The 57,671-nt window shown below is 46.6% G+C and carries 51 protein-coding genes, 1 tRNA gene, 1 rRNA gene, 1 other RNA gene, 1 pseudogene and 1 riboswitch (1 of these 56 running past the window's edge); of the genes and pseudogenes, 16 read left to right on the top strand and 39 right to left on the bottom strand.

Annotated features, from left to right (window positions below; all coding sequences use genetic code 11):
- From dnaX to rpoE, 10 genes are all read right to left on the bottom strand, one after another.
- Nucleotides 1-1,116, bottom strand: partial view of a DNA polymerase III subunit gamma/tau gene (gene dnaX / locus C400_RS0113075; protein WP_017427243.1) — the 5' portion only. Its footprint begins 636 nt before the window's first position; the window shows 1,116 of its 1,752 coding nt (coding positions 1-1,116); its start codon is at nt 1,114-1,116; its stop codon lies beyond the left edge, outside the window.
- Nucleotides 1,117-1,272: 156 nt separating this feature from the next.
- An RNA gene (gene ffs, locus C400_RS26450) (signal recognition particle sRNA large type) lies at nt 1,273-1,539 on the bottom strand.
- 111 nt (nt 1,540-1,650) lie between these two features.
- A complete protein-coding gene (rpmE, locus tag C400_RS0113070; protein ID WP_016818578.1) occupies nt 1,651-1,848 on the bottom strand; it encodes a 50S ribosomal protein L31 in 198 nt (65 codons plus the stop codon).
- 152 nt (nt 1,849-2,000) lie between these two features.
- Nucleotides 2,001-3,272, bottom strand: a complete 1,272-nt coding sequence (locus C400_RS0113065) for a radical SAM protein (protein ID WP_016818577.1) — start codon at nt 3,270-3,272, stop codon at nt 2,001-2,003.
- Between the two features lie 94 nt (nt 3,273-3,366).
- Nucleotides 3,367-4,704, bottom strand: a complete 1,338-nt coding sequence (rho, locus tag C400_RS0113060; RefSeq protein ID WP_016818576.1) for a transcription termination factor Rho — start codon at nt 4,702-4,704, stop codon at nt 3,367-3,369.
- A gap of 259 nt (nt 4,705-4,963) precedes the next feature.
- Complete coding sequence (locus C400_RS0113055; protein WP_016818575.1) at nt 4,964-6,217, bottom strand: UDP-N-acetylglucosamine 1-carboxyvinyltransferase; 1,254 nt, start codon at nt 6,215-6,217, stop codon at nt 4,964-4,966.
- Nucleotides 6,218-6,442: 225 nt separating this feature from the next.
- Nucleotides 6,443-7,297, bottom strand: coding sequence for a class II fructose-1,6-bisphosphate aldolase (fba, locus tag C400_RS0113050; protein ID WP_016818574.1), 855 nt, complete (start codon nt 7,295-7,297; stop codon nt 6,443-6,445).
- 248 nt (nt 7,298-7,545) lie between these two features.
- Nucleotides 7,546-7,914 (bottom strand): response regulator, encoded by a 369-nt coding sequence (locus C400_RS0113040; protein WP_014599366.1) that lies wholly within the window; start codon nt 7,912-7,914, stop codon nt 7,546-7,548.
- A gap of 213 nt (nt 7,915-8,127) precedes the next feature.
- Nucleotides 8,128-9,729, bottom strand: a complete 1,602-nt coding sequence (locus tag C400_RS0113035) for a CTP synthase (RefSeq protein ID WP_016818572.1) — start codon at nt 9,727-9,729, stop codon at nt 8,128-8,130.
- 401 nt (nt 9,730-10,130) lie between these two features.
- Nucleotides 10,131-10,682, bottom strand: a complete 552-nt coding sequence (rpoE, locus tag C400_RS0113030; protein WP_013368770.1) for a DNA-directed RNA polymerase subunit delta — start codon at nt 10,680-10,682, stop codon at nt 10,131-10,133.
- Between the two features lie 405 nt (nt 10,683-11,087).
- On the opposite strand from rpoE, the gene C400_RS0113025 reads away from it, so the two are divergent.
- Entirely contained in the window at nt 11,088-12,248 is a 1,161-nt protein-coding gene (locus C400_RS0113025; protein WP_017427242.1) for a S8 family peptidase, read from the top strand.
- Nucleotides 12,249-12,266: 18 nt separating this feature from the next.
- Here the strand turns inward: C400_RS0113025 and C400_RS0113020 are convergent, their stop codons facing one another.
- Genes C400_RS0113020 through C400_RS0113005 form a run of 4 tightly spaced genes read right to left on the bottom strand, consistent with a single transcriptional unit; the run spans nt 12,267 to nt 17,415 of the window.
- A complete protein-coding gene (locus tag C400_RS0113020; protein WP_017427241.1) occupies nt 12,267-13,652 on the bottom strand; it encodes an MBL fold metallo-hydrolase in 1,386 nt (461 codons plus the stop codon).
- Complete coding sequence (locus C400_RS0113015; RefSeq protein WP_026065441.1) at nt 13,649-15,319, bottom strand: ABC transporter permease; 1,671 nt, start codon at nt 15,317-15,319, stop codon at nt 13,649-13,651. The genes C400_RS0113020 and C400_RS0113015 overlap by 4 nt, the downstream gene beginning before the upstream one ends.
- Nucleotides 15,320-15,323: 4 nt before the next feature.
- Entirely contained in the window at nt 15,324-16,397 is a 1,074-nt protein-coding gene (locus C400_RS0113010) for an ABC transporter substrate-binding protein (RefSeq protein WP_017427239.1), read from the bottom strand.
- 19 nt (nt 16,398-16,416) lie between these two features.
- A complete protein-coding gene (locus C400_RS0113005) occupies nt 16,417-17,415 on the bottom strand; it encodes an ABC transporter ATP-binding protein (protein WP_017427238.1) in 999 nt (332 codons plus the stop codon).
- A gap of 201 nt (nt 17,416-17,616) precedes the next feature.
- Between C400_RS0113005 and C400_RS0113000 the strand changes: the two genes are divergently transcribed.
- Together C400_RS0113000 and C400_RS28580 are read left to right on the top strand one after the other, a co-directional pair.
- The gene (locus C400_RS0113000; RefSeq protein ID WP_017427237.1) at nt 17,617-18,495 is read left to right on the top strand and encodes a LysR family transcriptional regulator; all 879 of its coding nucleotides are present in this window, start codon (nt 17,617-17,619) and stop codon (nt 18,493-18,495) included.
- 141 nt (nt 18,496-18,636) lie between these two features.
- Nucleotides 18,637-19,498: pseudogene (locus C400_RS28580) on the top strand (hypothetical protein).
- 126 nt (nt 19,499-19,624) lie between these two features.
- On the opposite strand, the gene argS reads toward C400_RS28580, so the two are convergent.
- From argS to C400_RS0112980, 3 genes are all read right to left on the bottom strand, one after another.
- Entirely contained in the window at nt 19,625-21,304 is a 1,680-nt protein-coding gene (gene argS / locus C400_RS0112990; RefSeq protein ID WP_017427236.1) for an arginine--tRNA ligase, read from the bottom strand.
- Nucleotides 21,301-21,741: a DUF1934 domain-containing protein gene (locus tag C400_RS0112985; RefSeq protein ID WP_016818562.1), complete on the bottom strand. Its 441-nt coding sequence runs from the start codon at nt 21,739-21,741 to the stop codon at nt 21,301-21,303. Before C400_RS0112985 ends, argS begins: the two co-directional genes overlap by 4 nt.
- A 94-nt stretch (nt 21,742-21,835) precedes the next feature.
- Complete coding sequence (locus C400_RS0112980) at nt 21,836-22,726, bottom strand: LysR family transcriptional regulator (RefSeq protein ID WP_017427235.1); 891 nt, start codon at nt 22,724-22,726, stop codon at nt 21,836-21,838.
- Between the two features lie 150 nt (nt 22,727-22,876).
- On the opposite strand from C400_RS0112980, the gene C400_RS0112975 reads away from it, so the two are divergent.
- Together C400_RS0112975 and C400_RS0112970 are read left to right on the top strand one after the other, a co-directional pair.
- Entirely contained in the window at nt 22,877-24,628 is a 1,752-nt protein-coding gene (locus C400_RS0112975) for an ABC transporter ATP-binding protein (RefSeq protein ID WP_017427234.1), read from the top strand.
- On the top strand, nt 24,625-26,364 hold the full coding sequence (locus tag C400_RS0112970; protein WP_017427233.1) for an ABC transporter ATP-binding protein: 1,740 nt from the start codon (nt 24,625-24,627) through the stop codon (nt 26,362-26,364). The genes C400_RS0112975 and C400_RS0112970 overlap by 4 nt, the downstream gene beginning before the upstream one ends.
- 119 nt (nt 26,365-26,483) lie before the next feature.
- Here the strand turns inward: C400_RS0112970 and C400_RS0112965 are convergent, their stop codons facing one another.
- Both C400_RS0112965 and speE read right to left on the bottom strand, forming a co-directional pair.
- Nucleotides 26,484-27,776 (bottom strand): MFS transporter, encoded by a 1,293-nt coding sequence (locus C400_RS0112965; protein ID WP_016818558.1) that lies wholly within the window; start codon nt 27,774-27,776, stop codon nt 26,484-26,486.
- A 264-nt stretch (nt 27,777-28,040) separates the two neighbouring features.
- A complete protein-coding gene (gene speE / locus C400_RS0112960; RefSeq protein WP_017427232.1) occupies nt 28,041-28,868 on the bottom strand; it encodes a polyamine aminopropyltransferase in 828 nt (275 codons plus the stop codon).
- A gap of 283 nt (nt 28,869-29,151) precedes the next feature.
- On the opposite strand from speE, the gene C400_RS0112955 reads away from it, so the two are divergent.
- Entirely contained in the window at nt 29,152-31,209 is a 2,058-nt protein-coding gene (locus tag C400_RS0112955; RefSeq protein ID WP_017427231.1) for a transglycosylase domain-containing protein, read from the top strand.
- Nucleotides 31,210-31,356: 147 nt separating this feature from the next.
- Here C400_RS0112955 and C400_RS27815 read toward each other — a convergent pair whose 3' ends face one another.
- Nucleotides 31,357-31,821, bottom strand: a complete 465-nt coding sequence (locus C400_RS27815) for a transporter (RefSeq protein WP_162835286.1) — start codon at nt 31,819-31,821, stop codon at nt 31,357-31,359.
- Nucleotides 31,822-31,956: 135 nt separating this feature from the next.
- A complete protein-coding gene (locus tag C400_RS0112945) occupies nt 31,957-33,006 on the bottom strand; it encodes a hypothetical protein (RefSeq protein ID WP_017427229.1) in 1,050 nt (349 codons plus the stop codon).
- A 122-nt stretch (nt 33,007-33,128) separates the two neighbouring features.
- Here C400_RS0112945 and C400_RS0112940 point away from each other — a divergent pair, with 122 nt between their 5' ends.
- Both C400_RS0112940 and C400_RS0112935 read left to right on the top strand, forming a co-directional pair.
- Nucleotides 33,129-33,521: a VOC family protein gene (locus C400_RS0112940; RefSeq protein WP_016818553.1), complete on the top strand. Its 393-nt coding sequence runs from the start codon at nt 33,129-33,131 to the stop codon at nt 33,519-33,521.
- Between the two features lie 89 nt (nt 33,522-33,610).
- On the top strand, nt 33,611-34,423 hold the full coding sequence (locus tag C400_RS0112935; protein WP_016818552.1) for a pentapeptide repeat-containing protein: 813 nt from the start codon (nt 33,611-33,613) through the stop codon (nt 34,421-34,423).
- A 350-nt stretch (nt 34,424-34,773) separates the two neighbouring features.
- Here C400_RS0112935 and C400_RS0112930 read toward each other — a convergent pair whose 3' ends face one another.
- The 3 genes from C400_RS0112930 to C400_RS0112920 all read right to left on the bottom strand — a co-directional run bounded on the left by C400_RS0112930 (nt 34,774) and on the right by C400_RS0112920 (nt 36,651).
- The gene (locus C400_RS0112930) at nt 34,774-35,124 is read right to left on the bottom strand and encodes a YunG family protein (RefSeq protein WP_016818551.1); all 351 of its coding nucleotides are present in this window, start codon (nt 35,122-35,124) and stop codon (nt 34,774-34,776) included.
- A gap of 165 nt (nt 35,125-35,289) precedes the next feature.
- A complete protein-coding gene (locus tag C400_RS0112925) occupies nt 35,290-35,796 on the bottom strand; it encodes a PTS sugar transporter subunit IIA (protein WP_016818550.1) in 507 nt (168 codons plus the stop codon).
- Between the two features lie 348 nt (nt 35,797-36,144).
- Complete coding sequence (locus C400_RS0112920; protein ID WP_016818549.1) at nt 36,145-36,651, bottom strand: YwhD family protein; 507 nt, start codon at nt 36,649-36,651, stop codon at nt 36,145-36,147.
- Between the two features lie 124 nt (nt 36,652-36,775).
- Here C400_RS0112920 and C400_RS0112915 point away from each other — a divergent pair, with 124 nt between their 5' ends.
- The 4 genes from C400_RS0112915 to C400_RS0112895 all read left to right on the top strand — a co-directional run bounded on the left by C400_RS0112915 (nt 36,776) and on the right by C400_RS0112895 (nt 41,357).
- The gene (locus C400_RS0112915) at nt 36,776-38,788 is read left to right on the top strand and encodes a M1 family metallopeptidase (RefSeq protein WP_017427228.1); all 2,013 of its coding nucleotides are present in this window, start codon (nt 36,776-36,778) and stop codon (nt 38,786-38,788) included.
- An 11-nt stretch (nt 38,789-38,799) separates the two neighbouring features.
- Nucleotides 38,800-39,627, top strand: a complete 828-nt coding sequence (locus C400_RS0112910) for a hypothetical protein (protein WP_017427227.1) — start codon at nt 38,800-38,802, stop codon at nt 39,625-39,627.
- Between the two features lie 276 nt (nt 39,628-39,903).
- A riboswitch (cyclic di-AMP (ydaO/yuaA leader) is annotated at nt 39,904-40,041 on the top strand.
- A 5-nt stretch (nt 40,042-40,046) separates the two neighbouring features.
- Nucleotides 40,047-40,547, top strand: a complete 501-nt coding sequence (locus C400_RS0112900; RefSeq protein WP_016818546.1) for a C40 family peptidase — start codon at nt 40,047-40,049, stop codon at nt 40,545-40,547.
- Between the two features lie 303 nt (nt 40,548-40,850).
- Entirely contained in the window at nt 40,851-41,357 is a 507-nt protein-coding gene (locus tag C400_RS0112895) for a GNAT family N-acetyltransferase (protein WP_016818545.1), read from the top strand.
- A 78-nt stretch (nt 41,358-41,435) separates the two neighbouring features.
- On the opposite strand, the gene C400_RS0112890 is transcribed toward C400_RS0112895, so the two are convergent.
- Both C400_RS0112890 and C400_RS0112885 read right to left on the bottom strand, forming a co-directional pair.
- Nucleotides 41,436-41,735, bottom strand: a complete 300-nt coding sequence (locus tag C400_RS0112890; RefSeq protein ID WP_007428083.1) for a 4a-hydroxytetrahydrobiopterin dehydratase — start codon at nt 41,733-41,735, stop codon at nt 41,436-41,438.
- Nucleotides 41,736-41,852: 117 nt separating this feature from the next.
- Nucleotides 41,853-42,146 (bottom strand): hypothetical protein, encoded by a 294-nt coding sequence (locus C400_RS0112885; RefSeq protein ID WP_016818544.1) that lies wholly within the window; start codon nt 42,144-42,146, stop codon nt 41,853-41,855.
- Nucleotides 42,147-42,333: 187 nt separating this feature from the next.
- On the opposite strand from C400_RS0112885, the gene motA reads away from it, so the two are divergent.
- Both motA and motB read left to right on the top strand, forming a co-directional pair.
- Complete coding sequence (gene motA, locus C400_RS0112880) at nt 42,334-43,128, top strand: flagellar motor stator protein MotA (protein ID WP_013368736.1); 795 nt, start codon at nt 42,334-42,336, stop codon at nt 43,126-43,128.
- Entirely contained in the window at nt 43,121-43,948 is an 828-nt protein-coding gene (gene motB / locus C400_RS0112875) for a flagellar motor protein MotB (protein ID WP_016818543.1), read from the top strand. Before motA ends, motB begins: the two co-directional genes overlap by 8 nt.
- A gap of 136 nt (nt 43,949-44,084) precedes the next feature.
- Here the strand turns inward: motB and rluF are convergent, their stop codons facing one another.
- On the bottom strand, nt 44,085-44,786 hold the full coding sequence (rluF, locus tag C400_RS0112870; protein ID WP_014599354.1) for a 23S rRNA pseudouridine(2604) synthase RluF: 702 nt from the start codon (nt 44,784-44,786) through the stop codon (nt 44,085-44,087).
- A 50-nt stretch (nt 44,787-44,836) separates the two neighbouring features.
- Complete coding sequence (locus C400_RS0112865) at nt 44,837-47,113, bottom strand: PAS domain S-box protein (protein WP_017427225.1); 2,277 nt, start codon at nt 47,111-47,113, stop codon at nt 44,837-44,839.
- Between the two features lie 328 nt (nt 47,114-47,441).
- Between C400_RS0112865 and tadA the strand changes: the two genes are divergently transcribed.
- Together tadA and C400_RS0112855 are read left to right on the top strand one after the other, a co-directional pair.
- Nucleotides 47,442-47,942 carry a tRNA adenosine(34) deaminase TadA gene (gene tadA, locus C400_RS0112860; protein WP_017427224.1) on the top strand — a complete coding sequence of 167 codons (501 nt, stop codon included), beginning with the start codon at nt 47,442-47,444 and terminating at the stop codon, nt 47,940-47,942.
- A 60-nt stretch (nt 47,943-48,002) separates the two neighbouring features.
- Nucleotides 48,003-48,560, top strand: coding sequence for a GNAT family N-acetyltransferase (locus C400_RS0112855; RefSeq protein WP_017427223.1), 558 nt, complete (start codon nt 48,003-48,005; stop codon nt 48,558-48,560).
- A 123-nt stretch (nt 48,561-48,683) separates the two neighbouring features.
- Here C400_RS0112855 and C400_RS0112850 read toward each other — a convergent pair whose 3' ends face one another.
- The 11 genes from C400_RS0112850 to rrf all read right to left on the bottom strand — a co-directional run bounded on the left by C400_RS0112850 (nt 48,684) and on the right by rrf (nt 57,563).
- Complete coding sequence (locus tag C400_RS0112850; RefSeq protein ID WP_017427222.1) at nt 48,684-49,760, bottom strand: hypothetical protein; 1,077 nt, start codon at nt 49,758-49,760, stop codon at nt 48,684-48,686.
- A 198-nt stretch (nt 49,761-49,958) separates the two neighbouring features.
- Complete coding sequence (locus C400_RS0112845; RefSeq protein ID WP_017427221.1) at nt 49,959-50,114, bottom strand: small acid-soluble spore protein P; 156 nt, start codon at nt 50,112-50,114, stop codon at nt 49,959-49,961.
- Nucleotides 50,115-50,186: 72 nt separating this feature from the next.
- A complete protein-coding gene (locus tag C400_RS27810; RefSeq protein ID WP_017427220.1) occupies nt 50,187-50,357 on the bottom strand; it encodes a hypothetical protein in 171 nt (56 codons plus the stop codon).
- 27 nt (nt 50,358-50,384) lie between these two features.
- Nucleotides 50,385-50,726, bottom strand: coding sequence for a hypothetical protein (locus C400_RS0112835; RefSeq protein ID WP_017427219.1), 342 nt, complete (start codon nt 50,724-50,726; stop codon nt 50,385-50,387).
- Between the two features lie 145 nt (nt 50,727-50,871).
- Nucleotides 50,872-50,960 (bottom strand) — tRNA-Ser (locus C400_RS0112830).
- A 90-nt stretch (nt 50,961-51,050) separates the two neighbouring features.
- Complete coding sequence (gene serS / locus C400_RS0112825; protein ID WP_017427218.1) at nt 51,051-52,334, bottom strand: serine--tRNA ligase; 1,284 nt, start codon at nt 52,332-52,334, stop codon at nt 51,051-51,053.
- A 36-nt stretch (nt 52,335-52,370) separates the two neighbouring features.
- Nucleotides 52,371-52,937, bottom strand: a complete 567-nt coding sequence (gene pdxT, locus C400_RS0112820) for a pyridoxal 5'-phosphate synthase glutaminase subunit PdxT (RefSeq protein WP_017427217.1) — start codon at nt 52,935-52,937, stop codon at nt 52,371-52,373.
- A 16-nt stretch (nt 52,938-52,953) separates the two neighbouring features.
- The gene (gene pdxS / locus C400_RS0112815; protein ID WP_013368723.1) at nt 52,954-53,835 is read right to left on the bottom strand and encodes a pyridoxal 5'-phosphate synthase lyase subunit PdxS; all 882 of its coding nucleotides are present in this window, start codon (nt 53,833-53,835) and stop codon (nt 52,954-52,956) included.
- 131 nt (nt 53,836-53,966) lie between these two features.
- Complete coding sequence (locus C400_RS0112810) at nt 53,967-55,355, bottom strand: D-alanyl-D-alanine carboxypeptidase family protein (RefSeq protein ID WP_017427216.1); 1,389 nt, start codon at nt 55,353-55,355, stop codon at nt 53,967-53,969.
- 331 nt (nt 55,356-55,686) lie between these two features.
- Nucleotides 55,687-57,144 carry an IMP dehydrogenase gene (gene guaB / locus C400_RS0112805; RefSeq protein ID WP_017427215.1) on the bottom strand — a complete coding sequence of 486 codons (1,458 nt, stop codon included), beginning with the start codon at nt 57,142-57,144 and terminating at the stop codon, nt 55,687-55,689.
- A 302-nt stretch (nt 57,145-57,446) separates the two neighbouring features.
- Nucleotides 57,447-57,563, bottom strand: a 5S ribosomal RNA gene (rrf, locus tag C400_RS0112800).
- Nucleotides 57,564-57,671 lie beyond the last annotated feature (108 nt).

The raw sequence follows: 57,671 nt of genomic DNA, 5'->3' as shown, positions 1-57,671 counted from the left end.
TACAGTCGGCTGAGCAGCAGTTCCCGCTTCCCCCGGAATGCTGCATAACTTCAGTAGAGCTACCTCAAATAAAGTTTGGGGCTGAACGGCATATTTCATCTCACCTTGATAACGATTAAGGGTGTCGATCATTGCAAAGAGCTGCTCCTTGGTAAAAGCATCTGCCACTTCCTTAAACTGCTCCGGATTCAGCACTCGCTCCGTCATTTTGGTCGCCTGCGGCACCATCTTGATCATTAGCAGATCTCGGAAATAGTACAGAAGATTCTCCATACACTTATCCGCACTTTTACCTTCCTGCATAAAGTTCTCGATCAATTGGAGCACTGTGCCCACATCTTCTTTCAGTAATGCCAAGGCCAATTTACCGAATTGCTCGGATGCGATCCCGCCCGTCATATCCAGCACCTGCTGATACGTAACCCGGCCATCAGTAAACGAGGATATCTGATCCAAAACGCTAACCGCATCTCGCATCCCGCCATCTGAAAGACGTGCAATATATTGCAGTGCATCCAAATCAGCCTGGATGTTCTCCTGTTGACATATCAGGTCAAGCCGCTCTGTCTGCTCCTCCAGCGATACTCGCCGAAAGTCAAAACGCTGGCAACGTGAAATAATTGTCGCGGGAATCCGATGCGGCTCTGTCGTAGCCAATATAAACATTACGTGTGGCGGCGGCTCTTCCAGCGTCTTGAGCAGCGCATTGAACGCTTCCGTCGTCAGCATGTGCACTTCATCAATGATATAAACCTTGTGCCGCACTTCTGTGGGCGCATATTTGACTTTATCGCGCAAATCACGAATCTCTTCAACACCCCGGTTAGAGGCTGCGTCAATCTCCTGCACATCCATGACCGCTCCGGCCGTGATCCGTTTACAGGCTTCGCATTCGTTGCAAGGTTCCGGCGCAGGTCCATGCTCACAGTTGATTGCCTTGGCCAAAATTTTGGCCGCACTGGTCTTACCCGTTCCTCGCGGACCACTGAACAGGTAGGCATGGGACGTGCGATTTTCGCGGATGGCATTCTGCAATGTCTGGATAATATGCTGTTGTCCTACCATGTCCTTGAAAGCCTGCGGCCGCCAAGCACGGTACAACGCTATATGTTCCAATGCGCGTTCCCTCTTTCCCATTCACTTTCATGACCATTTATGGTCACTTCATTATACTATACTCCCGTCCGAATCTAAACCAGACACATTTCAAATTATAAGCACAAAAAAACACCTTCGCATAATTGCCAAGATGTTTCAATCCCTAAGTATATACCGTGCACCTGTTATTGATCGTTGTGATCCGAGCGGCAACCCTGAGCAACAACTCGGGCTAGGCAACCCTCCGGCACAAGAGTGGACTTGCTTATGGCTGCTTCCTTCCGGACCTGACCAGGTTCACAAGTACTCATTGCGGAGGACCCAACCGTCAACATTGTGCGCAGGGACCAGCCTCACATCAACAACACCTCTAACAGGAATTCAACCTCGCTATAGCGGATTGCGAGTTACAGGGCACCGCTACCTCCCCATCTAGCACGGTGAAAATAAGTATATCTCATGGTTGCACAAAATGCAAATAGCAAATAACGACAAAAAGAGCCTCCTGCAATTGCAGAAGGCTCTAATAACTTTATCTCTTGCGGCAACTTATTACATACCGTATTTCTTTTTGAAACGATCCACACGTCCACCAGCATCAATAAACTTCTGCTTACCTGTGAAGAACGGATGGCAAGCGGAGCAAATCTCCACACGCAGAGATTCCTTTACAGAACCAGTTTCAAACGTATTCCCGCAAGCGCAAGTAACATTAGTTACGTTATACTTCGGTTGAATAGCCTGTTGCATTAACTTTCACCTCTTTCCGCCCTGAACGTCCTATCAGCCCAGAGTTGTATGAACACATGTTCAAATTATAGCACTTGAATATAAGTGTTTCAACATCTTTTTAGCACACAAAACAGTGTAAGATCGGTGTGTTTCAAATAACTCCCGACCGTTTAGGTTCTGGCAAATTTGGGACGTGCCAGCCCTTGCGGCGGCACATGAGTGTAAGAACCGATAACCACATCCGGCAGTTCCTCACGATAAATCTCAAGCATTTGCTTCATACCAAGTATCTCCCCTTGAGCCGGTGGAATCAACTCCAGATAGCTTTCAGGATCAATATTCAGATTACGCATTTGAATCAGCTTGAGCTTAGTGCGTTTGGCAAATTCAATCATTGCCTCAATTTCTTCCTCCCGGTCTGTTACACCCGGGAAAATCAAATAGTTGATGGACGTATACACTCCCTGATCGGACGCATAACGGAGTGACTTTTCCACATTAGCCAGCGTGTATCCGCGCGGCTTGTAATACGCATTGTAATGGTCGTCCAATGCACTAATTGTGCTTACTCGCATGAGATCAAGACCCGCATCCACAATTCCCCGGATATGATCATTCAATCCCGCATTGGTGTTGATATTAATATATCCCATATCTGTAACGGAACGTACTTCTTTGATCGCATCAATAATCAGTTTGGCTTGAGTGGAGGGCTCACCTTCACAACCTTGCCCAAAACTGATGATAGACTCAGGTGTCTTCAAATGTTCCAACATAACTTCTACAATCTCTTCCACGCGGGGACGGAAGTTCATTCTTGTCTGAGGAGATACAAAACCACTGTCATCCGGCTGTTCAGATATACAACCAAAGCAGCCCGCATTACAAGAATAAGATACCGGAACTCCCCCCTCCCAGCGATTCAGGAACGTATTCGAGGAAGTAAGGCATTCGTACCCCAGCGCACAGTTAGACAAATGCTGGTACAGCCTATTTTCGGGATACTGCTCTGTCATCCGCTGAACTCCCAATTTAACTTGATTGCGGTCACAGTTTTCGGGATTCCATTTGGAAGGACTGTCACTTTGCTCTGCCGTCACATAAAATGCCCCATCTTTCCAGACAACGGCCGAATAACCGAACAAGGGGAGTTTATACTCCTTATCCGTCTTCACATATCCCGGCAGACATAGGCGAGTAAAACCTTGGGGTAACAAAGCCCCTACTGCCTGCATATCTCCCGGAAGAGAGACCATTTCCCCTGTTTCAGGGTTCATACCGACCGGGCGGGTGCTGGGCAGGCTTACCAGTGTAGCTCCTTCCGGCAACGGAATAAGCTCATCCTCCATGATTTCAACAATCATGTCTGCACTACGGGCAAGCCCATACAAAGAAGCATGATCATATACATTGCCTTTTTCGTCGGCATACACCAAATACATTATGGAGCTCCTTTCGTTCCATTAGACGCGCCATTAACCAAATGAATAGTAATGGCTGTCTACTTACGGAACAGATAAAATACATGGTTTGGGTTTAATTGGTTGTGGCGGGAACCGACGCTGTGGTAGAACGCGTAGTTCTTCGTTGTTGGCCACTAGAGCTACCTTGCGAGCCGCTGGAAGAAGGTGCTGTCAAATCAAACGAGGCTAAAAACTCAGCGTTGGTTTTGCTGTTACGCAGTTTTTTGAGGAAGCCTTCCACAAAGTCATGGCTTTCCGTCATATTTTTACGAATAGCCCAGATCGTATCTAATTCTTCCTTGTTCAACAGCACTTCCTCACGACGTGTACCGGAACGACGAATATCAATCGCAGGAAAGATACGACGTTCTGCCAGTTTGCGGTCCAAATGCAGCTCCATGTTGCCTGTGCCTTTGAACTCTTCGTAAATAATATCGTCCATACGAGATCCTGTATCAATCAGCGCTGTGGCAAGAATCGTCAAGCTACCGCCTTCCTCCACATTCCGAGCTGCGCCAAAAAAGCGTTTTGGACGGTGAAATGCTGCCGGATCAATACCCCCACTCAAAGTACGACCAGAAGGAGGGATGACGAGATTGTACGCACGAGCCAACCGTGTAATGCTATCCAACAGGATGACAACATCCTTTTTATGTTCTACGAGACGCAGTGCACGCTCCAACACCAGTTCTGCCACTTTGATGTGATTTTCAGGAAGTTCATCAAATGTAGAGGCCACAACTTCACCTTTGACAGAACGCTGCATGTCAGTCACTTCTTCAGGGCGTTCATCAATCAACAAGACAAATAGCTCAATCTCGGGATTGTTGGTAGAAATGCTATTGGCAATTTCTTTGAGGAGAAGCGTCTTCCCAGCTTTGGGAGGTGCCACAATAAGTCCGCGCTGTCCAAGTCCGACAGGGGCCAGTACATCCATAATTCTCGTAGACAAATGGTTGGGGGAAGTTTCAAGGACTAATTTGGTTTGCGGATACAGTGGAGTCAGTGCAGGAAAATGTAGCCGCTCAGCAGCTTGCTCAGGACTTCTTCCATTGACGGCGTTAACTTGAAGCAATCCAAAATACCGTTCGTTTTCTTTCGGCGTTCGGCATTTACCGGAAACGAGATCGCCCGTTCTCAGGTCAAACTTGCGGATTTGTGAAGCAGAGATGTAAATATCTTCGGTACTCGGGAGATAGTTGATCGGCCTCAGAAAGCCGTAACCTTCAGGAAGTATTTCCAGAACACCCTGCATAAACATTAATCCACTCTTCTCAGCTTGTGCGCGCAGGATGGCGAAAATTAATTCTTTCTTCTTGAGCGTTCCGTAGTACGGGATCTGGTATTGCTTGGCCAGCTTGTACAGGTCGGTCAGCTTCATTTCTTCCAGATCGGAAATTTGCAGATCCATATAATAACCACCTATTCAATTATTAAGTCCATTCATACAATTAAATGATAGACAATGATATCATAAACACCATCAACATAATTTTAACCAAAACAAATAAAGTTATGCAGCCAGCTGCCTGAATTATACCGAATTATTCCGGTTTTTTGATAAAAGATTGTTAGGTATGGACCAAATCTTATACCAAGCAGCGGCTGCATAGGTGTTACCCGTTATTCCGCTTTGGTTACAGTAAATTCAAACAAAGTACATGGTTTAATTACTCAGTCTGCCGCCACACATCTGCGCCTAAAAGACGCAGGTTCGAAACGAGATGATCATAACCACGGTCAATATACTCGACACCCGCCACCTCGGTTACCCCTTCGCTTACTGTAAGTCCAGCAATGACAAGGGCCGCTCCGGCGCGCAGATCTGCAGCCTTCACTTTAGCCGCATTCAGTTGACCACCTTCAATAATGGCAGACCGACCCTCTACGCGAATTTTAGCCCCCATTCGCACCAGTTCAGGGACGTGCTTAAAACGATTGCTGTACACAAAATCGCTCAACACACTGACACCCTGAGCTTGGGTTAGCAAGCTGGTCATGGGAGATTGTAAGTCTGTGGGGAAGCCGGGGTATACCAAGGCTTTAACGTCGACATGCCCATAGGAAGGTGCACCCAGTACGCGAATACTTTCATCATATTCCTCAATGCCGATGCCCATTTCCTGCATTTTGGCAGTGAGAGCCTCCATATGTTTGGGGATTACATTGTCAATCAATACATTTCCACGGGTTGCCGCAGCAGCAATCATATAAGTGCCTGCTTGTATACGGTCAGGTATGATGGAATGACGGCAACCATGCAGCTCCGACACACCTTCAATACGAATTGTCTCCGTACCAGCGCCTTTAATAATCGCCCCCATGGAGTTTAACAGAGTTGCTACATCTATAATCTCAGGCTCTTTAGCCGCATTTTCAATAGTTGTGGCGCCTTTGGCACGTGCGGCCGCCAGCATAATATTAATGGTTGCTCCTACGCTGCTGACATCCAAATAAATCTTGGTGCCGCGCAGTTCTTTGGCGTGCAAATGAATAGCGCCGTGCTCGTTCGTAACCGTGGCACCCAGCGCTTCAAAACCTTTGATATGCTGATCAATGGGCCGGGGTTCAAAATTACATCCTCCTGGCAAACCGATGATCGCTTCCTTGAATCTGCCCAGCATGGCCCCCATCATATAATAAGAGGCTCGTAATTTCTTAACAGGTCCATTCGGCATAGGAATGGATTTAATGGAGGAAGGGTCTATCTTCATCTGGCTACCTTCCCAGGTAACCTTTGCGCCAAGCTCCTCCAATATTTCGGAATACACCGCCACATCACTGAGCAGCGGCAAATTATCCAAAATGACTTCCGACTCTGCCAGAATGGCTGCGGGAATCAAGGCGATGGCACTGTTTTTGGCACCGCTGATGGAAACTGTACCCTGAAGCGGCCGTCCACCGGTGATCATCAATTTTTCCATAAGCTTGAGGGTCCCCCTACGTGTTTTGCAGTCGGTCAAACAATGAACTGAAACCATAAACTTTCAACTTTTTAAGTGGTTAAAATGGAAAGACACCGGCTAAGCGGTGTGCTTTCCATACCACACTATTCAACTGTACAGATTTAAATATTTTGTGCAGCATAATTACAGCTACAACGAAGAAATGCATCCAGTCTATGCAGAGGCATGACTAGTTGGAACTTATTACGCTTTGTTGTTGGAACCGAACTCACGGATTTTACCGATAACTGTTTGTTTGATTGCTTCACGACCTGGTTGGATGAATGTACGTGGATCGTAAGCATCTGGTTTTGCAGCAAGCACTTCACGAACCACTTTCGCAAATGCGATTTGGTTTTCAGTGTTTACGTTGATTTTGGAAGTACCCAGGGAAATGGATTTTTGGATGTCATGTGTAGGGATACCTGTTCCGCCATGAAGAACGAGTGGCATTTTCACAGCATCGCGAATTTCTTCCATTTCTTTAAAGCCCAGGTTTGGTTCACCTTTGTATGGTCCATGAACAGAACCCAGTGCAGGAGCCAGTGTATCGATGCCTGTTTCTTTAACGATACGTACACAATCGTCCAGCTTAGCGTACATTACGTCACCTACAACATCATCTTCTTGACCGCCAACCATTCCAACTTCAGCTTCAACGGAAACGCCTTTGGAATGTGCATATTCAACAACTTTCTTCGTTGTTTCGATATTTTTCTCGATTGGGCTGTGGGAATCGTCAATCATAACAGATGTGAAACCAGCGTCGATTGCTTCTTTACATTTGTCAAAGCTAGAACCGTGGTCCAAGTGAATTGCAACTGGAACCGTAATTTTCATGTCATGAATAAGACCTTCTACCATTTTAACAACAGTGTAGAATCCGCCCATGTGACGTGCTGCGCCTTCAGAAACACCCAAGATTACTGGGGATTTTTCTTCTTCAGCAGCGCCCAAGATAGCTTGAGTCCACTCCAGGTTATTAATATTGAATTGACCTACTGCATATTTTCCTTCGAGTGCTTTGTTCAACATGTCTTTCATAGATACCAATGGCATGGTTACAGTCCTCCTAAAGGTGTTTGGGTTTGTCTATATTTTTAGCCGACATCACATACGGGCTTATTATACCACAACCCATGTTAAATACTAAACAAGCTTTTGCATATCAACACATACAAAAATCACGCTCAGGACGCCGTTTTTCCATAGAATTGTATAAGGAGAGGATTTACTTTCAGTATTTCCCATAATCACAAACAAAAAACCCTGTTTTGTTAACAGAGTTCTCAACCAAAATGACTTCCCTAGTCACCTCTGAGTTGTTTGTTCACGGCGATCCGCATTTCATCAATATCAAAGGGCTTGGTAAAATGCATAAGTGCACCTAGCTCCGTCGCCTCTTTAATCATGTCCAGTTCTCCATACGCTGTCATCATAATAACCTTGATGTCGGGATTCATGCTTTTTAGGTGCTTCAGAATTTCAAGTCCGTCCATACCTGGAATTTTCATATCGAGCAGAACCAGATCAGGTGGTTCCTTCTCAACAATCTCAAGAGCAATTTTCCCGTTCGCTGCCTGAAAGGTCTCATAACCCTCACTTCCGAACACTTCCATCAGTAAAATCCGTATTCCATTCTGGTCATCGACGATTAATACTTTTTTCTTTTCCAATGTTTTAACCTCCTAAGATCTTAAAACGAGGATCATGCAGCTATTGCCATAACAGCGTCCGATGACGTACAATATCCGTCCCATACCTAAAACTATATTCGCTCCTGCAAAAAGAAAATCCTGCTCTTATACATAATTGTGGAATATTCTTTCATAATCAGGAAGCATGGGATAAAAAAAGACCTCCCAAAGGAGGTCTTTCAAGCTGTAGCATTAACCTTGAAGCTGCAATGCCGCTTTTACAAATTCACGGAACAAAGGCTGTGGACGATTCGGACGGGAAGTAAATTCTGGATGGAATTGTACCGCCAGGAACCATGGATGCTCAGGAAGCTCGACAATTTCCACCAAACGTCCATCCGGTGAAGTACCAGAAATACGAAGACCTGCTTTTTCAATAACTTCACGATATTCGTTATTGAATTCGTACCGATGACGATGTCTCTCGTACACCAGCTCGTCGTTGTAGCAAGCCTCTGCCAGGGAACCTTCCACCAGTTTACATGGATACAGGCCAAGACGCATGGTACCGCCCAAATCTTCGATGTCTTTTTGGTCAGGAAGCAAGTCAATGACAGGATAATCGGTAGCCGGGTTAATCTCCGAGCTGTTGGCTCCCTCGAGACCAGCCAGGGAACGAGCAACCTCAATAACAGATACCTGCATACCCAGGCAAATACCGAAGAACGGAATTTTTTGCTCCCGTGCATAACGAATGGTGCTGATTTTGCCTTCAATTCCGCGATCGCCGAAGCCACCTGGTACGAGAATACCGCCAATGCCGCCCAGCATGTCAGCTACGTTCTCGTCCGTTACTTCTTCAGCGTTCACCCAGCGGATTTTTACGTCCGCATTTGCATCAAACCCAGCGTGAGAAAGTGACTCAACAACACTTAAGTATGCATCATGTAGCGCAACATATTTACCAACAATAGCAATTTCAACCGTTTTGTCCAACTTGCTGATTCGATCAACTAACCCTTCCCATTCGGTCATATCCGGTGCAGGTGTTGTCAGCTTCAGGTGGTTAACTACGATTTCGTCCAAACCTTCTTCACGTAGGTTCAACGGAACCTCGTAGAGAGTCGAAGCATCGCGGCATTCTACCACTGCATTCGCATCAATATCGCAGAACAATGCAATTTTAGCCTTCATATCGGAGGACAATTCATGCTCTGTACGGCAAACAATGACATTCGGTTGAATGCCGATGCTGCGCAGTTCTTTCACACTGTGCTGAGTTGGTTTAGTTTTAACCTCACCAGCAGCTTTAATATAAGGAATGAGCGTTACGTGAATGTACATCACATTTTCGCGCCCAACTTCACTTTTAAGCTGACGAATGGCTTCCAAAAATGGCAAGCTTTCAATATCGCCTACAGTACCGCCGATTTCCGTAATAATGACATCCGAACCCGCTTCACGGCCTGCACGGTACACGCGCTCCTTGATTTCGTTCGTAATATGAGGGATAACCTGTACGGTACCGCCCAAATATTCTCCGCGACGCTCTTTGCTGATCACGCTGGAATATACCTTGCCTGTTGTGACATTGCTGTTCTTGGACAGATTAATATCAATAAAGCGCTCATAGTGTCCCAAGTCGAGATCCGTTTCCGCACCATCATCCGTTACAAACACTTCACCGTGCTGGTAAGGGCTCATGGTACCTGGATCGACATTCAGGTACGGATCAAATTTTTGAATCGTTACCTTCAGTCCCCTGTTCTTCAAAAGCCTCCCCAGTGAAGCTGCCGTAATCCCTTTGCCCAAGGAAGACACAACCCCGCCTGTCACAAAAATATACTTCGTCACTGTTCAAAACCCTCCTAGATAAGATGCAAAAATTCAGGCGACATTATGATGTTATCGTAACCCGTTTGCACGGATTATCATCCATGAAGAAGGCAGCGGTTATATTTTCCAATCCGCCGCCCTTAGCCCTCTTTCATGAGTGAAAACACCCCTATAAAAAACAAAAAAGCACTCCCGTAGTACGGGGCACTTTTATACAAAAAGCAAACATATAAGTGAATCAATCATAAGCCCAAGCAATAGTTTACCCCGTGTCCAATCCGCTGTCAAGGAAGTTATCTGTGTTAATTTGTCCTTTGAACCTGATTGGAATAAATCTATCTGAAAGCTATAAATCAGCAGGGGTTTCAAGAAAACGGTCATGAAAAAGGGGAGAGCGTATCTCCCCTTGCAACCTGTTCCTAACGAAGTGAATCGTCGTCGTCTTCGATCGACTCATCGTCATTTTCATCATCTGTATCTTCCTCATCACTGAGGTCTTCATCGTCAATAACTACGTCATCGTCACTATCATCGTCATCTTCTCCGTCGAACAGCTCGTCTTCGCCATCCTCGTCTTCGCTATCTGCATCGAAGTCGTCATCGGAGTTGTATGTTTCTTCTTCCTCATGATAGTCATCTTCGTCGTCATCGTCTTCATCGTTAATGATACGAGGACGCTTGGCGCCTGTCAGGGCATCTTCGGATTTATCTACCGGATACCAACGTTTCAAGCCCCACAGATTCGTACCGACACAGGCAAAACGCCCGTCAATGTTGATTTCAGTATATAGCTGAGCAATAACGTCATTAATTTCTTCGTCGGACAAGCCGCGCAATTTGGCGACTTCATTCATCAGGTCACGGTAATAATATGGAGTATTGGCTGCTTTCAATACCATAAATGCCAAATCCACCATTGGAGTCTCGTGGACTTTCTCCGGGTCAATCTTCAAGTTGAGTGGTGTACTCACCTAGGGACACTTCCTCTCACACGTAATTCACAAGAACATGTTTCAGAGCATACACGATACATGCAATACTAACATATCCATTATCAAAACTAAGTAAAACCTATTTGGAAGCAAATTGCAAGTTAAACATGGGTATCGTCATAATTTCCAAGAATATCCCCCTGCACAAGACGGCACACGTAAAAAGACGGGGTTCCCCCCGCCTCCGACTGTACCCGCTCCGGGAGAGGCCTCCCAAAGTTGTTGCACAAGAGCTTATGCCCTCCATGTATCGTATGTGTCCATAGCTACTTTGACACGACAAGCAGGCCTATTTCCATAAAAAAGGGGCAAGTTTCCCATGCCGTAGCTGACGCTTGCTCATACAATACCTCAGCATGGCTCATCGGAGGGGGACCGTCTCAAATGGACTATCCGGATTTTTTGCAGCGTTTGCATGAGGGTATTTCGGAGCCGTCCGGCAGTGGACGGAACAAACAGATTATCACGTTCGATAAGCCTCACCAATACCGGGAATGCCTGTCCTATCTCAGGAAGTTGAAACCTGAGCTTGCGGGATTACGGCAAGTACAACCGGCTAGGCTAATCCGTGCTCTCATCGCTCCGCTTTCAGGGGGAGACAGGCTGGGCAAATATCACCACGGTGTTACCGTTGAAGAAGATACCCGCATAAAGGTTCATGCAGAAACGGCTTATATACCGAAAGCAGAGAAAAGCATTTCTATGCCATGGGGAGTCAAACAGGTACGTGCATACAAGGCTTGGCCTTCCTCGACAGGGAATCGGGTCAGAATCGGTGTGATCGACACAGGAGCGGATTTTCATCATCCTGATCTTCGCCATTCCCTTGCCAGAGGTATCAATTTGTTGAACCGGACCATGCTACCCTATGACGACAACGGCCACGGCACTCATATTGCTGGAACCATCGCGGCATCCAACTATGACGAGGGTATGGTTGGCGTAGCACCACGGGCTTTAATTCATCCTATAAAAGCATTCGATCATAATGGAGCCGCCTATGTCTCTGACATCATTCTTGGTATCGACTGGTGTGTATTAAATCGTGTCGATATTATTAATATGAGCTTTGGTATGAAGTCGCGCAGCAAGGCACTGCTTGATATGGTGAATAAAGCATATCATAACGGCATTGTAATCGTAGCTTCCTCGGGAAATGAGGGTAAGCGTCGAAGTATTGACTATCCGGCCCGCTATTCCCAGACGATTTCAGTCGGAGCTACCGACAAATACAGACGTATCGCTCCTTTTAGCAATCGGGGGCAATTCGTAGACGTGTATGCACCCGGTGAGAAGATCAGATCCTCCTGGATTCATGGAAAGCATCATGAAATGAGCGGCACCTCTATGGCTACTTCCCATGTGACCGGGAGCATCGCACTTCTCCTTTCACTGAGACCGGAACTGGAGCCCGGAGAAATTAAAGCGCTGCTTAAGCGCACTGCCACACCGCTACGCCTTCGTAAAAGTGCTGGACGCACTTCCATCTCCACCAAGCTTGGAGAAGTGGATGCCTTCCGATTGATGCAAGAGGGCACAAAGTGAACCACGATCTGATGAATACTAAACCTCTATCGTTGCACCTGGCTCCAAAGAGTGAACTTCTCTGGCAGGACCTCCATGTTCATTATTTCCTTCTCTTATTAACTCATCTCGTACAAGGTCGGTCTGCAATTTGGGTGCATGAACGAGTACAATCTGTTTGCTAGGCATCTCCTTCAGCATTTGCCGTACATCCGATAATCCCTGGTGCACCTTGTAAATCAAATGCCGAGCTATACAGATGTCATTGGCGTCTGCACGTTCCAACAGATGTTTACCAAAAGAACCATTGGAAGCATGCCCGGTCAATATCACACTGTTCCTAATATCCTCCCCGCTATCCACATCGATCAGCATACTGCGGTGATCCGACAGATATTGATAATACCAACGCGCCTGCGGGGAATCCATCATGCCGTCTCTTGTTACGATAATAGTGGCCGTGTTCCGTTCCAGCAGACTTATCCGTCCCGCAGTATCACGAGGCACAAACACCCTGTCACTGTTCAACACATGTTTTATTCGCGTGGAAGCTCCCGGACGTAGCCACTCTTTCCATCGATTTAACTGTTTCAATCCGTGCCACAGGTCAGGCTCTATAATTATTGCTTGTTCAGGAAATTGCTCGCTGGCCCATACGATCAATTCCTGTCCTCTGCCAAAGGCAGGCACTGGCAACAACACATGGCCGCCAGACAATAATACCTGCTCCATCTCGACCCTCAGCCGCTCCAGCTTAACAGGCTGCGGGTCTATATCCATACCATAAGCATTGTCCATGATAGATATGTCCACTAGATTGGACTTTGGCTTGCATCCAGGAAGGTCATCTCCCCCCTCCCTCATACACAAGTCCGGTGCATCGGCAGCAAGAAGCTCAGATTCACGGCTATAGTCTCCAGAAAAGAACAGCCGCTTCCCTTCCATTTCTACGATATACCACACTGCACCAGCCAAATGTCCACTGCGTCCCCACATCATTCTCACACCCGGACAAGCTTCATGCCACACTCCTGACGGCGTTTCGTCTTCTAGATAGCGATAGGTAATAGATTGGATATCTTGTTCACTGTAGGGCAATTCGCCGCCTCTCGATTCAACATAAGTTTGCCAGGAGCGAAAATAGGATCCCAGCTGCTCAGCGGTAGCCTTGGTCGTCCAGACCTCTCCCCGATATCCATACTTGTACAGTAAGGGGAGCGCCATGGAATGATCCTCATGTGCATGAGACAGCAAAACAGTAGTTAGCTCCTTCACCTTCTGTGGCGGAAAAACCGGATATTGCCCGGTTCCTTCCTTTTTTACGCCACAATCCAGCATGATACGATGCTGCTTTCCTTCAAAAACATAACAGGAGCGGCCATGTTCGCCCGCTCCACCCCAAATCCTAAGCTTGGTCATCATCATTTCCACTTTCTCCGCGAGTTTAAGCTTTCCATTAAGATCAGTAGCAGTGTGGTCAAACCAACCGATATAACAGCCATCGCCATGCCAAGCGACACCTGTCCCTGCTCAAACTGGGCAAATATATAGGTTGCAGACGTCTGGACGGATGGCGGTAAAATCAGCAACGATCCTACCAGCTCCCGTGAAGCAATGGTAAAGGTCATCATCCAACCAGCGAGCATCCCCGGTCCAATCAGCGGCAGTACAATCCGGCGGAATATGTAAGACGGACGCCCGCCGAATACCTGTCCCGCCTGAAAAAGACCAGTGTCCACCTGTGTAAAGGCGCTTTTGACATACTGCACCGTATAAGGAACAAACAAAATAACATACGTCAGAATGACCATGCCATATGTGTTATACAATGGAATGGGCATCCACGGCGAATTCCACCACAAAATCAGACCCACCACCATAACAATTCCCGGCACTGTATTCGGAAGTAAACTGAATGCATCAACTGTCCGTTGGATTTTCGTGCGTGATCCACCGATAACAAGCGCAAACCAGGTGCCCAGCACCACAGCAAGCGTCGATGCACCCAAAGAGAGAAATACACTGTTCAGTAGCGCTTCCATGCTTTCTGAACCCCACGACAGCAGTTCCTTGTAATAGTCGAGTGTAAGGTTGTTCCATGCCAATCCGATTCCCCGCAGCTTCATGGAGGAGGCCGCAATAATTGAAAAGTAAGGGATGCCAATAGCTGCGATGAGCAGCAATAGGATGAACATGACACTCAGTGCTGTAGTCCAGCTGGATACACGAAGACGGGAAGGACGGGAACCTTTACCCCCTACCAGTCTGTATGTGAACTTTCGATTGATCACCGATTGCACATACCACACAAGCAGGCAGGCCGTTAACAGCACCGAGGCCATGGACGTCGCTTTGCCAAAATCGATGGGCCAACTGGAAATATATTTGTGAATTTCAGAAGTCATAACCTCATACCCGATACGTCGCCCAAAGGTAGCGGGTGTGCCAAACTCGGCAATCGTTTTAACGAAAATGAGCAGCGCACCCATTCCGTATGCCGATAGCAGCAGCGGTAAAATGATTCGACGGAACCTGTACAGAAAGCCTCCGCCCATGACAGCACCCGCCTCTTCCAGACTGCCGCCAATCCTCACCAGCGCCCCGCGTAGCAGCAGGTACAGGAATGGAAACAGATGCAGGCTCATGATCATCACCATGCCGCCAAGGCTGAAGAAGGAAGCCGTTAAGAAATGCAGATCCGGGAGCAACTGCTCCATATACCCGTTTTTTTGCATAAACAGGATCCATCCCATGGAACCAATATAGGGCGGAGTCATAAACGGAATCAGCAGCACGACATCCAACCAGCGCCAGTGTGCGAGTCGGGTGTTGGACATGATCCAGGCTAGCGGAAGTGCAAGGACGGTCGTTCCTGCGATCACACAGATGCCTAGCCAGATCGAGTTGAATAGCACTCCTGCAAATTGAGAAGCAGCTAACGTTCGAAAAGGCGCAGCCCATTGAAATGTCCCATCAACATACACACTTTGGATGAAGACCTGCAGCAACGGCAGTACAATTAGGATAAAAAGCGCGATCAGAGCAAGTGTCAGGGACCATCCCCTGATGTGTTTAACAGACAAACCTCCCATCGGCTTATTTGAACATTTGCGTGAACTTTTCCGTCACGTCTGATCCGTGTTCACCCATCCATTCCCAGTTGGTTTTCAGCAATGGGATTTCGTCGAGGTTTGCACGCTTGTCAGCTTTGATATCCGTGCGTCCAGGGAGTAGGGAAGCATCTGCTACTAGTTTCTGTGCTTCGTCTGACAACAGATAGTCAATGAACGCTTTGGCATTTTGCTCATGCTGTGTGGACTTGAGGATTGCGGCAGGACGCGGGCTAATGACCGTTCCCTCTGTCGGATAGACGATGTCAATCGGCTCGCCTTTGGCTTTAGCCTTGTAGGTCATGTAATCAACCGCAGCGATGACTACACCTTTAGCCCCCGTAATCACTGGATCCAGCGCTTCCTGATTCGCACCGGCCATGGCCACACCGTTAGCCTTGTACCGCTCAAACAACGTCCAGCCTCCATCGCCCTTGGCGCTCAGATAGCCTGTCATAAAATCCAACGCTGAGCCAGACAGCGATGGATCGGGAATGTTAACCTGATCCTTGTACTCAGGCTTCGCCAAATCGGCCCATGAAGCAGGTGTCGTTTTCACTAACTTCGTGTTATATGCAATACCTAGAGCAGAAGCACTAGTACTGAAATAGTTACCCTCCTTATCGGACCAATCCGGGTTTAGCTTGTCCGCATTTTTGGCATCTGGATAGGGAAGTGTAAGTCCTTCCTTTTTCAAGCCTTGTACAGACGGAAGCGATGCCAGCACAACCACGTCTGCTACCGGATTCGTTTTCTCCGCTTCCATGCGGGCTAAAATCTTACCTGTCGTTCCCTGAAATAACTCAACCTTAACCCCGCTCTGCGCCTCATACCCCGCTACCAGCTTTTTCGCCAGTCCATCCGGGCCTGCGCTGTAAACAACCAGCTTCTGATCGGTGGACGCCGCTGCGCCCGCTGGTTTTGCTGATCCATCGGCTTGTGCCCCATCCTTCGATGTCGTAGCCGTTCCGCAGCCTGCCACAGCCAGTCCAAAAGTCAATGTTAAAGCAAGCATAGCCCCTTTTTTCCATCCTGTACGAAAAACACGCCTATTCATCATCTTATATAACCCCTTTTCCCTATGTTTCAAGTTGGTGGATGTATTGCGGTGATACCCAAATATGCATTTGTTCGCCTATGGGCAAGCGGGTGGAGTGATACGCAGTCCATTGCTCGCCGTTTTCGGCTACTAGACGGATTTCATAGCGATCGCCAACATAGCTGACATGCAGGATCTCTACTGTAAAAGTGTGCTGATCCGCTTGTTCCTGTTCCCAACGGACATGTTCAGGTCGAAATAGTGTCCGTTCCAACTCGATCCAGTTGGATTTGCCGATAAAGCTTGCCACCTCTGGATGAGACGGACAACCATAGATCACCTCTGGTGTTCCGGTCTGCAAAATATGTCCACTTTTCATAACCACTACTTCATCAGACATGGACATGGCCTCGATCTGATCATGAGTGACATATAAGGCGGTCAGCCCCAGATCGCGCACAAGCGATATCATCTCAATGCGCATCTTCTCCCGTAGCACGGCATCCAGTGCACTGAGCGGCTCGTCGAACAAAACCAGTCGAGGCCGGATAGCGACTGCTCTTGCAAAAGCAACCCGCTGCTGCTGACCACCGGACAGCTGATGGGGATAGCGATCCTCCATCCCTGACAACCTCACCTTATCGAGCGCCTCCAGCACCACTGCCCGCAGTTCCTTGCCTTGAGCGCTAACAGCCCCTTTTCCCCGCTTGCTCGCTCGCAAGCCGAAGGCCACATTTTCAAACACCGTCATATGCGGCCACAGCGCAAAATCCTGAAAGACCATACCAAAGTGGCGGAGATGTGCGGGAACATCCTTTTTGCGTTCAGCTGAAAAGAGAATTTCCTCTCCCATCGTGATTGTGCCGGTATCTGGTGTCTCCAGACCAGCAATCAAGCGCAAGAGCGTCGTCTTCCCACAACCGGACGGTCCGAGCAGTGTGGTGAACTTGCCCTGTCGTACGACCAGATTCGTCTCATGCAACGCGGTGGTATGGCCGAAGGTTTTACTTAATCCGCGAATATATAGATCCTGATTCATCGCATTACCTGCCTGTTCTTGTGACTGACCCCAGTGTAAAACTTGAATTCGCAACCTGTGTTATTGGGAAGTTAAAACAAAATTAATTATTTCAATGAATTGTGTTAACACTCATAGATTTAATCTATATAGAGGCGGTTGATGCTGTTGCCCAGAGAATAAGCATGATTGTTTGACTTAACTGAAAGCGAGGCATTCTAAGTGAACTTAAGTCTTCTAAAGTTACATATTGTAGAGCTGCTGAACAAGCACCATAAAATTACCACCGTAGCCGAGGTTCTCGGCCTAAAGCAACCCACTGTTACTTTTCATATGAAAAATCTGGAGCGTGAATTTGGAGTAAAGCTGTTTGATACACGTATGGGCAAAATCATCCTGACGGATGCCGGAGATGCGCTGCTGCACTATGCCACCAAGATTAATGCACTTGCGGCTGAGGCTGAGCGAGTTGTCCGTGAGTTCGATACGCTCCAACGAGGGAGTATACGGATTGGCGCAAGCTATGTACCTGCCACCTATCTGCTTCCTGCCGTGCTGCATCGGTTTGCCCGCGAGCATCCGGGCATTCACATTGCCTTGTCCGTGAAAACAGCCCCCGTGATCAAGGACATGCTCGCTCGCCACGAAATTGACCTCGGCATTATTTCGGCAGAGCCGTTTCAATCCCCAACGCTGCTCTCAGAATCCTTGGGAGAAGATGAACTGGTGCTCATCTGCTCACCCACTCATCCGCTCGCTAACGAAACCGATTTAACACCCGAGCGCATCGCTTCTTCCTCTTTTGTGTTGCATGGGAAGGATTCCAGCACACGCCACGTGACTGACAAATGGCTGGAGCGCGGAAGGCGCCGACTTCCATCCTATCTGGAATTGGATTCACTGGAAGCTATCAAACAGGCGGTTATGCTGGGAGGACACATCTCCTTTGTCTCTCGCCTTGCTGTTCAATCAGAGGTTGAGCGGGGTTTACTGATCATAAGACCTATTCCGGGACAGCCTGTTGAGCGGCATATTTATATGGTCAGCAACAAAGATCGTCATCGCTCCGCGCTGATTCACAGATTCACTAAATATTTATGATGGAACCAAGATTAAATCTTAGCTGTCATATAAAAATTATGGTATTTTTTAACCAGAATACCATCTTAGCTTGACATACGACTGACAAATCACCCGTAAAGTGAAGCGTGTAACCTATTCGGACGAACAGGAGAGGATGAAATGAAAACAAGCCTGCGTATCACTAAATTCATGTCAGTAGTAACTCTGAGTGCAGTGCTGCTCGCAACAGGATGGAAAGGTGCAGAGCCCGTACAAGCCGCTGCCAATGCCACACCAAGCTATGAGGTAAAGCTGCTGCTGGATACAGCTCAGGTCCTCAATGCGGATGGCTCTTTAAAAAGCGGTATTGTAAATGAGTTCGGAGTCAGTGAAGATGCGCAACGATTAAGCGTCGAGTTTTTTGATACAGACTCCTTGCAATTGAATGACGAGGGCTGGAACGTTAGATTTCGCAAAAAAGAGGACAAAAAAAAATTATGAGTTAACCTACAAAAAGCGATATACGATCACAAATGGGAATATCGACGCAGCACTTACCCAAGCGAATAAAGAAGGCTTCAGTGCCTCTGATGATAATTATGAGGCTGAGGTGGATTGGGGATACAGCAAGCAGACATTAAGCTTTTCCAATGACAAGAAAACGAACGCCTCCAAAGGATTAGCTCTGCCTTCCCCGGATCAGGCATTAAAACAATTGCAGGACAATCTTCCGGGCAAGCTGCAAAACTGGAAAAGCAGCAACTGGGGCAAACATACCTTGGCAAACTCCAGAGTACGCGGTCCTGTACAGGTCAACAAATATAAGGGCAGCTTTCAGGGCTTGGATACTGACGTTGAAGTATGGCCTATTCGCAGCGCCAACGGATCGGGTACCGACAATATCATCGAAATCTCCTTCAAAACTTCGGATTACAATACTGCCGCAAGCAACCGCACCAAGCTGATGAATCTGCTACAATCCAAAGGATGGCTGATTCCTGCCGATTCCCTGAAAACGAATCTGGTACTGGAACGCTATTAAGCTACTCAAACTTATTGTATTCAAACCAAAAAAAGGAACCGAACGAGCCTCCCTAGAGGGCAGCACGAACGGTTCCTTTAACCATTATACATATGACTACAAAATCATTATGTTGCAGTTGTTTACTTACATACGTTCCGGTGCAGACACGCCCACCAGCTTCAGTACGTTGGCAATGGTCGTGCGGACCGCGCCAAACAACGCCAAGCGAGCTTGCGTTTGAGCGGCATCCTCCGTGATGACACGCTCTGCTTTATAGTAGCTGTGGAACATGGATGCCAGCTCGTAGACATAGCGAATCATACGATGCGGCGCAAAGTTTGCAGCTGCCACCGATACTTCCTCTGGCAACTCGCCAATTTTGCGTAACAAATCGTATTCATGCTCAGCCGTCAGCTTCGACAAGTCAACTTCTGCCAATGGCAGTACAGCAATACCCTGCTCTTCGGATTGACGATATACGCTGCATGCACGTGCATGTGCATATTGCACGTAGAATACCGGATTCTCATTGGAGGTAGAAATCGCCAAATCCATATCAAAATCCAGATGCGAATCCATACTACGCATGGTGAAGAAGTAACGAATCGCGTCTACGCCCACTTCTTCCATCAGATCCTCCATCGTTACTGCCTTGCCAGTACGCTTGGACATTTTTACTTTTTCCCCGTTTTGGAACAAGCTGACCATTTGGGCAATCAGCACTTTAAGCTTATCCGGGTCATTGCCCAGTGCTTCCATTGCGGCCTTCATCCGTGGAATATAGCCGTGGTGATCCGCTCCCCAGATGTTGATGATCGTGTCATACCCACGAGCATATTTGTCGCGGTGATAGGCGATATCCGGAGTCAGGTACGTATAAGTGCCGTCATTTTTGATCAATACGCGGTCTTTATCGTCACCATACTTAGTCGTGTTCAGCCAAGTAGCTCCGTCCTTATCATAAATTTCCTCACGGTCACGCAGCTCATTCAGCGCTTTAAGCACTTCACCGTTATCATACAGTGATGTTTCACTAAACCAGGAATCAAAAGGTACACGGAACCGCTCCAGATCACGCTTGATCTTATTCAGTTCCTTTTCCAGACCGTATTCACGGAAATAAGCGGCACGATCTCCTGGTTCCATAGACAACAGAGAATCGCCCTTCTCAGCCACCAGTTCCTTCGCAAACCCGATGATATCCTCACCATGGTATCCGTCCTCCGGCATCTCCGCAGGCTGTCCTAGCTCCTGCAAATAACGCGCTTCGATGGAACGGCTCATATTGTAAATCTGGTTCCCCGCATCATTAATGTAATATTCACGAGTGACTTGATATCCGGCAAAATCAAGCACATTACATAGCGCATCCCCTACGGCTGCACCACGTGCATGGCCCAAGTGAAGACTCCCAGTCGGATTGGCGCTGACAAATTCGATCTGTACCTTTTTGCCCTCACCTACCTGTACACGACCGTAATCTGCTCCTTGCTCCTGTACTTGTCCGATCACTGCATAGAGGTAGCTCTTGTTCAGGCGAAAGTTAATAAAGCCTGGTCCCGCGATTTCCGCACTTTCAATAGAAGCGGAAGCTAAGTCCATATTCGCAATCAGATCTTCAGCGATTTGACGCGGATTCTTCTTCGCAATGCGAGTGAGCTGCATGGCTACGTTGGTAGCTAAGTCACCGTGTGACTTGTCCTTAGGTACCTCCAGCGTAATGGTCGGCAGCTCTTCGCGACCCACGATTCCAGCAGCCAGCACCGCTGCCTCGATTGCTGAGGTCACCTTTTGATTAATAAGTTCCAGTGGATTGCTTGTCATGATTGTTGCTCCTCCTGTATATGCAAACTGATGGCAAAATGCCCCGAGAAATCCTCAAATACGTATAGATCATAAGTCCAGCTCACTTGTCCGGTGAATCCATCCATCCGAATATCGAGCTTCTGCGTATGCGCAGACATGTTCAGGTTTAAATAAGGCGAGCGGTAAAATCCAGGCAACCTGCGTCCCAGCGCGAACGACTGCTCTGATTGTACCTCACCGTGACGAATCAGCTTTAGCTCATCCGGTCCGATCTTGACTGTGTTCCGTGTCGTACCGCCCTCAGGACTCTCTTGCGGCTCCTCGTACCTTATATATAGATGCTTCCCGCGAACGATTGCTTCTCCAGGAAGCTCCTGTACCACATCTTCTCCGTCATGATGACTATGAAGACGGATTCGAACCTTTGCATTGTGTGGCATGTGTTCAAACTCCATTCTATCGCTATCCTACTGTACTACTATATCCAGTTCCCGATTGCAATTCAAATGAGTTTTTGCAAAAAGATGCTTTCGCCCTTAAAAAATTCAACTACTGTAGGTCAGCTGCACTGGATGCCTGGCTAAAACTTTCAATGAACCGGGAAGCCAAAGAAGACATGTATTTATCCTTCAACCAGACGGCAGCCACACGAGTGTGCAAATCTTCACACATAATTTCCTTAACAATTAAATGATTATTGCTGCCCAAAGACAATGCGGAGCTCGAAATCATGCCAATACCCAGCCCTTCGTTGGCCCAAAGAAGCGTGGTGCGGGCATCGTCATTTTTGCAAAAGTAGTTTGGCTCAAAGCCATGCTTCATACAGGTATCGTGGATCAATTGCTCAAAACGACGATATACGATGAGTGGTCTGTTCTTCAGCTCAGCCAATGATATGCTCTTCTGTTCGGGACTCCAATCATGTTCTTCCGTCATCACTGCTACCATCGGCTCAGTGGACGCATATCTACACCCTAAATCAGTGGTATTAAAAGGGGTTCTGACGATACCGACTTCTACAATTCCTTTGTTCAAAAGATCGAGAATCCGGAAGGTACTTCCCTCATGTATTTCAAATTTTACACCCGCATAGGTTTTATGAAATTCGGAAAGCCTGTCTTTCATCAGGGTTGCCCCAGAGGAAGAAACCGTTCCAATGGTGAGCGTCCCCTTCATCCCCATGGCGAAATCGTTTATTTCCCTTGTCGTAGCATCCGTCAGCTCCAAAATCTGCTTGGCCCTGTTCCGTAAAATGATTCCCGCCTCTGTCAATTGAATGCTTCGTGAGCCTCGATGCACAAGCTTTACACCCAGCTCTTCCTCCAGCTGCATAAGCTGTTGACTTAAGGGAGGCTGTGCGATTTGCAGTTTTTTGGCTGCCGCTGTAATCTGTCCAGCGTCTGCAATCGCTAAAAAATATTTGAGATGTCTCAATTCCATCATGAACCTCCGGTCCTGATATATGTAAAACCTATATCTCTAATATATATTAAATATTATTCATATGGTTGGGGATATGCCATAATCATATTCAGATATGCAATTACAATAGAAAACTTTATACAATATTCAGGTTAGGTGATGGTTGATTTGCTGAAATTTGCTGTTTTTTTGAAACCCTATAAAAAGGAAACGATTCTTGGGCCTCTGTTTAAACTAATTGAGGCTATTCTGGAATTGTTGCTGCCTACTATGGTGGCTTTAATGATTAATCATGGCGTTGGTAAGGGAGACACCCATTATGTTTGGCAAATGGGTCTTTTAATGTTGCTCATGACTATACTGGGCTTTGGCAGTTCTCTAGTGTGCCAGTTTTACGCAGCCCGTGCTTCCCAAGGATTCGGAACCACACTGCGCAATACGATGTTTAAGCATATTTCATCGTTTTCTTATGCAGATCTCGATAAATTCGGTACGCCCTCTCTCATCAACCGAATTACGAATGATGTGAATCAGCTGCAAACAGCTGTAGCGATGTTGATTCGTCTGGTTATTCGTGCTCCTTTTATTTGTATCGGGGCGATCATCATGTCCATGATACTGGACTTCCGCCTTGCTTTGGTGCTGTTGGCGGCTACACCCGTTCTGGCTTTGATTCTGTATGTAGTCATTACGAAGGCTTCTCCGCTGTACCAGCTATACCAGAAAAAGCTCGATAAAATCGCTCTGGTGCTAAGCGAAAATCTCACAGGTGTAAGGGTTATCCGTGCATTTGCCAAAAGAGGAGCTGAACGAGTAAAGTTCAATACCGCCTCAGATGACCTGACCCAGACCGCTATTCGTGTCGGCCGTATTTCTGCTCTACTTAGCCCAGCCACCTTACTGGTGGTCAACGGAGCTATTATTGCCATTCTGTGGATCGGCGGTATCCATATCCAATATGGATCTCTTACACAAGGAGAGATTATTGCGTTTATTAATTACATTACGCAGATTTTACTGGCCCTGATTGTGGTGACGAATCTCATTATTCTGTTCACCAAGGCGGCCACTTCAGCCGCGAGAATTCAGGAGGTCCTAGACACGGAAGCTTCGATTTCCGATACTGCCAATTCTGCATCATTCGATCAGGGAAGAACGGGTAAAATCAGCCCAGTACCAGCCATCTCTTTTGATCATGTCTCCTTTGGCTACAATAAGACAGGACAACTGGCACTTAGCGATGTAGTCGTAGACATCTATCCCGGTGAAACGGTTGGAATCATAGGAGGAACAGGCTCGGGAAAATCCACCTTCGTGAATCTGATTCCCCGCTTCTATGATGCAGTAGAAGGTTGTGTACGTGTCGATGGCATCGACGTACGGCATTACAAGCTGGAGCAATTGCGGCAGAAAATCGGGATTGTTCCACAAAAGGCACTGCTGTTCACAGGGTCTATAGCGGATAATATCCGTTGGGGACATGAACATGCCACCAATGAGGAAGTCGCCCGGGCCGTCGCTATCGCGCAAGCGGATGAATTTATTTCTAACTTACCGGAAAAATTCGACGCCCCGATCACGCGAGGTGGACTTAATCTGTCAGGCGGCCAAAAGCAGCGACTTACCATTGCCAGAGCTATTGTAGGCAATCCGGAAATACTGATTTTGGATGATTCCTCAAGCGCACTTGATTTTGCAACTGATGCCGCCCTTCGGAAATCGCTTCGGGAAAATAGCACCCGCATGACTGTCCTGCTGGTCTCACAACGAGTAAGCAGTGTACAGCATGCCGATAAAATCATTGTATTTGATGAAGGCCGGATTGTCGGGATCGGCACACATGATCAGTTGATGAGCAGCTCGGAGGTATATCAGGAAATTAATCGCTCCCAGCTCTCAACGCAGGAGGTAGACCAATGAGTGGCAAGGAAACCTGGAGAAGATTGTTAACCTATGTGGGACAATATAAATCAACAACGTTTTGGGTCATCGTCAGTGCGATTCTCAGCGTGCTCGCCAGTCTGGTCGGACCCTATATGATTGGTCGGGCTATCGACCATATGGTGAATAAGGGAACGGTAGACTTTAGAGGTATTGCACAGATTTTAGCTGGACTAGGCGTTGTATATGTTGTAGGCAGTCTATTTAGTTGGCTGCTCACATATTTGACGAACCGCATTGCTTTTCAGACTGTAAATGATATGCGACGGGAGTTATTCGATCATTTTAATATCCTTCCGTTAAGCTTTCATGACAATCATCCGCAAGGAGATAGTATTAGCCGTTTTGTGAACGATATGGATGCCGTGTCGGATGGCTTATTACAGGGCTTTTCCACCTTGATCACCGGATTGATTACTATTGTTGGTTCGATTGTACTCATGCTGTATATCAGTCCAGTGATGACGCTGGTGGTATTAGTGTCTGCCCCCATCACATATGGCGTTGCACGGTTCATTACTACAAGATCGCAACGTATGTTCCGCGAACAGGCCAAAATTTTAGGAAGTCTGAACGGTTATGTGGAAGAAATGATTGGCGGACAGCGGGTAGTTACTGCCTTTCATTATGAAAATCGCTCGCTTGAGGAATTTTCCGCCCGAAACGAGCAGTTGTATCAAGCCGGAGTTAAATCACAGTTTTACGGATCTTTGTCCAACCCTTCCACCCGATTGGTCAACAACATGACTTTTTCAGTCACCGCTATGATTGGCTGTATTTCGATCATTTTGGGTGGGATTTCGGTAGGCGGTTTATCGAGCTTTCTCATCTACACCAATTTGTTCGCCAAACCTTTTAATGAAATCACGGGGGTGCTGACTCAGTTTCAGGCTGCTACGGCTTCTGCTCAGCGCATATTTGCTATTTTGGATTCGCCGCCGGAGCAACCGGAAAAATCGAACGCCGTACAGCTGGAGCGTAGCAAAGGCACGATTCTGTTTGATCATGTGAAATTTTCCTATAATCCGGAACGGACGCTCATCACGAACTTTAGTTTGGAGGTCAAGCCAGGCACCCGCGTAGCTATTGTCGGTCAGACTGGAGCAGGCAAAACCACACTCGTTAACCTGCTCATGCGCTTTTACGATGTGGACAGCGGTTCGATCTCCATCGATGGGGTGAATATCAACGATATGAGCCGGGACAGCCTACGGACTAACTTTGGTATGGTGCTTCAGGATACATGGCTGTTCAGCGGAACGATTCGGGACAATATCGCTTACGGGAAGCCAGAGGCCACAGACGAAGAAGTTATCGCGGCTGCGACAGCCGCCAATGCGCATAGCTTTATCAAGCGCCTGCCTCATGGTTACGATACGGTCATCAGCGGGTCAGGCGACAGCCTGTCGCAAGGGCAAAAGCAGCTGCTCACCATCGCGAGGGTGATTCTCGTCGATCCACCTATGCTCATTCTGGATGAAGCAACCAGCAGCATAGACACCCTTACAGAAGCCCGTATCCAAAAGGCTTTTATGAAAATGATCGATGGACGCACCAGCTTCGTCATCGCCCACAGACTATCAACCATCCGCGAAGCAGATCTGATTTTATACATGAAAAACGGTGATGTCGTCGAAAGCGGTACCCATGAAGGACTGCTCGCAAGCGGCGGCCATTATGCCTCGCTTTATAACAGCCAGTTCACTACGGCCTAGCATTGCAGTTATGGTAACAGGACGTTACGTTCGTAAAAAACGTTCTCCTTAAAAGTCGGTTGCTCTTATGCAACCGACTTTTTTGTTGTGGCACAGAAAGGAGCTATTGCTTATGTAATTCATATCCCTGCTCCCGTAGCGGTCGGATGATCAATCGGTTCGTCTTCCTGAAAATCACGCCGATACCACCAGCCGATCAGAACAGCAATGGTAGTCATAGCCGCAGCCAGCAAATACACCTGCACCATGCCGAATCGGTCAGCATACCAGCCCATGAATAATAAAGCCAGGCCAAAAGCGAGATTGGTAATTACATCAATCCCTGCCATCACTTTGGGTAGTTGGGCTGCCGGTGCACTGCTTTGTAGCAAGGTGCGGCGAATAATGCCCGCCATTTGAACAGGTAAGCCTGATACAGCAAAAAGAACAAGCGCAGCCACGGGAATGGTATTTAGCGCAAATACAATGGTAATCAGTACATACACCAGCAAAGCTCCGAGCATGTACAAAAAGCTGTTCTTTTGCAACCGTTTAACCAAGCCAACAACAATTAACCCACCCAAAATCGTGCCGGAGAAAAAGGACGCATTCATAAAGCCCCACCAGCTCTCATCACGATGCAACACTTGGCTGACGTACGCCAAAATAAATACACCGAGCCAGGAGACTCCCCCAATACTGTCCACGCTATCGACGATCATCAGAGAACGAATACGGCGGTTGTGCCAAATGATTTTCCAGCCTTCCCCAAGCTCTTTCCAATGGGAGCCTCTTTCCTTTTCCTTTGCGGGTTCTTCCGCATTTGTTGGGGAATTCGAAGCTTCAAGACCTAGGTGCTTCTGATCCAGCGGATCACGAATGAAGGACGTGACAGTTACAGCCACGAGATAACAACAGGAGGCAATTGCAAGCGTATTCAGGGAACCCAGCCAAGCCACAATAATTCCGCTTAATGCCCAGCCTGCACACCTTACCACCTGATCACTGACCGCTACCATGCCGTTGGCACGCATCAGTCCTTCACCCGTAGCCAAACGGGGTACAAGCGCATTACGCGCAGGATTGGTCCAGCCATCTAGGAAAGACATACCGAACACCATTACAAAAATAAACAGAAACGACCTCTGCTCAGGTACGATCCACAAATAAAGCAGCAGCAACGTAAAAATGACGAACTGCCCAAACTGGGAAAATAGAAGAACCTGCGTCAGCCGAAATCGACCGAGCACGATCGGTGCAACAAGCCCACTAAGCACTTGAGCTGACAACCGGAACAACGGGATTAAAATAGTCGTCATTAAGGAATTACTTGAACTGAACACCAACACCACCACACTCAACATATAGATGATATCTGCTGCGTTGGAGATCGTCTGAGACCCCAACAGGTAATAAAAAGAGCGTCTGATCAAAAAAGTTTCCCCCTCTTTGGTACATCGCCAATTTATGTATTTCCATAACCAAACCTCCCCTGTCGATTACAAATCTGTTAAATGTCTGGTTTTTTGTATGTTCTACACGCACCCTTAAATTTCCTTCTTTTATCTTAAAAGGAAATTCAGTGTCCACTATATTCTCATCCCTACTACGTTCTGATTTAACACAAAAAAAGCGTCTATAGCGCTCTTTTCGCTCTATACTGGCGATAAAGATCACTACGACGCTTCTTAAAATGTTTACTTTGTTAAATCTTCCACAAATTTAGGCAGTACAAACGCTGCTTTGTGCAGACGCGGACTGTAATATCGAGTGTCCATCTCTGGAATTTGGTTCTCGTCCACTTCGAGCGGATCATATTTCTTGCTGCCCAATGTAAATGTCCATAGACCGCTTGGATAGGTTGGAATGTTTGCACCATACACACGCACAATCGGGAAAATCTCTTTTACATCTTTGTTGACCTTCTGAATCAGGTCAGCCTTGAACCAAGGATTATCCGTCTGCGCCACGAAAATGCCGTCTTCCTTCAGCGCCTCAAAAATACCTTGGTAAAACCCACGTTCGAACAGCGGCGCTGCCGGACCCACTGGCTCCGTCGAATCGACCATAATCACATCGTATTCATTTTTGTGTTCGATAATATGCATGTAACCATCATTGACCAGCACTTCCACATTAGGCTCGTCCAACTTCCCGGCAATTTCAGGTAAATATTTTTTAGAATATTCAATGACTTTACCGTCGATCTCAACCAATACAGCCTTTTCCACTTCAGGATGCTTGATGACCTCACGGATAACGCCGCCATCGCCGCCACCCACAACCAAAACCTTTTTCGGATTCGGATGTGTATTTAAGGCCGGATGCGCTACCATTTCGTGATATACAAACTCATCCTTAACCGTTGTCATCACCATGCCGTCCAGAACAAGCATATTGCCGAATTCCTCCGTCTCGATCATTGCCAGATCCTGAAAATCTGTTTTCTCAGAGACGTAGGTTTGTTTGATTTTTGCTGTAATGCCGAAAGAGGGAGTCTGCTTCTCCGTAAACCACAAGTCCATCATTCCAACCTTCTTTCTGATCAAAGTATGTGTCCGGCAATCCGGTAGCATAAACATGGACTTTCCCTTATAACTGCAACACGCAAACGCCGAGTTTGCTATATTTATTGTACCAAACACACTTGAATTTCACACTTTTTGCATTATAAGCGATACCTGAATGGACTGCAAAAGCATTTTTAGGGCTTAATCTTGTTTAAAATAGATACGTATGCGCATCTGATGAATAGACGCTTTCGGATTGACTATACTGAGAACATCAACTATGGAAGGAGGTGGCATGATGACCGATACTACCGGGCGGTCCTCCAAGCGTAAACCGCTTTGGCTTCGATGCTTTCAAGGGCTGATGTCTCTCACGATTCTGACGGTCATCGCCGCCTGCATTCTGCTCGCTTATTTGTACACAACCAGTCTTCCACTCGCCGATACAGATCGGAATTCACGTCTGCTCGATAGTCAGGGGCAAGTCATTGCTACCTTCTCTGCCGGAGGCAAGGAATCTATTCCTGTCCAGCTTGATCATATTTCGCCCGATTTAATAGCAGCTACACTGGCTGTGGAAGACCGGAAGTTTTACGATCATTTTGGCTTTGATTTCAAAGGCCTGGGCCGGGCAGTAATCGTTAATTTGACCCGCTGGGATATGTCACAGGGGGCCAGCACGCTGACTCAGCAGCTTGCGCGCAATCTGTACTTATCTCACGAGAAAACCTGGACGCGCAAGGCCAAAGAGGCCATCTATACTGCACAGCTTGAAATGAAGTATTCCAAGGATGAGCTGCTGCAAATGTATTTGAATGAAATTTACTATGGCCATGGGGCCTATGGCATTGAGGCGGCCTCGCAAATGTATTTCGGTAAATCCGCAAAGGATCTGGATTTGGCCGAAAGCGCCCTATTGGCAGGTATTCCGAAAGGACCGACCTACTATTCACCCTATAATCATATGAAAAACGCAAAGGATCGGCAGAAAATTGTACTGGACTCTATGGCACTCATCGGTAAAATTACACCAGCTGAAGCCAGCAAGGCCTATGAGGAAATACTGCCCTTGCGGCCCGAGAGCCAGCGTCGGACAGTGGAAGCAGCTCCCTGGTTTCGCGATTACGTTCGCCAACTAGCGACTCATCAACTTGGGATTAGCGAAGCGGTGCTTGAGCATGGCGGGCTAAGCATTTATACGACGCTGGACATGCACATGCAACAGGCAGCCGAGGCGGCTGTCAATGAGGGCATGAAGAACAGCAACGGACTGGAAACTGCATTAATCTCTATGGACCCGCGTAACGGACATGTCAAGGCTATGGTCGGCGGAACGAACTATGTAGGGAATCAATATAACCATGCGCTAGCCACAACCCGGCAGCCAGGCTCCTCTTTCAAGCCGATCATGTATCTCAGCGCGCTCGATTCCGGTGAATTGACAAGTACGTCTAAGTTCGAAAGCCGACCAACGTTGTTCCACTACGACAACAACCGTAAAACTTATAAGCCCAAAAATTTTGGAGACAAATATTGGGGCGAAATAGATCTGCGGCGCGCCATTGCGGCGTCTGATAATATTTATGCCGTAAGCACCATTTTGCAGGTGGGAGCGGATAAGGTCATGGACCTCGCCAGCAAAATGGGCATTACGAGCGAGCTCAAGCCCGTGCCTTCGCTGGCGCTGGGCGTGTCGCCCGTCAGCCCGTTCGAGATGGCCTCGGCCTTCTCGGTCATCAGCAGCGGCGGGCAAAAGGTGGCTCCGGTAGCGGTGCTGCGCATCACCGATGCGGCCGGACGATCGCTGTACGAAGCACCGCAGGCCGCACCTGTGCAGGTCGTGAAGCCCGCCTCCGCCTATGTCCTCACACGCCTCATGGAAGGCGTGTTTGAAGAAGGCGGCACCGGCAACCGGGTCGCGAAGCTGATCAAACGCCCGGTTGCCGGCAAGAGCGGCACGACCAACACGGACGCATGGATGGTCGGCTTCACCCCCGAGCTATCCACCGCTGTTTGGGTTGGATATGACAAAGGCAAGGCCATCAGCACGCAGGATGCCCGGCGGGCGGCACCGATTTTCGCACAATATACAGAAAAAGCGCTGGAGAATGTGCCGCCCAAAATCTTTCCGATCCCTGACGGCGTAGTCAGCGCCTATATTGATCCGGCCAGCGGCAAGCTGGCTGCGCCGGACAGTCCCGACAAGCGGCTGGAGGTATTCGTTAGCGGTACCGAGCCAAAAGAGACCCTATCGGGGCAGAATAACCCACAGGTATCGGCACCTACTGACCAAGCGGAACGGCAGGCCGAAAAAAAATCCTGGTGGGGCAATTTTAAGCGATGGTGGATGGAGTAATAGCAAAAAAGACTGGAAAACGCCATGGTGCGCTCTCCCAGTCTTTTTTATCTTTACTTCACTTATTTCATTTGCCCATTATAGCTCTCTTGCCAGTGCCATCAGCCATTCCCCAGTTAAGCCCCGTTCTTCCCTAAAGCTGCGCTATTACCAAAAACAACTAAACGACTCAATACGGTTGGTGTCTACACCATAGTAAAACCAAAAACGTCCACTCCACCGAAAACCCGCTACCGATGTTCTGCCTACAAAGACAGGGTACATCCAGAAACGCTCTCCGTTCGTCAGCCATACAAACGTATTGCGGAACAAACAACCGAAAATGGCTCCAGGGTCAACCGCAAATGTTGAAACTAGCGGCTTTGGTGGCGTAAATGGTGGTGGTGGGGAAGTTGGTGCTTGAGCTTGTTGCCCACCTTGCGGACCGAACGGCCCTTGCGGCGGCGGTGAGAAAGGCTGGGGCGAAAAGGGGCCTGGCCCTGGTGGCGGACCTACCGGAGACGGAAACGAATCCTGTATATCAGGAAATTGTGGAATCGAAGGACCTGACGGTGTGAATGGACCCGGGGTACCCGGTTGCGTTCCGAAAGGAACTTGTGGCAGTAAAGACATGTGTTTCACTCCTTGTGTTCTAGGCTGATGTATCCTATGCGGGACATCAGCCCGTGGACTGGGCGAATCCCTATATCACCGCCAAACTCCGTCATTTCGTCCTTTTATACCAAAATTTCCTATATCTCATCCCGATTAACTCCCCGTCTGGACATGCTCCAGCTCAATTTCATGCACCATTTTGATCTCGACTCGTTTCCTAATCTCATCATACTGTTCCAGCAACCGGTGCTCATACCCCAAATGTTCGTTCATCCAACCTATCATAGAGTCATCCTTATGCTCCGTCGACCAGCTAAACAAATCGCTATAGATTTGAGCAAATGATTCCTCGTTACAGCGAGCGAACCGGATTGGCCGAGCTCTATAGCTGAGCTTTAGTTCCAACATTTCATATAACACATCCAAGCGGTACTCCAATGCCTGTACACCTGCTTTGAATACATCGTAGCTTTTTATATCCTGAATAAGCTCTCTAAAGGTCAACCCTACATGCTGCATAGCAATATAAGACCACACACAACTTCCCGTAGCCGTTCCATGAGCCTCCCAAAGCGGATTCCACAAAATAGATCGGATCGTATCCTTCTGCTTTTCTCCAAACAATGCAATTCCAGCAATAATTCCCGCATTACAGTCTACGGAAGCATGCCGCTCTCCCCAATTCACCAATCGCGGAACCATATCCTCTGTAGTACATTTAAAGCTCAGTAGAGGTAAGAATTCATTAAACAGATTTTGATTCACTGCTTTTTCCAATTCAGTCGCCAATCGTTCACGAAACGATTCGCATGGAAGATGTACGAGCCCCAAACAAGCATCCACGGATGCTGCCCCATAGGGCCCTTTTACCCATGCGGTGAGATCAGCCGCAGCTTCCACATAACCCAAATAACCTAACACATGCAGCACACCATCAGGTATATGTTCCGGGGATGCCTGATTTCGAACATAACGCTCATACATATCCTGCGCCAAAGCAACATCTCCGCATCTCATGATCGGCTGAAGAAGTAGCCCCCTGATAAAATGATGAGGATCTTCTACAAAAAGACAATATAACTCCCAGGCATCCTTCACGGTTCCATATTGGGCAACTACATCCGTATAGGCAGAAATGATGCTGGCATCCGGTTTATTGCCTGAACCCAACATATCAATAAGCCTTGCTGTCGCGTCTATCATCTGGTTTCCCCTTCTCAGTTATGCCTATCTTTCTTTATGAAGTACTTCTCTAATCGTGAATATTTCTATTACAAAAGAGAAAAAATGTTATCATCTATAATCCACTCAAGGGAGCTGATCTGATGCAGGATTCTAGTCCAAAAATCACAACGTTTTTCATGTTCCCCGGTCAAGCAGAGGAAGCCATGCAATATTATACCTCTGTATTTAAGCCGTCTGGTATCATGAGCATTTTTCATCAGGAAGATGGGACCGTGTTACATGCCGTATTCAACCTCAAAGGGCAAACCTTTATGGCCATAGACTATAACCATCAGGACAAACACTCTTTTACTCCAGCTCTATCGCTATTCGTCACTTGTGATTCGGAAGAAGAAATTCATCGTGTGTTTGGTCAGCTATCTCAGGAAGGCCGAGTTTTGATGCCCCTTGAAGCCTCGCCCGTAAGCCAACAGTTTGGCTGGGTCGAAGATAAATACGGTGTTTCATGGCAATTGAATTTGGCAAAAGGGTAATCGACCTATTTTACTTAGCAATACACCATCCTGCATCTTTTTTTGGTATTATTACATGTAGTAGGTGCTAATAAAAGGATGTGTATTTATTGTATACTGCCGATTGTGAAAAATGTTTTGGTTTATGCTGTGTCGCCTTGCCTTATGCCAAATCTGCTGATTTTGCCTTTAACAAGGATGGAGGAACTCCCTGTCAACATCTAAATGCGGATTATCGCTGTGACATTCATAAGAACCTGAGGAATAAAGGCTTGCGAGGCTGTACAGTATATGATTGCTTTGGGGCAGGTCAAAGAATTTCCCAAGTTACATACAACGGAAAAAGCTGGCGAGACGACCCGGCAATAGCTGATGAAATGTTCAATCTATTTCCCATCATGCAGCAGCTTTATGAAATGCTCTATTACCTAAATGAAGCCCTCAGCTTACAAGAAACTCACTCCATCTATACCGAGTTACAAGAAGCAATGGCGAAAACCGAGCAGCTTACGGATCAAGATCCAAAATCCCTCATAGATCTTCATGTACCCACCCATAGGGCGCTAGTCAATGATTTACTTGTACAAACAAGTGAGTTAGTGCGAGAAAAATGTAAGAAAAACATGGAGAACCATAAACTGAGTAAAAAAATCAAAAGTAGAGACCTGATCGGGGCCAATTTAAGAGGCGCTAATCTGAGAGGTGCCAACCTGAGAGGCGTTCTACTGATTGCTGCTGACCTGCGAGAAGCTGATTTGAGCATGACTGACCTCATCGGGGCAGACTTTAGAGATGCTGATTTAAGTGGGGCTAATCTGGAGGGAAGTATCTTTCTTACACAAGCGCAATTAAATTCGGCTAAAGGCAATTGTAAGACCAGGCTGCCCTCGTCTCTAAGCGTTCCCAGCCATTGGCTGCATTAGTTTTATTCGTAAGCAACAATACTTACCTAAACGAAAAAGAAGTAGACCGCCCTCGACAAGGTACCGATCTACTTCTGATATTTTAATGTTCACCCCGTAACTTCACTCGTCCGGTGCATATGGCTCTGTGGTGCTTTCCTGATAAAACAGACTTGTTCCTTACATCCATAACGAATAGTAGATCCAGTATCCTCATAATAGCCCATATCTTCGAAATTCGCTGGCTTTGTGGCCTCAATTAGATTCAGCAAATCCTGAGTCTTTCTCAGTATCTCCCCCTATAGCTGGACCACCCGGCCCCTCGTATGCAGTCAATATCCAGCTTTGCCCAGTCGAATTTGTTGCTTTAATTATGTACCCATATACGATTCCCCTAGTCTCCGGCTTAAAGCTGCATACTGCTCTGCGTTGGTGTCTGAAAATGCTTCTTCCCGGTTGGATTGTACATGCTGATACTGTGGAAGGCTTGAAAATTGTGACTCCGTAAAATCTATAATATCCTCACCGATTCGGTTGTAATAATGCCAGCCGCTGTCCAGCCATGTCTTCAAAATATCACCACCAAGCCTGTCCTGAACGACAAGCGCTGTGACACCACATTGTCCGGCGGCAGGATTCTTGGCTGTCCATTTAGAGCTAGACTCCAAAGACCAAGCCTGAAACAACGCCTTTTCTAATTTCAAAATACGGTTTGCATTCAATATACATTTCCCCTTTCACAACCATTCTACATTATCCTAAACTGGACTTACTTATTAAAAGAAAAGACCAACCAAGATCTCCTGGTTAGTCTTCTTCTACATATTTTACCTTTACATTCAAAGAATTTTTTCTATGAGCATGATAGTAGAAAACAAAAATGCTAACTATGCTTTCAAGTGAACTCTTAATACAGGGACATCTGGAGAAGCAGATGGATTATCCAGTATTTCGACATGGCTGATCATATCTTGCCCGTCTGGAACGATTACTGGAGTAATTACAGGTAATCCACCCTGTTGAATTGCATCCAGATCAAATTCCATCAATAATTGCCCTGCTTTAATGCTATCTCCTACTTGGACTTTAGGATTAAATCCCTGTCCTTTGAGGGAAACGGTATTAATGCCGACATGTATCAAAACTTGTACGCCAGATTCATGTTCAATAATGAGAGCGTGTTTGCTTTTCTCCATAACATGAGCAACTTTTCCCGCGAAAGGAGCGGTGACCCTACCCTCAGACGGATGAATAGCGATGCCATCCCCCATAGCTTTTGTCGAGAATGCAGGATCTGGAACCTCTTCCAGGGAAACCACTTTTCCTTTAACCGGCGCTACCATGTCGAATTGTTCAATACGGGGAGCCGCCTTCTTTTTCAACCATTTAAACATAACGATGCCACCTTATTTAGAGATTACATTCATAAACAGCGATAGGAAAAAACTTCATCTTTTTAGGAACCGGTTCCACGAATTAAATAAAAACCGGATTGAAACCGATTTCTATTTGAATTATAGTGAATGCCTTTCCATGATGTCAAGGCGATGATGTTCATAACTTACATGAAAAGGAAGTAGACTACTATTTTATTGTCCGGTACATATTTTATGAGGTCAGAAAACTAACAATTGAAGGCATCATAGAGCTTAAATAGAGATTCCAATTCGGTTCTTCTTACAGGAAAAAGCAGCCTACAGTGGCTGCTTTTCTACAATACTGTTACTTCGTTAACGCTAGGCTTACCCTTCCAGCGCCTGCTTCAATTCCTCAGGCGAAGCGTCCCACCATTCCTGATTATGTGAAATCAGCAGGCTTCTGAGCGCTGCTTTATCTTCGCTGCCGAGATCATCCAGCATGAAACGGCGCTTGAGTGCATAATCCATACGATTAACATGATCGGCAAGAATTTTCCAGCCGCGTTTGGCTTCGTCGTCAATCAGCATCTCGCAGGCCGTCGCGCCACCATACATACGTCCTTCGGGCGTACGGTCCACAGCTACCCATACCAGCCATACCTGGCGTCCGTTCGGTACGTCCTCTTTATTCGTAGAGAACTTGATTCCACGTTCTACTTTACTTTTGGCATGCATGGCACCGACATCAATTTTCGCCTCTCCGCGGTCAATGATGACCGGGGACATGCTGTTCAGGTCGATTGAGCCTGCGCCGAAGCCCTTATGTTTACTCTTGCCACTGACAATATTCAGTGCAATCTGCTTTTTGCCGTCCGGTTGATTTTCACTCATGCGTCACTAGACCTCCAATTTCCGTCTTCACACTCATTCTACACTATAAATATTTTAACTAATAATCTCCCGAAAGCAAACATATACATGCTGTAGATGCTTGTCAACGGGAGGTATCCATTGTATGACCCCAGCACGCACCAAAATCGTTTTATTGTCCACACTAGCCCTCGGACTCCTCGCAGGGACGTTATGGTTTGCCTGGCAACCCCAATCGCAATCCGTCTCTCAGTCCGCAGGCAAACCACTATACGGCTCCGAGTCTGAGTCTGCGCTTGCGCCAAATATGGGCAAGCCTCTAGGGGCCAACATCATGCCCGATCTGCCCAAGAACCCTCCACAGCCCGCTTCGGAAATTCTCAGCAAACGGGTGGTGGAATATCACATTGATGTAGCTCTGGAAAAAGGACGGGTTTTGCGAGGCACTGAGACACTGACCTGGAGGCATCCGGGTAAGAAAACTGTGAATGATCTGTATCTTCATCTATACCCGAATGCCTTCTCTTCCATGGAAACCACCTTTATGAAGGAATCCGGCGGAAAGCTGCGCGGAGACACCATGCCTAAGGACGGCTTTGGCTCCATGACGCTGACCGAACTAAAAACAGAAGACGGTTTATCTCTCATGCACCGCACTCAATATGTACAACCAGATGACGGTAACGCAAGCGACCGTTCGCTCATAAAGGTGCGTCTACCCAAACCGGTACGGGGTGGCGAAGAAATCACACTATATATGAAGTTTGAAGTCAAACTGCCTGGCATTTTTGCTCGTATGGGTGCGACAGATGATTTTGTAATGGCTGGACAGTGGTTTCCAAAGCTCAGCGTCTATGAGACTGCAGGACAACGTGGACGCGCCGAAGAGGGCTGGAACCTCCATCAGTACCATGGCAACTCCGAGTTCTATGCCGACTTTGGAATTTACAGTATACGGATTCGGGTGCCTGAAACACACATCGTAGCAGCGACCGGTTTTCCCACCCGTGGTGCAGTACGACAGAACGGCCAGAAAATATATCAATTTTATGCCGATGATGTACACGATTTTGCCTGGTCTGCTTCACCCAACTTTGTAGCCGTAGAAGAACCCTTCTCTTCTACTGAGGTTCCTGGTGTCAAAATCAAGCTCTATCTGGACCCGTCCCATAAGGAACTCAAAGGACGTTACATGAGCGCAGCCAAGGCTGCCCTTTCGTACTACAGCAAATGGTACGGGCCTTATCCATATTCCACTCTATCCATCGTCGTTCCACCCAAAACAGGCAGTGGAGCCGGCGGCATGGAATATCCGACACTCATCACGGCCGCAGCTGCGGACCAACTGAATCCTGGCTATAATCTGGAACGGACGCTGGTTCATGAAATTGGGCATCAATATTTCTACGGAATGGTAGCCAACAATGAATTTGAGGAGCCTTGGCTGGATGAAGGCTTCACCTCCTATGCAGAGGAACGGCTCATGGAACAAGAGTATGGGCTTACCCCCAACTTGCCATTACAATCGGGACAGGTAGCTTCCCCACAGCCGCTAAACCGTGAGTCCTGGAAGTATGGATCGGCAGCTGAGTATGCGCAAAATGCCTATTCACGAGGTAAATTAGTACTACGAGGTATTGAGCGTCAGGTGGGTATGAAAAAAATGGACCGGATTATGCGGACCTACGTCCAGACTTATCGATTCAAGCATCCGACCTCACAGGATTTTCAACATGTCGTGGAGAGAGTGACCGGACGATCATGGAGCCACTATTTTGAACAATATGTATATGACGGCCAGATGGCGGACTTTTCAGTCGATCGCATCATGAACCACAAGCTGGAGAATGGATACGAAGCAGTCGTGACGCTCAGCAAAAAAGGAGCAGATTATCCCAAAATACCTGTTCAATTTACCTTCAAGGATGGCTCAACGATATTCAAGGCATGGGATGGTGCGGGCAAAAGTACAACTTTCCGACTCAAAAGCGCTTCCCCCGTGTCCTATGTGACTGTAGATCCTCTATACACTATTGCACTGGAGAACAAGCATATTAATAATAGCCTGAAGGCTGAATTGGATGAAAAACAACAAACCCGTTGGAGTGTAAGTGTAACCAAGCTGTTGGAGACACTGCTTGGAAGTCTGTCATGGTGAGGTGTCTATAGATGCGGACTGTTATAAAAGAAGGCTGGGCGCTGGTACGCATACGCTTTTATATCGTTATCATTTTATTTCTGTATCGTCTGCTGTGGGGAGTATTTCTCTATAGGCTGGTACAGTCTGCCGTTATCCCGCTGCTGCTACGTTATCCTGATCAGAGCCAAAACGAACTGGGAAAGACCTTGTTTTGGATGGAGGGCCAGATCGCCTTGATGGACAGCCGGGAAGTACATGTGTACTTGTGGATATTACTAGGGGCGACCGTACTGCGCATACTAATCACTCCCTTCATTAGAGCTGGCATATATCAAAGCCTGCATACCGATGCGTCTGAACCGCAAAGCCTGTCCTTCTTCAAGGGGATGAAACGCCACGGTATGTCATCGCTATTGTATTACATCATCGAGTTGGGTTTGCTGCTGCTTCCCGCCTTTTGGGTGGTACCGAGACTCTATCCTATTGTAGTAGGAACGTTGCAATCTTCCTCTTACCTGCTACATTTGTTGCCCTATGCCATGGGGTGGATAGCTTACGGTTGGGTCATTCGGCAGTGCATCCTGTATATGCAGTTGGGCACTGTCAGTGGTCACACCATACTATCCTCCCTGCTCGCCTTCTTTCGCCAGCTTCTTCCGGCTGTTGGTGTATCCCTGTTGCTCGGTACTTGTGTGTTGCTAGTTTTCGGTCTATTTGGCACCGTGGCGATGATTTGGACGGGTATGTTGGCACTGATTCTCCAGCAATCGTATCATTTTGTTACCAGTCTGGTCAGGCTGTGGCATATCAGTTCGCAGTATCGGCTATGGCACATCGATATCTCCAGCAGAGGCTAACCTCTCACAATATGCTCTCTCCTGTATTTTCAGCTGTCGAAAAAACTTTTTTCTTTCCCGTGCAAACAGCACATAACTGAATACTGTTAACAGAATCTGTTCCTGGAGCGTTAGGAACAGATTTTTTTTGTAACTTTTTGCGATGAAACATTTGCCAAAGCCTGCTGTCTTTGTTACAATAATCGCAGTGAACTGATAGTAACAACTTTGTAATCTTTATTGTAACCTTTATCTTAAAAACATCGTTGTCGTGAATACTGCTCTCCAAGGTGCACATCTTAAGTTAAGCCTAATTCCTGGCACCTAGGAAGCGGGGGAACCAGTTTGGGTGAATTGATCTCGCAACAGAGTGGTCATAGGGGAACCTTCTACCGAATCCTTAAGCTAACCTCGCAGGCATTGGAAGGGGTATATTTTTTTTGAAGAAGAAGCTAACGATCGCAGCCATGGGTCTCGCCATTGCCTTTACATCTTTTACATTCGGTGGCAGCAGTGCATTTGCAGACTCTAAGATGGACCAGGTCATCCAAGATGCCAAAGGAACGAACTACAGAAGCGGAGGCACTACACTCGAGGGATTCGATTGCTCCGGCTTCACAATGTATGTATTCAACAAACTGGGAATTAAACTGCCGCATCAATCTGGATCACAATTCAAAATGGGTTCTTCTGTATCCCGCGATGAAATGAGACCAGGCGACCTGGTGTTCTTCAACACCACAGGAAGAGGCGTTTCCCATGTAGGTATCTTCGTAGGTGAAGGGAAATTCGCCCACTCCTCGACTTCACGTGGTGTAGTAGTTAGCTCACTGAACGAAAATTATTACGCTAACCGTTATGTCGGTGCAAAAAGAATTATGAGCACAGACGCTTACCATTCTGTAGCTTCAGATATTCCTGATGACGACAACGTAGAATAACTACCGCACAGCAAGCTAACCCTAGCCGCAATTTGATTCTGGCCGGAATCGAATTGCGGTTTTTTATGTCCACTACATCAGCAATGATTATCATTACTGACGAACTGACACCTCAAAAGGTTTCAATTTTAGCGAACATCGTCGGTTTTACCGTCACCGCTGGGGGAGCATATGAGCAGTAAATCCTTCTTATTGAATGTATACCCGACTTAGGTACGAAATAAACACGCTTGCCATTCTCCTACAACTTGTCTACAATCTGTGGTTAATGATTGAAGTACCTGCATAAGGAGGAATGGAAAAGTGCCGGCCTCAATATCCAACTACCGGATCGTACCGATGGACGAGCATCAAGCGGCTGAAATCTGTGAGTGGCGCTATGATCCCCCCTACAACATATACGGCTGGCTTCCCTGGGAACAAATGAAGGCACTTGAAGTCGAATTTGGAAGTCCCACGCTTCGCCAAGAGCAATATGTTGCGGTCCTGGACGAAGAGAATGAGCTGACGGGATTTGCTCAATATTTCCCTATGGTCGGTGTGACCCGGCTGGGTCTTGGAATGCATCCCGAAAGATGCGGACATGGCACAGGCTCCGATTTTGTCCGGGCCATTGCCGAGGAAGCCAGACGACGTCATCCGCAGAATGAAATTGACCTAGAGGTTCTCACTTGGAATCAGCGGGCTATCCGAGCCTACAAGGCAGCTGGATTTGAGCTGACGGATACCTATGAACGCCAGACTCCAGATGGCAGAAAGCCGTTCCATTGTATGGTATATCGTCCTGAACAACAGAATCGGGTTCTATAAATAAGAGCGCCTTCACTATACAACCGCGATGTTGTATAACGAAGGCGCTCTTCATATATACGACAGATCATTACAAACTCAATGACTGCTGCGCATTTTTTCGAAAGCTTCATTATATTGTTGGGCTTCCTTAATATCTACGGCCATAATACCGCCATCGTCCCAGGAGGTCAAACGCAGAGTCACGGTCTTGTAATCAATCGTAATAAATGGATGGTGATTAAATGCCTCAGATATAGCGGCAACTTCATCCACGAAGGCAATTCCTTTCATAAAACTGGAAAAATTATATTTCCGAACGATCCAACGTCCTTCCTCCAGTTCCCAGCCCTCCAGCTTCTCCAGATGTGCTTCAATCTCTTCTTGTGTAAAAGGCATGTTACGAACTCCTCCCCGTTTATACGGAAGCCTTTTAGCCGCTTAAATGCGGCCAAAACTACGATATATTGGTGTACATATTACCACGGCCCCGTTGATAAATCCATAAGACGGCCATCAAATCAATGGGACCGACGTCAGCTCCTCATCCCCGATGAGTACATAGATCCGGTGCTGCTCCGGCTCATAAATCACAACACCGCTGCCTACAGTGATTATAGGTTCTGTGCCCAGTGCATAAAATAAGTCTTCTGCCAAAGCCTCATTGACTTCCTGGCACCCCGCTGGGTCCAGCCTGTCCCAATCTTCTGCTTCCATTTCAAAAAATTCATAGCTATCTGGAATGCGTCCCACAGCCTCTGTCAAATCGTTCAAAATTTGTTCATACTCGCGCCCATGCTTTACTCCCATGCTATTTCCTCCAGTGGTTCAGCGATTCAATACATAATCACTTTATTATACCGGAAATTCGCCCTTAACAAAAAAGAGAGTTTTGTCGATAAATACTATAATCCGTCTCATAATGACGCGCTTGGGGCAAGGACGACCCATGCGGCATGAAAGGATTCAAAATCTATTCTCATGGATGAGGTGTATCATGCAAATTACAACCATTATTGGACTTGTGCTCGGGCTTTTGTCACTGGTCGTCGGGATGATCCTGAAGGGCGCGCCAGTCGTCAATCTGGTCAATAATCCCGCTGCTTACATGATTATTTTCGTCGGAACAGCAGCAAGTATATTCATGGCGTTTCCGATGGATGACATGAAACGGGTGCCAAAGCTGTTTAAAATTATTTTCACCCAGCAGAAATTGCTGGATCGCAAGGAGCTTATCGGTACATTTACCGAATGGGCATCCATTACCCGTCGTGAAGGTCTGCTCGCGCTGGAATCCAAGGTCGAAGAGATCGACGATCCCTTTATGCGCGGCGGTATGCGTATGATTATCGATGGTAATGATCAGGAGTTCGTACGCGATGTTCTGATGGAAGACATTAACGCTACCGAAGATAGACACCGCGCAGGCGCACTAATTTTTTCCCAAGCCGGTATGTACGCTCCAACACTCGGGGTACTCGGTGCGGTTGTAGGTCTGATTGCCGCTCTAGCCGACCTTAGTGACATGGAAAAACTGTCCCATGCCATTGCGGCCGCCTTTATTGCAACGTTGCTCGGTATTTTTACAGGTTATGTCCTATGGCATCCAATGTCCAACAAGCTGAAACGGCTATCCAAAAAAGAAGTGGAACTTAAGTTAATGATGGTCGAAGGTCTGCTTTCGATTCAATCCGGTATCTCGACGATTGCCATCAGCCAAAAGCTAGCAATCTTCCTAACTCCAACCGAACGGGCTTCGATGACCCAGAAGGATGGCGATTCCAGTGAGTAAAAAGAGACATGAACCGCATGAAGAGCATGCTGACGAAAGCTGGCTGTTGCCATATTCCGACTTAATGACCCTTCTGTTGGCTCTTTTCATTGTCTTATTCGGTATGAGCTCGCTCGATGCCAAAAAATTTGAAACTATGGCTCAATCCTTGAGTTCAGCTTTTAGTGGCGGTACTGGCGTGCTGGATCACTCGGCCGCGAATCCGTCGTCACAATCTATGGATATGGGCAAAAATAAAGAAGAGGTATCGCAACCTTTAAAATCGAAAGCCACTTCTACCTCTGATCTGCAGAAGCAACTCGCCCAGCGGGAAGAAGAAGATTTAAAGAAGCTTAAAAAACAAATGGATCAGTATATTCAAAATAACGGCCTGTCCACTCTACTGAACACCAAGCTGAACCAATCCCAGCTGATGATCACCATTAGTGATAATGCCCTGTTTTCATCCGGGCAGGCCGAAGTAAAGCCAGAAGCGAGAAAGCTAGCCAAATCCATTTCCAGCATGCTCCAGCAGTTTCCTGGTTATGATGTTATCGTATCCGGTCATACCGACAATGTACCTATTTCCAATAGTCAGTTCCCGTCCAACTTTGATTTGAGTGCCAAGCGCTCGCTCAATTTCTTGCGTATTTTGCTGCTCAATCCGCAGCTCGATCCTACCAAGTTTGTATCCATCGGATATGGCGAGTATCGACCATTGGCAAGCAATCAAACTGGAGAAGGACGCGCCAAAAACCGTCGTGTCGAAATTTCCGTTCTTCGCAAATATCAGAACGGTACACAAGTTATTAGTCCTACCTCAAGCTCGAATGAAGGTTGATCATGAATATGTTATATGAACAAAGGCACCGCCGCATTTTTTATGCAGCTGGTGCCTTTTGATTTAGTGATTCCTGTTGTCTAGCCCTGCCATATAGGAGAACCCAGCGCTGAAGGCTATAAGAAGGCCTCTGGCCTTAGCTAAGCGTATAATCAAGCATCTGGCCCAGTTCCAGCTTTTCAGCCTCTGTTAAATCGCGCCAGGCGCCTTTCTGAAGGGACCCCAATCGAATATTCATGATTCGCAGTCGCTGCAGCTTTTTAACTTCATAACCGAAGGCAGCACACATACGTCGGATCTGACGATTTTTCCCTTCTGTCAGAATAATACGGAATACATACTCAGATACACGTGTTACCTCACAGGGCAGCGTCCGATGACCGAGTATCTTCACACCGCTGGACATCCCCTGCACAAAGGATGGTGTGACCGGACGATCCACTGTTACGATATATTCTTTCTCATGCTTGCCTTCTGCCCGTAAAATCTTATTCACAATGTCCCCATCATTGGTCAATAAAATGAGACCTTCCGAATCCTTATCCAAGCGTCCAATTGGAAATATCCGTTGCGGGTGCCCCACAAAATCGACAATATTGCCTCTAATGTGACTCTCTGTCGTGCTAGTAATGCCGACTGGCTTGTTCAATGCAATATAGACGTGATCGGACTTATCGCGCAGTGGCTTGCCGTTCACACGGACATCATCGCCTTCTTCCGCTTGACTGCCCAGCACGGCCACTTCGCCGTTAATCGTCACGCGGCCGCTCTCTACCAGCTTGTCCGCCTCCCGGCGCGAGCAAAAGCCAGTTTCGCTGATAAATTTGTTAATGCGCAACCTGTGTACCCTCCATTTCTACGAACACACTTCCTCCTGCCCCCAGCCCGTTACTCGGGCTTGGCAATCGGAAGCTGCACGAGGGCGGTTGTTCCCTCTCCCTCTATGCTTTCAATATCCAGTGTGCCTTTATGGCTCTGTATAATACGCTGGCTGACCATAAGCCCTAGTCCTGTACCTGTTTCTTTGTTTGTGAAAAAAGGTTCTCCCAGCTTGGATAGCATTTCTGCAGGAATACCCGTACCCTGGTCCCGTATGAAGATTTTAACGCTTTCTCCCTCTAAGAACAAATGAATTGTGATGATGCCGCCTTTACTCATAGCCTCCATGCTATTTTTAAGTAAATTAATGAATACCTGTTTTAACTGATTTTCTTCAGCATATACCAAGGCAGGCTCGTCCGTAACCTGAAGGTTGAATACAATACCCAACAGATGCGCCTGGCTATCTAGCAAAGAAATAACATCACTCACAATATAACGAACATCTTTTTTCTGAAAATGTACTGCCTGTGGCTTTGCCAATATTAAAAACTCGCTAACGATCAAATTGATGCGATCCAGCTCAGACATCATAATATCGTTGTGTTTCATATTCAACACTTGATTTTGCTGCTGTAGTTGTAGGAAGCCACGTAGCGTGGTTAATGGATTACGAATCTCATGCGCTACGCCTGCCGCCAGTTGTCCTACGGTTGTCAGCTTCTCTGATCTACGTAGCAGTTCCTCCATCCGGTTACGCCCTGTGATATCACGCGAGACACAGATAAAGCCTAAGATTTCGCCTTGTTCATCCAGAATAGGTGAAGTACTCATACTAATCTCTACTGTACTTCCATCCTTACGCATTCGTAGGGTCTCGCTTGATACGATGCTTTCTCCCTGAAGCAGGCTCTCCTTCTGAAATTCATAATCCTCCTGTTGCTGCGGAGGCACAAACTCCAGCTTACGGCCAACCAATTCTTTCTTGGTCCATCCGTACAAAGCTTCGAAGGCATGGTTGACCCGAACAACACGATCCTCCTGATCGGTTACATGAATCGCATCTGCCGTCTGATTAATAACCGATTCTAGATGCTCCTTTACAGAACGGTTTTCTTCATACATTTGTTCAAGTCTTCTCGTATACATCCCCAAGTTGTAGGCCATCGCATTAATGCGCTCACCCAGCTGTGCAAGCTCATGGCCGCCCTTAATTTCTAGCCGTGTATCAAAATGGCCGTCAGCCATCTCGTTCACTTTTCCCAATATCGACTGAATCGGACGGACAAATAGGCTGGCGAGCACATAGCTTCCAATGATCACAACCTCCAATAGAACAATGGAAATAGCAACTAAACTGATTAATTGCTTGGATATAACAGAAGCGATTGTATCATAATTCATGACAATACGAATGACATAGGAATCACGGTTTGTCGGATAAAAAGGTATGTAGCTGACAAGCACCCGTTCGCCTTTAATATAACAATCTTGTACGATACTCTCTCCCGAAAGAATCGCCCTGGACACGGCCAAACGATCCTCTGGCACTCTCGTTAGTTGATACGTGCCGAATTGGATCGGTTCGTTGTACATGTAGTAGTGTTTTCGATCGTTACCGTTCTTGTCCATCGTAGCGCCACCAAAGGTTGCAGGGTTGATTCCTGTTATCTCCAAAATGCGATAATCCACTTGCTGAGTCTGCTTCACAATCTCAGCTGGGCTCAGGATAGGTATAAAATCCTGGACTGAAGTATCCTGGAAGGATATTCGAATTAAGTAGTTACGTTTTTGATCATAATAAAATCCCCATTTATTAATATGTGAGGAACCTGAATCTGTGTAATCAAAAGAACTGGTCCAAAAATGATCCAGGTTCTGACCATGCGCCATGGCCACCTGTCCATGTTTATATAATTGGTCAACTGCATTTTTCCAATATCCCATTAATGGATCGGATGACGTTAACTCTTTAGGATTCGAAGATTTGACAACCTTATATCCCTGTCCATCTCGGATCATCAAAGAGATATTAATATCCCTGTGGAGTGTAGCTATCTGTTGTAGCTGTTCCTGCTGGATATTACGAATATCGGGATCGAGCTGATTGGCAGCCAACGTAGCAGAAAGCCACAGATTATATCCGAGCTGCTTGTCAACGGCCTCCCAGCTATGTCGGGTTTGTTCGATAGCTCCTCCGATGATTTTAGCCGTCAGAACCATTTTGGTTTCACTGTCACTTCTTAGATTTTCGTGGGTCGTGTAGTAATTGAGTGCGATGTTTAACAATAGGATAAACAGGACCGACCCCGACAAAATGATCGTTATTCTGATTTTTATCGACACACTGATTTCTCACCTCTTGCCGTATGCTGGCGATTACTGGCAATTGCTAACTCAATGATACCGTAATAGTGCCTGGGATACCAGCATTTACATTTACCGGATATACATAAATACACACCCTGTGAACAATGTTGTCAATAGGCGAGCATTTACCTACAATGTATTAAGATAATCATCCACATATAGTCCACAAATACACAGATGTTATTATAAACTGTGGATAAATCTGTGGACAACTATGGTGTTATCCACAATTTTATTCACATCATGTTAACAACGGAATACTTGTTCGTTGGATAATTCCGCGTTTGAAAGGAGCATTTTCCCAGTGACCATTATGGATCACGCCTATTGGATGAGAGAAGCCATTCAGGAAGCGTACAAGGCAGAAGCGTTGGGTGAAGTCCCCATCGGAGCTGTCATTGTAAAAGATAATGAAATCATCGGTCGCGGCTACAATTTGCGCGAGACCGACACCGACCCAACTGCACATGCAGAGATGGTTGCCATCCGGCAGGCCAGTGAGCATTTGGGCGCTTGGCGCCTGCTGGATTGCAGGCTGTATGTCACTTTGGAGCCGTGTCCGATGTGCGCTGGAGCCATTGTGCAATCACGCGTCCCCCATCTAATATACGGCACCACAGATCCCAAGGCGGGTTGTGCAGGCACGCTAATGAATTTATTGCAGGAGCCTCGGTTCAATCATTGTACAGAAGTAACCCGCGGTGTACTTCAGGAGGAATGTGCCTCCATGCTAACAAACTTTTTTCGGCAGCTCCGGCAAAAAAGAGCGGCTGCCAAATTGTCTCCTCCTTCATCTCCATCCTGAGGAGGAAAAGTCCAAAGCTCTTCATCTCACTGCTAATTCCGCGTGAAAGGAGATCACCTTATGCCTATGAGCTTGTATAATACGCCTCAAGGTATCTTTTTACGTCCCCTAAGCTTGGAGGATGGCGAAGCCCTTCTCGCCCTTAGACTTCGAAATAGGGACTCTCATGCGCCCTATGAGCCACTGTATGAGGCTTCATTTTTCACTTTAAAGAAACAACAGGATTACATCCGTGAGAGATTGCGTCAAGCGGAAGAAGATCGAGGGTACTTGTTTGGTATCTTTCTCTTAAAACAAGAACGGCTGATAGGTTACATCTCCATTTCCAATCTGGTGCGTGGAGTTGGACAATTCGCCGACGTCGGCTATATGATGGATCAACATGAGCAGGGTAAGGGACATATGACGGCCGCTTTAAAGTTGATCATACAGTATGCCTTCCGCGCCTTATCTCTACATCGTCTCCAAGCAGGTACCCTTCTGCATAATGATCGCTCACAACGTGTATTACAGAAGTGTGGCTTTCAACCGGAAGGTATTGCTCGCAAGCTGGTACAGATTCAGGGCGAATGGCAGGATCATCAGATGTTCGGGATTCTAGCTGAAGATGACGTGTGACGAATCTGAACAACTGCACACAGGACAACTTAATCATGAACAAAAAAACCGCCCGGCCTATGCCGAGCGGTTTTCTTACATCACATTCGAAGAAATGATGTTTGTAATCCTGTCATCCTCTGTTTAAGGAGATACAGTTTGCATTTTTTGTTGTAGTTGTTCGATAGTGAGGACTTGGTCCGCTGTTGGAATCCCCACTTTAAATGATGCTTTTTCATTGATTTTGCTGTATTGCGAATAGCCTGTTACAGACAACTTCACATTATCTTTCGTAGAAGGATCATTCACTTCCACGTTCGCATTCAGATCTTGATACACAGGAACGTTATCCTTGTTCAAAGCAGTGTTAATGTCAAACTGTTTCACTGTCAAATAGTTCTTCAACTCATCCAGCTTTTTGCTAACTTCGCTGGTGTTGGATTGCAGTTCTTTTTTCGCTTCAGCCAGTTCTTCCTTCTTCACTTGAAGCATGCCAGCATATTCGTCTTTAGACATTATATCCAGGACCTTAGGAAGCGCCTTAGTGATAAATGTATTGGTCGCTTGCTTCACGTTATCGTTCGTGATTTTAAACTGAACCACTTGTTTAGCTTCAACGCCTTGTGGCAATTTAGCATCTTTAGGATCAATATCAAAGAAATACGTAGCTTGATCATACTCGCCCATGATCGCAGCAATCACTTCGTTCGCAAATTTCTGAGATTTTTCCTGATCCATGGTTGCAGGGTTAAATTCTTGTCCTGATTGTTTAGCCAGTTCTTGTGGATCAATGAGTAGGAACTTACCTACAACATCCTGTGGAAGCGGGTAAAATGGAATATTAGGAATTTTAACGTACAATTTATCTTTAGTCATTACCATTGGAATCGTAAAGCTAGTAGAAAGATCACCCTTCAAATGAATGCCAAGCGTCATTTCAGATTGGAAAGGCTCCTTTTGGTATACGCCATCCAGTGTAATATCAGCATTTTTCAGCATGCTAGTTACCATTGCACTTTGCTCAGCTGGCACAGAAGCGGAGGTAATTGTCAGTTCCTTAACGGTAAATTGACTTTTGGATTCATAGGAATTCAACTTCATCGCATTTGCTGTACCAGTCGTAACAGCTTCCTTCGGTTCTAACTTCTTGCTACAACCTACCAGCGCTACCGTCATTAGCAACACCATAGTGAGGACCAAGACGGATAATTTTTTACTCATTGTGTAGATTCTCTCCTCTCATAATTAACCCCTTTTTTTATGCTAACAAAAAAAATACACACCCTCTATTTTAACTCATATTCATAAACGGCGAAACACTTATTGGAAAATTTCCTTGCAATAAGCACAAAGACACCCTGGCTCTCTAACCAGGGTGTACTATACTTCGTAATATTTTTAGGAGAAAAGTCTGACTGCTTATGAACCTTGTCTGTTATGGTGATCCACGTGATTGCGCTGTTTCACCTTCTTGGAACCGGATAACGGCTCTTGTTGATGACTACGCTCACGCTTTTCGTTACTTCCACCAGATTCCTGTGCCTCAGGAACAGGAACAGCTCTAGGCTTGCCCATTTATGCATCCTCCATTCTCAGTCTAAATTATTGGCACATCAACGAATCCGTTTATTACCATTTAAAATAGGACTATAGATGGTTCAGATCTTCCGTTTTATCGTGATTCAGTGAATCCTGATGACGACGATCATTACGATCCTGCTGCACTTGCTGTGCCTGATGACTATTGACTGGACGTTGTTCCAAATCATCGACAATGTTGGACAGGTTTTTATCCAATCCGTTTTTGGCCTTGGTCATGTAACCTTCCTCCTCATTCCTTCATGACTACGAGTGCGTTAATGACTGTAATGTTTGGGCGCATTGGTGAATGTGCCGCGTATAATCGGACACCAGCTGTTGAATGATATCTGTTCGTTCATCCACAGACCGTCCGTCACGCTCTACATCGACTAAGCTAACCTGTACCTCCCGAGAATCTACATACGTACATGCAAAGTTAAAGGAGTACATTTGTCGGCCTTCTACCTCGATATGGATTCGTATAGCCCGGTTATCAGCTTCATCTGCCTGTACCTGTGATTTATCCCCTGAATTCAAAAGAATCGGCAGTTGTTCCTGCCAGGCCTCTACCAGCTTTTGCTGATCTACTGTCATTTCTCGATTCATGCCAGCACCTCCACATCTGATAACGTGTGAAAAAAACAGGTTTTTTATACAACAAAAAAGCCATTCTTCACGATTCCTGATCATTAGCATATAGAGCCTAATGTACCAGCTATCAGATTCGAATGGCTTGGTTTTATTTAGAATATGGCGGAGAGGATGGGATTCGAACCCATGTGAGCTTGCACTCTAACGGTTTTCAAGACCGCCCCGTTATGACCGCTTCGGTACCTCTCCAGGTGGTAAATGGATAAAGCTGCTTCCCTCTATTAAACAACTCAGGCGCAACAAAATTATTTTACCACAGAATTTTTAAGAATGCAAGGCTTACTGTTTAGGAGTTATAACCTCAACGCCTCGCATGTATGGACGCAGCACTTCAGGAATTACAATGCTTCCGTCCTCTTGCTGATAGTTCTCCAAAATAGCAGCTACAGTCCGTCCTACAGCCAATCCTGAACCGTTCAGTGTATGTACAAATTCAGGCTTTGCCTTCGCATCTGGACGAAACCGGATGTTTGCACGACGCGCTTGGAAGTCTTCAGTGTTGGAACAGGAAGAAATCTCACGGTACATGCCGCTCTCCGGCAACCATACTTCCAGATCGTACGTTTTGGCAGACGTAAAACCCATATCTCCTGTGCAAAGTGCCAGCACCCGATATGGAAGTCCGAGCAGCTGCAAAACACGCTCAGCGTTATTCGTCATTTTCTCTAATTCTTCATAAGAGGTATCTGGGTGAACCAGCTTGAGCATTTCCACCTTATTGAATTGATGCTGACGAATCAAGCCACGTGTATCACGCCCTGCTGATCCTGCCTCTGAGCGAAAGCAAGAGCTGTATGCCACATAATATTTAGGAAGCTGATCTGCATTCATAATCTCTTCACGGTGGTAGTTCGTTACCGGAACTTCGGCCGTAGGAATAAGATAATACTCGGTATCACGCAGTTTAAACAAATCCTCTTCAAACTTCGGAAGCTGACCCGTTCCGTACAGACTGTCCCGATTTACAATGTATGGAGGTAGCATTTCTTCATAACCATGCTCACTGCTGTGCAGATCCATCATAAAGTTAATTAGCGCACGTTCCAATCGCGCTCCCAGTCCCTTATAGAACGTAAAACGAGAACCCGTCACCTTAGCTGCAGCCTCAAAATCAAGAATATCTAGATCCTGAGCCAACTCCCAATGCGCTTTGGGTGTAAAAGAAAACTCGCGCGGCTCCGACCAGCGGCGAATTTCCACATTATCCTCTTCCGAAGCGCCTACAGGCACAGTCTCATTAGGAATATTAGGAATCGACATCACCAGTTCGTCGATCTGAACTTCCAGTTCCCGCACTTGCTCATCCAATTCTTTAATACGATCGGAGACCTGGCGCATTTCAGCAATAAGATCATCCGCATTTTCCTTATTCTTCTTCAACTTGGCTACTTCACCAGATACGACATTCCGACGATTTTTGAGTCCTTCACTTTCCTGAAGCAACTCACGACGGCTTACATCCAGATCTGTAAAACCATTAATCAGATCCAGAGATTTACCTCTGTTCTGTAAAGCTTTCTCAACCCGACCAAGCTCATTACGCAAAATCTTTATATCTAACACAGGTGATCCCTCCTACACTACAAACCTGACTTTCCGCTATCCGCGGACCATATCCACAAAATACTGATGTAACCGGTAATCGTCTGTTAATTCCGGATGGAAGGATGAAGCCAGCAGATGACCCTGACGGGCTGCTACAATCTCGCCGTTATACTCAGATAGCACATCTACTCCCATTCCGACAGATTGTATTAAAGGCGCGCGTATAAACACCGCACGAACCGGCTCCTCAATCCCTTTAATGTTCAAGTCAGTTTCAAAGCTTTCTCGTTGGCGACCAAAGGCATTACGCGATACTGTAATATCCATTAGTCCCAAATGTGCTTCTTCCTGTCCTTGAATCGTCTTGGCCAGTACAATCAATCCCGCGCAAGTGCCAAATACAGGCTTCCCTTGATTGGAAAATTGGCGTATAGCCTCTATAAAATCATACTTGCGCATTAGCTTACCGATAGTAGTGCTTTCACCACCGGGAATGATAAGACCGGACAGCTCATCGAGCTGTTCGATCTTCTTCACTGCTATACCTTCAGCACCCGCACGTTCAACACTTCGTATATGCTCAGCTACAGCGCCTTGCAGCGACAATACACCTATTTTCATGCCGGTCCCTTCTTTCTTACCAACCACGATCTTGCATGCGCTCATGCGATGCCAGTTTGGAAATTTCAATGCCTTTCATAGGAGTCCCCAAATTCTTGGACACTTCTGCAATCAGCTTGTAATCCGTATAATGAGTGGTCGCTTCCACAATGGCCCGCGCAAATTTCTCAGGACTATCCGACTTGAAGATACCAGAACCTACAAATACACCATCAGCGCCTAAATGCATCATCAACGCAGCATCTGCAGGTGTTGCTACACCGCCCGCTGCGAAGTTAACCACTGGAAGCTTACCAAGCTCATGCACTTCCAACAGCAGCTCATAAGCAACTCCGAGGTTTTTCGCTTCTGCATACAGCTCGTCCTTCGACAGGTTTTGCACCTTGCGAATTTGACCATTGATAAAACGCATGTGACGAACAGCCTCAACAATATTTCCAGTTCCCGGTTCACCCTTTGTACGGATCATAGATGCGCCTTCACCGATACGACGCAATGCTTCCCCTAGATCCTTGGCTCCACAAACAAATGGAACGGTGAACTCCCGCTTATCGATATGGAATACCTCATCCGCAGGTGTCAATACTTCGCTCTCATCGAGGTAGTCAACACCTAGAGATTCCAGTACCTTTGCCTCAACAAAGTGACCAATACGAGCCTTAGCCATAACAGGAATAGAAACAACCTTCATTACCTCTTCCACAATCGTAGGGTCAGCCATGCGAGCAACCCCACCCGCTGCACGGATATCCGAAGGCACTCGTTCAAGAGCCATTACGGCTGTAGCGCCTGCTGCCTCAGCAATTTTAGCCTGTTCAGCGTTCATGACATCCATGATTACGCCGCCTTTTTGCATCTCTGCCATACCTCTTTTTACACGCGAAGTTCCCGTTTCCATGTCGTTGCCTCCTGTAAGGGTTACGTTTAGATTTCTAACTTAAGATTTTACCGTACGAACGCCAAATACACAATCATTTCAAGTTGCAAAATAAGTAATGCAGAACAGGTTAGACCGGTTAGCGTTCATCTTTAGAAGAGATTTTTAATTCCCTGGAACAAATCGCCGAAGAAATCACCAATTGCCCGGAAAAGCATTCGGAACCAACCGCCCTCTTCTACTGCTGTAGTTGTAACCAAATTAACAGTTTTCGTCTGGCCTTTATCCACGCCATCCGTTTTGTATGTGTACGTAATCGTTCCGACTTTTGCCCCTTGCTTCAAAGGTGCCACGAGAGAGCTTGCTGGTGTTATATTCGTTGTAAAGGTTACCTTAGGATTGCTCGCACCCTTAGCCACGATAAAACTTACTGCATCTTTTGTGACGATCGGCACTTCTGTTTCCGTACCTTTGGTCACAGGCACATTCTCAACACCTTTAACCACCGTTTTTGGAGCAACAACCTGCTTCACTTCAAAGTTATCAAAGCCATAGTTCAGCACTTTAGCCGTCTCTGTAAAACGGTGTGCATCAGAGTCAGCGCCCATAACTACACTGATGAGACGCATTCCATTACGTTCAGCCGTACCTGTAAAACAGTTTCCAGCATTAGCCGTATGACCTGTTTTCATTCCGTCTAAACCTGGATAAGCGAATTTTCTAAAGTTAGTAATATTTTTGTTCGCTTCCAGCATCCAGTTATAGTTAATAATCGGTGCTTTATCGGTTGGACGGAATTTGTACGATTGAATTGTGGTAAACCGTGTATAATCTGGATGGTCCTTAATGATGTAACCTGCTAGAGTAGCTGCGTCTCTCGCTGTCATCACAGTTTCCCGGTCTGTGTCCGGTTGAAACCCTGCAGGCATATCCTTGCGATCCAAGCCAGTCGAGTTGATAAAATACGTATTTTTCATACCCATTTTCTGAGCTGTTTCATTCATTAGTTTCACAAAATCCTGCTCGGTTCCAGATACGCGTTCAGCAAGAGCTACTGTTGCATCATTGGCAGAACCTACTGCCATGGCAATATAAAGCTCTTCTACCGTATGTTGATCCCCTTGAGCCAAAAAAATACGTGATCCGATACTCTTAGAAGCATTCTCGTTCACTGTAACCTTATCCGTCCACTTAAGTTTGCCTTGCTTAACCTGCTCCGCTACGATGTACTCTGTCATCATTTTGGTCATACTGGCTGGCGGGAGCGGCTCATCTGGATTCATAGAGAGCAAAACCTGCCCAGTGGAAGGCTCAATCAAAATAGCTGAACGAAGTGCCAGACTAGGGGGGTTAATAGAACCTGTTCCCGTGATATTCGTTGCTTCTGTTGCCGCTCCAGCAGCAAAAGTAGCCACGCTTGAATCGAAATTGCCTACAACAGGCAAGGCCGACATATACATCATATTAAGCACCATGACTGCAGTCACACTCTTTTTAATCATGCTGCGTTTATTATTTTTCTTAAAATTGTTCGCTTTCAAATGAATACAAACTCCTCTCGTACCTCAACCCGAACCGCTATGCTATGTATAACGAGACGGTGGTTACAGCCTTTACTTGGCCAAAGAATTAATGTTTTAGTATTATACAATTTAGTGTCATTTCGTTTCCTAAGATATAGCTTGTCATGAGCATTCTGTGCCCGAATCTTCCTAACTGGTAGGAATCGTCCAAAATACCTAAGCGTCCTAATTCATCAATAACCTCATGAGAAGGCGGACACTTGTCTATTCTATCACAGGGGTATCTCTAAAAAAAGACAGGCAGAGCGAAATGCGCTCTGCCTGTCGTCAAGTCTATTACAGCCGAACTTTATAGAGAGTAGTTTGGTGCTTCTTTCGTAATCTGCACATCATGCGGATGGCTTTCGCGCAGACCTGCACCTGTAATACGGATAAAGCTTGTATCGTTACGAAGCTCCTCAATATTAGCAGTACCACAATATCCCATACCGGAGCGAAGACCGCCCAACAGCTGGTGAACAGTGTCGGAAAGTGGCCCTTTATAAGCAACGCGTCCTTCAATACCTTCTGGTACCAATTTCTTGTCGTCATCTTGGAAATAACGATCTTTACTACCTTGCTTCATCGCAGCCATAGAGCCCATACCACGATATACTTTGAAGCGACGTCCTTGATAAATTTCCGACTCGCCTGGGCTTTCTTCCGTACCTGCAAAAAGACTTCCCAGCATTACTGCAGAGGCCCCTGCCGCAATGGCCTTTGTAATTTCACCAGAGTATTTAATACCGCCATCTGCAATAATCGGAATATTATATTCACGTGCTACTGTTGCACAATCATAAATAGCTGTTATTTGTGGAACACCAATCCCTGCAATTACGCGTGTTGTACAGATAGAGCCTGGACCAATACCGACCTTAACGACCGATGCTCCTGCTTCAATCAATTCGCGCGTTCCGTCACCTGTAGCTACATTACCTGCTACAATCGTCAGATCAGGATATGTTTTACGCAACTCGCGGACTGCTTCAATAATGTTAATATGATGGCCATGAGCGGAATCCACAACAATCAAATCCACACCAGCTTTTACAAGTGCTTCAGTCCGTTCAAACGTATCCTTGGAAATGCCGACAGCCGCACCGACCAGAAGACGCCCTTGTGCATCCTTCGCTGCGTTCGGAAATTGAATAGCTTTCTCAATATCTTTGATGGTGATCAAACCTTTGAGGTAGTTCCCTTCATCGACCAGTGGAAGCTTTTCAATTTTATGCTTTTGCAAAATGACTTCCGCTTCCTGTAAAGTCGTGCCTACTGGTGCAGTTACCAGTTCTTCCTTCGTCATGACTTCACTAATTTTAAGATCAAAGTCGTGAATAAAGCGAAGATCACGGTTAGTAATAATACCCACCAGTTTGTTCTCTTCGTTTACAACAGGCACGCCGGAAATACGATATTTACCCATCACTGCCTCAGCATCGGACACCAAATGATCTGGAGTCAATGAGAATGGATTGGTGATAACACCGCTCTCTGAGCGCTTAACCCGATCTACCTCTACCGCTTGCTGCTCAATCGACATATTTTTATGAATAACACCAATACCGCCCTCACGAGCCATCGCAATTGCTAGCACTGCCTCAGTAACAGTATCCATACCAGCACTCATTAAAGGAATGTTCAGCTTCACGTTATCACTCAAACGAGTTGCTACGCTTACTTCTTTGGGCAGTACCACCGACTTACGAGGTACCAACAAAACATCGTCAAAGGTAAGGCCTTCCTTACCGAATTTATCTTCCCACACCAAGATGATCCTCCTTCAAAATGTTTAGTCTGTATTGGTCTTGTTGTCTGTCCGACATGGACAAATCAAGGCTCTCTGAAAATATATTATTGCAATCTTAGCAAAGCGGTATAGGGGTGTCAAGCCTTCATCAACAGCCCTAACCCGTAGTATTTCCCTGTACAAACAACTGTACTCCTACGAAGGACAACTATATAAACAAACGGCTTTAAAGGTACCAAAGGAGTAAGAATATAAATAAATTCACTTATATACAAAAAAGGATCATGATCTCAAAAAGATCATGATCCTTTTTACTTTTTGCTTGGCAACGTCCTACTCTCCCAGGACCCTGCGGTCCAAGTACCATCGGCGCTGGAGGGCTTAACGGTCGTGTTCGGGATGGGTACGTGTGGAACCCCTCCGCTATCGCCACCAAACATGAATTTGCTCCGCAAATTCTTCCGTAAGGTTATTCGGTTCATCACAGATTGTGTGAATGAATCGCCATACGCTTGTCGTATGTACTTCTACATACCTTCAAGGTG

The sequence above is a fragment of the Paenibacillus sp. ICGEB2008 genome, from assembly GCF_000307675.1.
Lineage (GTDB): Bacteria > Bacillota > Bacilli > Paenibacillales > Paenibacillaceae > Paenibacillus > Paenibacillus polymyxa.
Note: the sequence above shows the minus strand (reverse complement) of the source record. Positions and strands in the feature narration are given on the sequence as shown.

Excerpts from the sequence above, each read along its gene's own strand:
- C400_RS0113065 (WP_016818577.1), bottom strand. The coding sequence starts at position 3,272 with ATGTATTTGGTGTATGCCGACGAAAAAGGCAATGTATATGATCATGCT.
- C400_RS0112985 (WP_016818562.1), bottom strand. The coding sequence starts at position 21,741 with ATGGAGTTTGAACACATGCCACACAATGCAAAGGTTCGAATCCGTCTT.
- C400_RS0112885 (WP_016818544.1), bottom strand. The coding sequence starts at position 42,146 with ATGGGAGTAAAGCATGGGCGCGAGTATGAACAAATTTTGAACGATTTG.
- C400_RS0113015 (WP_026065441.1), bottom strand. The coding sequence starts at position 15,319 with ATGGGAGGTTTGTCTGTTAAACACATCAGGGGATGGTCCCTGACACTT.
- argS (WP_017427236.1), bottom strand. The coding sequence starts at position 21,304 with ATGACAAGCAATCCACTGGAACTTATTAATCAAAAGGTGACCTCAGCA.
- C400_RS0113020 (WP_017427241.1), bottom strand. The coding sequence starts at position 13,652 with ATGATGATGACCAAGCTTAGGATTTGGGGTGGAGCGGGCGAACATGGC.
- C400_RS27815 (WP_162835286.1), bottom strand. The coding sequence starts at position 31,821 with ATGTCTTTACTGCCACAAGTTCCTTTCGGAACGCAACCGGGTACCCCG.
- C400_RS0112845 (WP_017427221.1), bottom strand. The coding sequence starts at position 50,114 with ATGGGCAAGCCTAGAGCTGTTCCTGTTCCTGAGGCACAGGAATCTGGT.
- C400_RS0112920 (WP_016818549.1), bottom strand. The coding sequence starts at position 36,651 with ATGAGTGAAAATCAACCGGACGGCAAAAAGCAGATTGCACTGAATATT.
- C400_RS0112980 (WP_017427235.1), bottom strand. The coding sequence starts at position 22,726 with ATGGAATTGAGACATCTCAAATATTTTTTAGCGATTGCAGACGCTGGA.
- C400_RS0113055 (WP_016818575.1), bottom strand. The coding sequence starts at position 6,217 with ATGGAAAAATTGATGATCACCGGTGGACGGCCGCTTCAGGGTACAGTT.
- C400_RS27810 (WP_017427220.1), bottom strand. The coding sequence starts at position 50,357 with ATGACCAAGGCCAAAAACGGATTGGATAAAAACCTGTCCAACATTGTC.
- C400_RS0112970 (WP_017427233.1), top strand. The coding sequence starts at position 24,625 with ATGAGTGGCAAGGAAACCTGGAGAAGATTGTTAACCTATGTGGGACAA.
- C400_RS0113005 (WP_017427238.1), bottom strand. The coding sequence starts at position 17,415 with ATGAATCAGGATCTATATATTCGCGGATTAAGTAAAACCTTCGGCCAT.
- C400_RS0113010 (WP_017427239.1), bottom strand. The coding sequence starts at position 16,397 with ATGATGAATAGGCGTGTTTTTCGTACAGGATGGAAAAAAGGGGCTATG.
- C400_RS0113025 (WP_017427242.1), top strand. The coding sequence starts at position 11,088 with ATGGACTATCCGGATTTTTTGCAGCGTTTGCATGAGGGTATTTCGGAG.
- C400_RS0112925 (WP_016818550.1), bottom strand. The coding sequence starts at position 35,796 with ATGTTTAAATGGTTGAAAAAGAAGGCGGCTCCCCGTATTGAACAATTC.
- motA (WP_013368736.1), top strand. The coding sequence starts at position 42,334 with ATGCAAATTACAACCATTATTGGACTTGTGCTCGGGCTTTTGTCACTG.
- C400_RS0112955 (WP_017427231.1), top strand. The coding sequence starts at position 29,152 with ATGACCGATACTACCGGGCGGTCCTCCAAGCGTAAACCGCTTTGGCTT.
- C400_RS0112855 (WP_017427223.1), top strand. The coding sequence starts at position 48,003 with ATGCCTATGAGCTTGTATAATACGCCTCAAGGTATCTTTTTACGTCCC.
- C400_RS0112945 (WP_017427229.1), bottom strand. The coding sequence starts at position 33,006 with ATGATAGACGCGACAGCAAGGCTTATTGATATGTTGGGTTCAGGCAAT.
- rpmE (WP_016818578.1), bottom strand. The coding sequence starts at position 1,848 with ATGCAACAGGCTATTCAACCGAAGTATAACGTAACTAATGTTACTTGC.
- C400_RS0112915 (WP_017427228.1), top strand. The coding sequence starts at position 36,776 with ATGACCCCAGCACGCACCAAAATCGTTTTATTGTCCACACTAGCCCTC.
- C400_RS0112940 (WP_016818553.1), top strand. The coding sequence starts at position 33,129 with ATGCAGGATTCTAGTCCAAAAATCACAACGTTTTTCATGTTCCCCGGT.
- speE (WP_017427232.1), bottom strand. The coding sequence starts at position 28,868 with ATGGACTTGTGGTTTACGGAGAAGCAGACTCCCTCTTTCGGCATTACA.
- pdxT (WP_017427217.1), bottom strand. The coding sequence starts at position 52,937 with ATGAAAATAGGTGTATTGTCGCTGCAAGGCGCTGTAGCTGAGCATATA.
- C400_RS0112910 (WP_017427227.1), top strand. The coding sequence starts at position 38,800 with ATGCGGACTGTTATAAAAGAAGGCTGGGCGCTGGTACGCATACGCTTT.
- C400_RS0112890 (WP_007428083.1), bottom strand. The coding sequence starts at position 41,735 with ATGCCTTTTACACAAGAAGAGATTGAAGCACATCTGGAGAAGCTGGAG.
- fba (WP_016818574.1), bottom strand. The coding sequence starts at position 7,297 with ATGCCATTGGTATCTATGAAAGACATGTTGAACAAAGCACTCGAAGGA.
- pdxS (WP_013368723.1), bottom strand. The coding sequence starts at position 53,835 with ATGGAAACGGGAACTTCGCGTGTAAAAAGAGGTATGGCAGAGATGCAA.
- rho (WP_016818576.1), bottom strand. The coding sequence starts at position 4,704 with ATGGATCTGCAAATTTCCGATCTGGAAGAAATGAAGCTGACCGACCTG.
- C400_RS0112835 (WP_017427219.1), bottom strand. The coding sequence starts at position 50,726 with ATGAATCGAGAAATGACAGTAGATCAGCAAAAGCTGGTAGAGGCCTGG.
- C400_RS0112850 (WP_017427222.1), bottom strand. The coding sequence starts at position 49,760 with ATGAGTAAAAAATTATCCGTCTTGGTCCTCACTATGGTGTTGCTAATG.